Raw genomic sequence first — 56,893 nt, 5'->3', positions numbered from 1 at the left:
CCGCCTTCACGCCGACCGCACTGCGCGCGCGCCGCGAAGAAGCAGCATCAATTCCTGAGGTCGTGACCGTGCTGTTGTCAATCAGCAGCTTGCCGCCGACCGCATATTCGACTTCAGCCCAGTTGCTGTCGCTCGCGCCCACCCAGAGCGTCACTTCTTCTCCAACAGGGAAGTCCACCCAGGAGGGAACGTTTGCACCGTCCGACTTGGTCAGCACCATCTGGTTGTCCGCAATGGTCAGCGGGCTGCTGCCCGTTCCCTTGCTGACTACCTTGAGCTTAATCGAGTGGTTGACCGTCACCGGCGTGTCATCCACACGTTCCAGTACAATATAGGTTCCTTTGGCAGAAAAGTGCGTGGAATCGTCATAGTTGCGGTCGAGCAGATAGGCGCCCGCGGTGGTGCGTGTTTTGTTGAAGTACGAAACGGAAACCGTGCCGGATGCACCGGATATCGACATATTCATGGTCGGACGGCCCATGACTGCGGTGCCGTCCGCTTTGAAGCCGACCGCATACTGCCATGCATCGGATGAAATCAGTTCGCCTTCATCTATGACCAGACCGATTGGAATACCGCTGGACATGACAAAAAAGTCCGCATTGGTGCCGCCGATTACGGTTTTTCCCTGACTTTCCAGATACTTAACGGCGTTTGTGATGGTTGCCTGACTGCCGTAGAGCTGCTCGTCGGCATAAACCATAATGGGGGAGACGCCGGTATTAGGCGTATAGGTCAGGAAATTGGCCTTTTGCAGACCGGCTGTGTTCTTGCCTTCCGAGCGGGTATATTGCAGTCCTTGGCCAACCGGATAGGAATACGAGAACGAATTGGTAAAGGCTGCGCCGGCGGCTGCGGAAACCAGCTGCACGACGGCAAGAGAGGCTGCCAGCAGGCGGATGGGATGTTTTACAAAATGTTTCATAGTCCTCCTCGATTTCTCACAATGGTGAAAACGATTGCTGTGCCGCAGTTACGGCGTTATCAGATGCTCTTGACGAGCTTTTCCAGCACTTCGGAAATTTTTGGGCTGCGCACGGAAACATCCGACACACGATGGTAGATGCCCTTGCGCGCATTGTACAGACGACGGGTTTCGGCCTGCTTATCCGGTTTGTCCAGAAGCGGACGGGAGGTGGAATAGGACAGGTTTTTGACAATGCGGTAGTAGGGCGTATCCAGATGAATCAGCAGGCCGGACTGCTTGACCGCCTCTACATTTTCCTGTCGCAGCACCGCGCCGCCGCCCAGCGAAAGCACGATGCCGTCGCGCTGGGACAACTCGCGGATATAAGCGCTTTCGCGTTCACGAAAATAGGCTTCTCCGTGTTCTGCAAAGATTTCCGAGATTTTTTTGCCCTCCTGTGCCTCCAGATACTGGTCGGCGTCGACGAATTCCAATCCCGTCAGGCGGGCGAGCTTGCGGCCGACTGTGGTTTTGCCGCTGCCCATAAAGCCGCACAGCACGATATTTTGCTTGCCGTGCTTTTCGTGCAGCCGCTTGACCGCCATTTTTCCGTAGGTGCGGCGAAGGATGGTCTCGCAGGCCTGCGGTGCAAACTGCACGCCCGACCAGATGGTCTGTGCGTGGGCGGCCTGCATGACCAGCATGAACAGTCCGTCGCGCACGCGGGTCTTTTTGGGATTGGCCAGCTTCATCGTTGCCGTGACGGGTGGGTTGTAAATCGCGTCAAACACATATTCGGTTTTGTGCGGCAGATAGTGCAGGGGAGCGACATTTTCCTTGGGATACATGCCCACCGGTGTAGAATTGAGGACAATTTGAATATCGCGCGGGATGTGCCGGCGGTTAAATACGGAAACATGTGCGCCGGGCACGGCGTCGCACAGCTGTTTTTGCAGCGCCGCGGCCTTTTCCATATTGCGTCCCGTGATGGTCAGGTATGCCCCTTGCGTGATGCAGTGATACGCCATGACCGCGGCGGCGCCGCCATAGCCGAGCAGCAGCACTTTTTTGCCGCGTAGTTTGACGCCGTCGCGCGAAAGCGATTCCGCAAAACCCAGAATATCCGTGTTGTATCCGACCGCGCGCCCGTCGCGGAAGGCAACCGTGTTGACCGAATGCAGGTCGCGTGCGGCAGTATCGACTTCATCGAGCAGGTCGATAACCGCTTTTTTATGCGGGATGGTGCAGTTGATGCCCTTGAGTTTATGCTTTGCCAGCTCAAACGCTTCGGGTAGGTTTTCGGGCGGCACGGCTACGCCGATGTAATCCGCGTCCTGTCCGGAGGCTTCAAACAGCTGCGCGTGCAGCTCCGGACTCATCGTATGGCCGAGCGGCCAGCCAAACAGAGCATAGGTCGCTTTATTCGGCTCAAAGGCGCGGAATTCCTCCATAGTCAGCAGCATGACTCAGCCCCCCAATGCTTCGAGCGTATCAAAAAAGTCGGGGTAGGAGATGGAAACGACCTCCGGGTCGTTGATACGGCTGGAAGTCTGCGCGCCAAGCGCGAGCACGGCAAGGCTCATGGCAATGCGGTGGTCCTTGTAGGTTTCAAACGAAGCACCGCACGGCGTTTTGCCGCCGTGGATAATCATGCCGTCATCGGTTTCTTCCACGTCTACGCCAGCGCGCGTCAGCTCGGTGACCATTGCGGCGATGCGGTTGGATTCCTTGACCTTAAGCTCCTGCGCGTCGCGGATGACGGTTTCGCCCTCTGCAAACGCGGCCGCAACCGCAAGAACCGGCAGCTCGTCAATCAGACGAGGAATAATCGACCCGCCGATTTCAACGCCGTGCAGACGGCTGTGCCGCACGGTCAGGTCGCAGACCGGCTCGGCGTCGTCGCGGAAGTTAGACTCGGTGATGTCCGCGCCCATTTCGCGCAGCACGTCCAGAATGCCCGTGCGCGTGGGGTTGACGCCGACGTTTCGGATGGTCAGTTCGCTGCCCGGCACAATGGCGCCTGCAACCAGGAAGAACGCCGCAGACGAAATATCTCCCGGCACGGCAATATCAACCGCGTGCAGGTCCTCGGGCGGGTCCAGCGTAATCGTGTTGCCCTCGGTTTCGACTTCCACGCCCAGCGCACGGAACATGCGCTCGGTGTGGTCGCGCGAAGGGGCAGGCTCAATGACTGTTGTCTGTCCCTCGGCATACAATCCCGCGAGCAGAATCGCGCTCTTGAGCTGGGCGGATGCCACCGGCAGGCGGTACTCGATGCCGTGCAGCTCGCTGGGGTATAGCGTCAGCGGACAATAGTTGTCGTTTTTGCCTTCGATGGACGCGCCCATCTCGCGCAGCGGCTTAATGACGCGGCCCATCGGGCGCTTCTGGATGGAAGCGTCGCCGTTGAGTGTCGCGGTGAACGGCTGTCCGGCCAGAATGCCGCACAGCAGGCGGGTGGTGGTGCCGCTGTTGCCGGTGTCGAGCGTTTCCTCCGGCTCACACAGGCCGTGCAGGCCCACGCCCTCGACAATCACTTCCTTTTCCGTGATTTGAATTTCCACGCCCATCTTGCGGAAGCAGTCAATGGTGGACAGACAGTCCTCGCCCATCAGAAAGCCGGTAATATGGGTCGTGCCGTTTGCCAGCGCGCCCAGCATGACCGCGCGGTGCGAAATGGATTTGTCGCCCGGCACGGTGATTTCGCCGCGCAGCGGGCCGCAAGGTTGGATTTGCATTTGTTTACTCCTCCGTTGCATCGGAAACCGGATAGCTGCCGATGACTTTAATGTAGGGCAGCTCCTCATGGAGCTGATATAACAGCGACTGCACGGCATGGTCCTGCATATTGCCGGTGAAGTCTACATAGAACACATAGCACCACGGGCTGTCCTTGACCGGACGGGAATAGATGCCGGTCATGTCGATGCCGTAATGCGTAAAGACATCCAGCACGCGGCCGAGTGAACCGGCGACATTCGGAATGCGGAAGGCAATTTCGATGCGGTTGTCCTCGGGACGGCTGGTGAGCGTGCGGCTGACCGCAATAAAGCGCGTTTCGTTGTGCTTCAGGTCGTTGATGCCCTCGGCAAGAACGGTCAGGCCGTACCGCTCGGCGGCTTCGCGTGAGCAGATTGCCGCCAGATGCGGGTCGCCCTTTTTCTGGACGTTCTGCGCTGCCATCGCTGTGTTGGCAACCTCGATGGCCTCCAGACCGTGTTCGGTGATGAATGCGTGGCATTGGGGCAGAGCGTGTGGGTGCGAGCAGACGCTTTGGATATCGCTCATCTGCGCGCCCGGCACGGCGGCCAGACAGTGCGAGATTTTTTTGATGTACGATTTGTTGATGGACAGGTCGTAGGCAAGCAGCAGGTCATAAACCTCGCTGACCGTGCCTGCAGTCGTGTTCTCGACCGGTACAACGCCCACATCCGCAATGCCGTCGCGCACGGATTGAAATACCTGCTCCCATGTCGGCACATGCTGCGGCTCACAGTTCGGGAAGAGCGCGCGCGCCGCCAGTTCCTGATACGCACCGGGTACGCCCTGATAATAGACGGTTTGGGGGGCGAGTTCGTTCCCGGACGGATGCAGCGGGAAGCGATCGGGCTTCTGCCGCAGCACCTCGCTGTATTGATATTCACGACTGGCACGAATCATGCTTTGCAGAAGTGCGGTATATTTGAGGCAAAGCTCCTCACTCATGCCCTCGGTACGCTTGGCGATGATTTCGGCTTCACGGTCGGGTTTATAGATTTTGTCATCGGTTTCGACCTTGGTCTGTGCCACCTGAAGCGCAAGATCCATTCGTTCCAGAAAAAGCGCGCGGATTTGTTCATCGACGCGGTTGATATCCTGACGGATTTCGGAAAGATCACGCATAGCCGTTCGCCTCCCGCAAAAGATCTGCCAGCGCCACCGCACAGGCCGCTTCAATGACCGGCGCGGCACGTGTGACGATGCAGGGGTCGTGTCGCCCGTGGATGGACAGCGGCTCCACCTTGCCGGTCTGGATATTCAGGGTCTGCTGTGTGGCGGCAATGGATGGCGTGGGCTTGATACACGTCCGCACGATAAGCGGCATGCCATTGGTAATACCACCGTTGACGCCGCCGTTATTGTTGGTCTCGGTTTTGATGATATCGCCGTCTTGATACAGGGTGTCGTTTGCGTGCGAGCCGCGCAGCGCCGCAAAGGCAAAGCCTGCGCCGAATTCCACGCCCTTGACGGCCGGTACGGCAAACAGGATGGAGGACAGGCGGCTTTCCACCGTGTCCATCATCGGACTGCCGATGCCGGCGGGCAGGCCGACGGCCGCGCACTCAATCACGCCGCCGACCGAGTCCTGCGCCTCGCGCGCTTCTTCGATGGCGGCAAGCATGGCGTCCAGCGCGCGCGGATTGTTGACCGGATAGTCGGCTTCCCGCAGCGCATCGAGCTGGGAAACCGGGATATCCACATCATCAAACGGCATATCCTGAATCTGCGCGATGGACTGGATGTGTGAGCCGACCGTTACGCCGCGGGTTTTGAGCCACAGCTTGCACATTGCACCTGCAAACACCAACGGAGCGGTCAGACGACCGGAAAAATGACCGCCGCCGCGCGGGTCGTTGCAGCCGTGGTAGCGTATCATCCCGGTGTAATCCGCGTGGCCCGGGCGGGGCTGCGCGGCCAGAGCGGCATAGTCGCCGGAACGCTGATTGGTGTTCTGAATAACCGCACAGATGGGCGCGCCGGTCGTCTGTCCGTTCAACAAGCCGGATTGGATGAGCGGCGTGTCGGCCTCCTTGCGCTGGGTGGACTGTTTATTGCGTCCGGGCGCACGGCGCTCCATCTCGCGCAGGACAAAGGCTTCATCATATGGAACGCCTGCCGGAAAGCCATCGATTACCACGCCGATGCCGGCGCCGTGTGACTCGCCAAAAATGGAAATTTTGATGGCGTTGCCCCAAGTGGAACCCATCGGGCAAACCTCCTTACAGTTTGAGAATGTACTCGTGCAGCGTTTCCGACTCGATTGGCGTAATTTCCGCCCGGCCCGGCTCGCGCACAAGAATGAAGTTGACCGTGCTGCCGAATTTCTTTTTGTCCGACAGCAGCGCATGGAAAATGGCCTCGCGGTCGTGCGTCAGTTCGGTCGGCAAACCAAGCTGCTGCAAAAGCGCAATGAGCGGCGCGGACAAGTCGGCGTCGCCGCGCAGCGCAGCCAGCTGCATCGCGGCGACCATACCGATGGCTACTGCCTGCCCATGGGTCAGTTCGGTATAGTTTCCGAGCTTTTCCGCAGCGTGACCAATGGTATGCCCGAAATTGAGAATCATGCGCAGGCCGGTATCATGCTCGTCGATGGCGACCACATCGCGCTTGATTTTAACGCACTCGTAAATTACGTCCCCAATATGCGCTTTATAGTCCGGCTGCGATACCATTTCCAGAATCGCGGGATTGGCGATATAACCGTATTTGACAACCTCGGCCATGCCGTCGGCAAAGGTGGCATCCGGTAATGTAGCAAGCACATCCGGGTCAATCAGCACGAGCCGCGGCTGATAGAACGCGCCGACAAGGTTCTTGCCCTCGGCAAGGTCGACGCCCGTCTTGCCGCCGACCGAGGAATCCACCTGCGCTAGCAGGGTGGTCGGAATCTGGCACAGCGAGACGCCGCGCAGGAAGGTCGCGGCTGCAAAGCCGGTGATGTCTCCCACCACGCCGCCGCCAAGGGCGATGATGAGGTCCTTGCGCGTCATTCCGGCAGCCAGCAGGTCATGGTAGATACCCTCGACCGTGGAGAGCCGCTTGTGCTCTTCGCCCGCGGGAATGACGGTGGAGCTGACCGGCAGGTCAAACTGCTGCGTGAGCTTTTTCAGATAGAGCGGCGCGACCGTCGAGTCGGTCACAATATGTACGCGGGAAGGGGAGAAAACATCAAGCATCGCTTTGCCCGCGCGGTTCAGCAGGCCGTTTTCAATACAGATTTCGGACAGGCCGTTCGCGCCCGTCAGGTTGAGAGTCTGCACGGCAAAATCTCCTTTCACAAAACATATGCTTTTGCGCGCTGTCAGGCGCAAATCATACGGATATTATAAGTCTCTTCCTACCGCCTGCGCCACTGCACGCAGATTGTGCATGGTTTCGTGGAAGGAATCATAGGTCAGCGACTGCGCACCGTCCGACAGGGCATGCGCGGGGTCGTTGTGCACTTCAATCATCAGGCCGTCCGCGCCCGCAGCGACCGCTGCCTTTGCCAGCGGCTCGACCATCCAGTAGATACCGCCTGCGTGAGACGGGTCAACAACAACCGGCAGGTGGCTCATGCGCTTGAGCACGGGTACTGCCGAGATGTCCAGCGTGTTGCGGGTGTACTTCTCATAGGTGCGGATGCCGCGCTCACACAGGATGACCTGCTCGTTGCCGCCCGCCATAATGTATTCGGCGCTCATCAGGAATTCTTCCATCGTGTTGGCAAAGCCGCGCTTTAAGAGAATCGGCTTGTTGGTCTGACCAAGCTCTTTGAGCAGCTCAAAGTTCTGCATGTTGCGCGCGCCGACCTGGAAGCAGTCGCATTTGTCCATGAACAGGTCGATGTGCGCGGGGTTGGTGATTTCCGTGACAACCGGCAGACCGGTGACCTCATGCGCCTTGTGCAGCAGCTCCAGGCCTTCTGCCTTGAGGCCCTGGAACGAGTACGGGGAGGAACGCGGCTTCCACGCACCGCCGCGCAGCATGGTCGCGCCGTCCGCCTGCACATGCTTGGCCACGTCGATGATTTGCTCTTCGCTCTCGACCGAGCAGGGGCCGGCCATAACAACTAGTTTTTTGCCGCCGACCACAACGCCCGGCGCGATGGTCACTTCGGTATTGTCCGGATGGAATTTGCGGTTGGCCAGCTTGAACGGCTCCTGCACCTTGAGGATGTTCTCGACCTGCGGGTCGCGCAGCAGCGCGTCCTTATCCACCGCGCCCGTGTCGCCGACCAGGCCGATGACGATGGTGCCCGCGCCGTAAATCGGGTTTGCCTTGACGTTCCAGCGCTCAATGTGGCGGGACAGCTCCTCGACGTGCTCACGGGTCGTGCCTTGCTTCATAATGATAATCATAGTTTTTGTCTCTCCTTTGAAATGATGTGGGGTTGGTGTTTGTCCGGCGGAAAAAAGCACAAAAAAAGCCTTTCATCCACAAAGAGGGACGAAAGACAAACGGTTCCGCGGTACCACCCACATTCGGCATAGCGCTATGCCGCACTTTTTTCGGATACAAAAATATCCTATCCCTGTAACGGAGGAAGTCCGTCGGCGCCTACTGGAAATTGCGTTTCAGCGCCGCAGCTCAAGAGGGAACTTCATTGTACCGGCGTCTGCGTCCGTTTCCAGTCATGCCGGACACTCCCTGAAAGCCGCACTTGGAACAATTACTTTCCTCTGTCATCGCTTTGTGCAATATTTATACCTATTATATCCCCAACGGCGCAGCTTGTCAATGCCCGTTTTGTTACGGTTGTGTTGCAGGCATATTCGGGACAGGCCGGGCATAGAGTAGGACAGGTGATGCAAATGGAAGTAAAACAGGACGGAGTATTTTTGCAGGCAATCGGCTGCCTGCCTCCGCCGCGGGCGGCGGAACTGGCGTGGCTGGACGGGCAGCATCAGGTCGAGGAGGTTCGCCTGCGCGTGGGAAGACCGCCGGCTGTGCGCACAGCGGACGGCGAGCGGGAAACGGGCTTTGCACCGGTAACCGCGCAGGAGCTGCGGGAAACGCTCAGCAGGGCGGCGCGGTATTCGGTACATAGCTATGCGGAAAGCTTGCGGCACGGGTTTGTGACGATTGGCGGCGGTCACCGGTTGGGGCTGTGCGGCACGGTAGCCGAGGAAAATGGACAGGTGATTGGGGTGCGCGGGTTGTCGTCGGTCAATCTGCGTGTGGCGCGGCAGATGACAGAGGTGGACGAGATTATCCGGCCGTGGGTCGGTGCGGGTACGCCGCAAAGCGTTCTGCTGCTGTCGCCGCCCGGCTTCGGCAAGACAACGCTCCTGCGCGAATGGGTGCGGCTGGTATCGGATGCGGGGCATGCGGTCGCGGTGGCGGACGAGCGCGGAGAGATTGCCGCTCTGTCGGACGGTGCGCCGCAGTTTGCGGTCGGCAGATGCACGGATGTGCTGGAAAACTGCGCGAAACAGCAGGCGGCGCTCATGCTGCTTAAAACCATGTCGCCCGAGCTGATTGCTTTTGACGAAATCACCGCACCCGAGGATGTGGAGGCAGTTTCCCTGTGCGCGCACTGCGGTACGGCGGTGCTGGCCAGCGCGCATGCGGCGGATGTGGACGATTTGCACCGAAGGCCGCTGTATCGTGCGCTGCTGGAGCTGCATGTGTTCGAGCGAGCTGTAATCATCACACGGGAAGAAGGAAAACGACGCTATCGAATGGAGAAAATGGAGGGAAACCTATGCTCAAGCTAATGGGTTCGGTGATGATATTCGGCGCCTGTGCGGCGCTGGGGCTTTCCGCGCGGCAAGGGCTGCGGCGGCGCGTCACGGCAGCGGACGCGATGCTGCTGGCGCTGCATCTGATGAGCGGCGAAATCTCCGGTCGCCGCACGCCGGTACCCGAGATAGTCGGCCAGCTGGCCGAGAGCGAAAACAGGATCATCCGCACGGTTTTCGGTCATCTGCGGCGGCGCCTGCGGGAGGAAAACGGGCTGTCTCTGGGGTATTTGTGGCGTTCATCGCTGCGAGACTGCCGGGAACAGGTCGGACTGGGACAGCCTGAGTGCGAAATCCTGTCCGAAGCGGCGGCGTGGCTCGGTCGGTATGACGCTGCCGAGCAGGTCGCCGGTCTGGAGCAGATTGCGCGGCGTCTTGCGGCGGCGCGCGATACTGCGGCGGGAGAACTGCAAAACAAGGGAAATCTGTACCGCACCTGCGGCATTGCGCTGGGGATTCTGGTGGTGCTGGTGCTGATCTGAGGACGGAGGAACATATGGACGTTGATCTCATTTTCCGTATTGCGGCGGTCGGTATTCTGGTGGCGGTGCTCGGACAGCTGCTGACACGGTCGGGACGGGAGGAACAGGCGCTGATGACCACGCTGGCGGGGCTCATCGTCGTGCTGATGCTGATTGTGCAGGAAATCAGCCAGCTGTTTTCGATGATGAAAAGCGTATTCGGGTTTTGAACAGCCTGATTGCGGCCTGTGGGCTGGTGCTGCTGGTGCTGGTATTGTCAATGACGCTCAAAAAGGATGCGCCTGCAATCGCGTTCCTGCTGACGCTGACGGCGGGGGTACTCATCCTGCTGCGGGCCTTTGCACTGGTGGGCGGCACGATGCAGCGGTTTTCCGGTCTGCTGACACAGGGCGGCATTACGCAAAGCCTGTATCTGCCGGTGCTCAAAACCGTTGGTGTGGCGGTTGTAGTGCGCATTATGAGTGCGCTGTGCCGGGACAGCGGACAGTCCGCGCTTGCTGCAAAGCTTGAAATCATGGGCGCGATTCTGGCGCTTTCCATGTGTCTGCCGCTGCTCGAGCAGGTGCTCGAGCTGGTGGCGGACTGGACGATATGAAAGGGAACGGACAATGAAAAAGGTGTTTGCAGTGCTGCTCGTGCTGCTGGCATGCATCACGGCGGCGGCCGCGGCAGAAGGAGAGGGCGCGGCGCAGGGGGATGCCCTGCTTGGGGCCGTGCCGGGGGAGCAGCGCGCGTATCTGGATGGCATTGACATGGATACAGCGGACGAGCTGGGGGTTTCGTTTGCCCGTCTGCTGGAGAACACGGCACAGGACAGCCGCAGCGCGCTCAAAAACGCGCTGAGCGGACTGGTGCGGGTGGCGATTGTGGTGGTGCTGACCGCAGCCGGACGCGGTTTTTCCGCGGCAGCGGGCGGTGCGGCGGATGCGTGGATTGACATGGCGGGTGCGCTGGGATGTGCGGCGGTGCTGCTGCAGGATTTTACCGGCGTGCTCGCGCTGTGCCGCGAAACACTTTCGGAAATCAGTTTATTTTCCAGCACGCTGCAGCCGGTGCTGGCAACCGTTCTGTCGGCAGGCGGGAACGCCGCGACGGCGACCGCCTTGCAGGTGGCAACGATGGTGGTGTTCGATTTGGTCATCCGACTGATAAACGTGCTCTTGGTACCCGCGGCATGCGCATATCTTGCAGTCGTCGCTGTGGACGCGGCGACGGGCAACGGCATGCTGCACGGCATTGCGGACGGCATCAAGGGACTGACCTCGGGCGCGCTCAAGCTGATTTTAACCGTATTCACCGCCTATCTGACCATTGCGGGCGGAGTGTCGGGCAACGTGGACCGGATGGCGCTTAAGACAGCGAAATTCGCGGTTTCGGGTGCGGTGCCGGTGGTTGGCGGCGTCATTTCGGACGCGACCGAGACCGTCCTTTCGGGCGCGGCGCTGCTGCGCAGCTCGATAGGCGTGTTCGGCATGCTGTGCGTGACGGCGATTTGTCTGATTCCGTTTCTGCGTGTGGGTGCAAGCTACCTGTGCTATAAGGCGGGCGCGGCGGTTCTTTCCCCGCTTTGCTCGAACAGTCTGCGGCAGATGCTGGAGGGGGTGAGCACGGGCTTCGGCTTGCTGCTCGGCATGCTGAGCACCTGCTGTCTGATTCTGTACTTGGAGCTGGTTTATGTGGTTGCGATGGTGAAGCCGATATGAGTGAATTGTTTCATACCATTCTGCTGCGCGTGACGCTGGCGGGCGTCGCGTCCGCGGTGGCGCTGCGCGTGGTGGAAGGCGGCGCGCTGCGTGAGATTGTCAAGCTGGCGGCAGGGCTGCTGATGCTGCTGGCGCTGCTCCAGCCGCTGGCAGGGCTGCGCCTGACCGGTTGGGACGGTGTGCGGGACGGGGCGCTTGCGGGCATTGACGTAGATGCGATACAGGAGCAAAACGCACAGACGACGATGAGCACGGTCGCGGCCAGCATTGCGGACGCGCTCGAGAGCAGCGCGCAGGCCAAAGGCTTTGACTGTTCGGTACATGTGACAATGGAGAACGATGAAAACGGTATATTACAGGTGGGAAAGGTAACGGTGTACTATCAAAGTGCGGACGCGGCGCGGCTGGATGAGCTGAAAACGCTGGTGACCGAGGGCTGCGGTGTAGATGCGGACAGACAGGAGTGGGTGGCGCAATGAAGGAACAGTGGAAGGAGTGGCTGCGCGCGGCGCAGCAAAAGATAGTGCCGCTTGCGGTTAAATACCGCGCGGTTCTGATTGTGCTGCTGGCAGGGGTGTTGCTGCTCGCCTCAGGCGGACGCGGCGCGCAGGAGACCGCGGCATCGGCGGATGTGACGGAGGGGGAAGCCGCGTTTGACCTTGCCGCTTTTGAGCAGACGCTGTGCGATAAGCTGGCGGCAGTGGACGGCGTGGGACGGGTTCAGCTGATGCTGTCGCTCGAACAGAGCGGCGAAGCGGTTTATGCGGTCAACACCCGACAGACGACCGGCATGGACAGCAGCCAGAGTTATGAAAGTGATTTGACCATTCTCAGCGACGGCAGCTACGGAGAAAAACCCGTAACGGTCAAAAACCTGCTGCCGACGTTTCGCGGTGCGGTCGTTTTGTGCGACGGCGCGGATAATGCACAGGTGCGTCTGGCGGTGACGCAGGCGGTCAGTACAGTGTGCGGCATCGGGACGGACAAAGTTACGGTTCTGAAAATGTCCGATGCATCATAAAACATAGTAACCAAATACAGGAGGGCGAGCAGTGATGAAAAAAATCAAGAAACGCGGCGCGGTATACGGTGTGATCGCGCTGCTGCTATGCGCGGCGGTTTACTTAAACTGGAGTTATGTTGACGCGCCGGAGGAGCTGCTGGTGGCCGGACAGACCGGTGCAGATACAACAGGGGCGGACACCGACACGGCGGCAGGTGCGGAGGGGGAAGATTATTTCGCAACCTCCCGTCTGACACGCGAGCAGGCGCGGGATGAGGCAGTGAGCACGCTGCGCGAGCTGAGCGAGAGCGAGGATGCGGATCAGGCGGCCAAGGACGAGGCAGCCGCGCAGATTTCCGCGCTGGCGGATGATTCGGTTGCCGAGGCGAACATCGAAAGCCTGATTCGCGCCAAAGGGTATGCGGATGCAGTGGTGATGATTGGAGACAGCAGCGTCAACGTCGTGGTTGCGCCGCCGGACGGCGGCTTGCAGGCAACCGATGTGACGGTCATCAAAGATATCGTGGTCAGTGAAACCGGCATGACCGCGGGACAGGTCAAGATAGTGGAAGCAGAGTGAGCTGTCGGACACGTATTTTTGCTTTGCATTTTGCCAAAACTGTGCTATAATCCGTTTAAAGGAGAGTGAGCACTATGGCGGATCACAAGGAGTATTGGTCGACCGAGAGCGATCAGGGTTCCATTCGGATTTCCGAGGACGTTGTCGCATCTATCGCGGCGCTGGCCACTTCGGAAACCGCAGGAGTGAGTGGTTTGTATTCCACTTTAACCAGTGACATCGTTGGCTTTTTGAGTAAAAAGAACCTTTCCAAGGGCGTCCGCATTGAAATCGGCGAGGAGGGAACGGTCAAAATCGAGATCGGTTTTCTTGCGCTGTTCGGTCACAACATCTGTGAGGTGGCAAAGCAGGTGCAGGAGAATGTGCGGTCTTCGGTCGAATCCATGACCGGCCTGAAGGTCACCGAGGTCAATGTGCATGTCGGCGGTGTGACGTTTGCACCCGCCCCGGCAGTTGAGGAACAGCCTGCGGAGCAGGAATAAGAACGGCATCAAAACGGCAGGGCGTGTCGCCCTGTCGTTTTCTTTTGTTCCGGCGTGCCTTTTCGGGAATAGCACCTTGCAACTTTGGCGAAAATAGGATAAAATAAGGCGTAACCGAAAAATGGGAGGAAACTGCCGCTGTGAGTGTGATGAGCAGAACGAAAGCAAGAGAAATTGCGCTGCACCTGATTTTTGAAATGGGGTTCCAGCAGTTTGAGGACGAAAATTTGGAAGAGCGGCTGGATGAGTCCATCATGGCCTCAATCAGCGGCGATATTGCGCTGTATGCGGGCAAACTGTCCGAAGCGCAGACCGAGTACATCCGCGCGGTGGTAAAGGGTGTGGCCGCACGCCAGCAGGAGCTGGATGAGACGATTGCAGCCTTCTCCAAGGGCTGGAAAATCAGCCGCATGTCGCGCATGACTGTGGCGGTGCTGCGCCTTGCCATTTATGAGATGCGCTATGTGGAAGATGTGCCGGTGGGCGCGGCTATCAATGAAGCGGTCGAGTTGGCCAAGGTATACGACACGGACGAGGCCGCGGCGTTCATCAATGGCGTACTTGGATCGGTAGCGCGTGCCGCACAACCCGATGCGCCGGCGCCGGCGGAGAATGCCGATGCCTGAGCGTTTTCTGGGGATTGATACCTCAAACTACCGCACGTCTGCTGCGGTATTTGACGCTGAAAACGGCGCGTGGTACAATGAGGGCAGCCTGCTGACTGTGCCGGAGGGCGCAATCGGCCTGCGCCAGTCGGATGCGCTGTTTCAGCATACCGTGCATCTGCATGAGAAAATTGAGGCCCTGCCGCAGGGCGAGGTGCGCGCCATCGGCGTAAGCACCCGCCCGCGCGCGGTCGAGGGCTCGTACATGCCGTGCTTTTTGGCGGGTCAGAGCGTCGCGCGCAGCGCGGCGCATTTGCTATCTGTGCCCCTTTTTCCTGTATCGCACCAGCAGGGGCATATCGCGGCGGCGGCGCTCTCCGCCGGGCGGCTCAATCTGCTGGACGAGCCGTTTCTCGCATGGCATCTGTCGGGCGGGACGAGTGAGCTGCTGTATGTGACGCCGGGGGCGGACGGCCTGCCGGACTGTACTTGCATCGGCGGCACGACCGACCTCGCAGCGGGACAGCTCATCGACCGTGCGGGCGCGCTGCTGGGGTTGCCGTTTCCGTCGGGCGCGGCGCTCGATGCGCTGGCGATGGATGCAGAACCGGAAAAGGGCTATCGCCCCAAGGTGACGGACTGTCGGTTTTCGCTGTCCGGTATGCAAAATCAGGTGGAAAACAAGCACAAGACTGCAAAACCGACGCAGATGGCGCGGTTTACGCTCGAAACAGTGGCCAATGCGGTTGTCAAAGCGACCGAGCAGGCGCTTTTGCAGTATGACTGCCCGGTTTTGTGTGCGGGCGGTGTGATGGCAAGCCGCGTGCTGCGCACGCGCATGAAGCAGGCGTTCGAGGGACGGGTTTGGTTTGCCGAGCCGGTGCTGTCGGGCGATAATGCGGTCGGCGTGGCGGTGCTTGCCGCGCGGCTTTATGAAAGGAACAAAACGTGAGTACGATTTATTCGGTCACACAACTCAATAACGAAATCAAGGAACTGCTCGACACCGTGCCGGGCTACCGCAATCTGCTGGTGCAGGGCGAAATCTCCAATTACAAGGCGCACTCCTCGGGACATCACTATATGAGCCTAAAGGACGAGGGCGCGTCCATCAACGCGGTGATGTTCCGTTCGGACGCGATGCGTCTGAAATTCCGGCTGGAAAACGGCATGAAGGTCATCGTGCGGGCGCGCGTCAGCTCATTCCCGCGCACGGGGCAGGTGCAGCTGTATATTTCCGAGGTAATCCCAGACGGCGCGGGTGCACTCAACCTTGCCTTTGAGCAGCTGAAGAAAAAATTGCAGGCCGAAGGCTTGTTTGACCCAATGTATAAGAAGCCCATTCCGCGCATGCCGCGCAAAATTGCGCTCGTCACCTCACCGACCGGCGCGGCGGTGCGCGATATGATTCGTATTCTGGGCCGCCGCTGGCCGCTGGCTGCGGTCACGCTCTATCCCGCGCAGGTGCAGGGACAGGGGGCGGCGGACAGCATCGCGCGGGCGATTGGACTTGCCAATGCGATTGGCGAGGCGGACGTCATTCTGTGCGGACGCGGCGGCGGGTCGATGGAGGACCTGTGGGCGTTTAACGAGGAGGCGGTCGCGCGGGCGATTTTTGCATCTGAAATTCCGGTGATTTCGGCGGTCGGCCATGAGCCGGATGTGACCATTGCGGACTTTGTCGCCGACCTGCGCGCGCCTACACCTTCAGGCGCGGCCGAGCTTGCTGTGCCCGACCGCGCAGAATATGCGTTGAGTCTGCGCACGCTGGACACACGGCTGCACGCGGCGGCGCACAAACAGATACAGCACAAGCAGCGCACGCTGGAGGCTTTGCAGCAGCGGCTGGAAACGCGCAATCCCATTCGGTATATCGAAGAAAAGCGCGTGATGCTCGACCGGACGGCCGACCGATTGTTCGCGGCATTCCCGGCGTATCTCGCGCGCGAGGAACAGAAGCTGACGCTGCTGCGCCGCCGTTTGCTCGCGGCAGGACGGGACGGTGTGCAGCGCCGCCGTTTGCGGTTTACAAGGACGGTGGCCACGCTGGATGCAATCAGTCCGCTGCGCGTGCTGGCGCGCGGCTATGCGGTGGCGAATAAAGGCGTGCGTGGCGCAGTCATCACGGATGCGTCGATGCTGAAAACAGGCGATATGCTGCATATTCGATTTGCCAAAGGCGCGGCGAGATGCCGCGTGACCGATATTGAGGAGGAACAGAACGATGGCGGAAAAGACATTTGAAAGCCAGATGGAGCGGCTCGAGGAAATCGTCCGCCTGCTGGAAAAGGGAGAAGCGCCGCTCGGGGACAGCATCAAGCTGTTTGAGGAAGGAACCAAGTTGTCTGCGGCGCTGGGCAAGATGCTGGACAAGGCGGAGCAGAAGGTCACGGTCATGCAGGAAAATATGCAGGGCGAGCTGACCGAGCAGCCGTTTGACGCGGAGGAGGCAGGCAAATGACGTTTGCAGAGCAACTGGAAGCGGATATCGCGGTCATTGAGCCTGCACTGGAAAAATACCTGTCCCGCGAAACGGGCGAGGGATATGACCGCATTTTTGAAGCCGCGAAATATTCGGCGATGGCGGGCGGCAAGCGTCTGCGTCCGGTGATTGTGCTGGCGTTCTGCCGCCTGTGCGGCGGAGATACGCAAAAGGCGCTGCCATTTGCGTGTGCGCTCGAGATGATTCACACCTATTCGCTTATCCATGACGACTTGCCGTGCATGGATAACGATGATTTGCGCCGCGGCCGTCCAACCTGCCATAAGGCGTTTGGCGAGGCGACCGCCGTACTCGCAGGCGATGGGCTGCTGACTGCTGCGTTTGAGACTGCGGCCTCGGCTGAGGGCGTATCCGCAGAGACGGTGCTCACCTGTATCCGAATTCTGGGACAGGCGGCAGGCATGAACGGCATGATTGGCGGTCAGGTGCTCGACATGGGCGCAGAGCATCGAAAGATTTCTCTGGACGAGCTGCGCCTGCTGCAAAGCCTCAAGACCGGCTGTCTGCTGCGCGCGGCGTGTGAGCTTGGCTGCGTTGCGGCGGGGAAAAACGACGCACAGACGCTTGAAATGGCGCGCAGCTACGGTGATAAGCTCGGCCTTGCGTTCCAGATTCGGGACGATATGCTGGATATCGAGGGCGACACCGCAACGCTTGGCAAGACGGTCGGCAAAGATGAAAAGAGCGAAAAATCTACCTTTCCGTCGCTGCTGGGCATGGAGGAGTGCCGCAGGCTCGTTGCAAGCCTGACCGACGAGGCGGTGCAGGCGGTATCCGGACAGCCGGAGAGCGCATTTCTCGTCGAATTGGCGCGCAGTTTGACCAATCGGACGAATTAAACGCTGTTTTTTACGCGGTTTTCTTGAATCCGATGGATTTATGTGATAGAATAACAAATAAGTGACGTAGTATCCTAGTCAGCGCATACGATTCCCAGGACGGGCCTAAAAATCCGTAGAAGGGCATATCGATGAAGTCTCTGGTGTTTGCTTCTTACGCCCAGTTTGGGGTGGATGCTGGAGGTTAAGGCTTGCGGGCGCGCTTCAATGGCATGAAGTACCGACCCTCTCGCCGTGGAGACCCGTGACTGTCGGACACCTATAGCATCCCTTTCGGGGTTGATGGATGTCCAACGGCACGGGATGAAACCTGTATTGCGGTGCGGCGGAAGCTGCGCGGAATACGCCGGCCATTGCGGCCGGAAGCCCGCGCGGTGCCCAAAACGCTGTGTGCAGTGTAGCCTGCCTTGCGTGGCCATGGTGGATATCGTATCCGCCCGCGGTTTCCCGGCCAGGAACGCCGCGGGAATTGACGGTTGAAACCATGTCTGCAAAAGAGGCTAAGAATCGTGTTGCCTGCAGTGGAAATCACCTAGGCTATTCAGCAATGAGGCAGGCAGAGGATTGCAGTGCGGACTCAGTGGCAATTCGGTCCCGGTGATGGTAACATCCCGGCACGGACTATAATGGGAAACCCCCACGACGGCGACGCGTGGCAGTCCGCGGGGAAAGCCAACCGAACCTCAAGCCGCAAGATTAACTCGGCCTGCCGTCACTTCTATTTTGATGAAACAACCGAAGGGTTTTGTAAATAAGGAGTATTTTTTTTGGAAGCATCCGATAAACCGAAAAAAAAGAACCAGCCGCCGCAAAAGCCGCGGCTCATCAACACCAAATGGGTGGCGACCATTATGCCGGTCAGCTTTGTGCTGTCGGTTGTGATGAGTTATATGTCGAATGAAGCGCTCAATAGCGCGGGTACAATTTTGTCCTTTGTGGTGCTGTTTTTCTTTATCGCATTGGGCATAGTATTTGATATGATTGGCATTGCCGCCGCATCCGCGACCGAGAAAGAATTTCATTCGATGGCGGCGCATCGCGTGCGCGGCGCGAAGGAAGCGGTGTGGATGACCCGCAACGCGGAAAAGGTATCGAGTATCTGCAACGACGTGGTCGGCGATATCTGCGGCATTATTTCCGGTGCAACCGGTGCGCTGATTGTCGCCAATATCACGGCTGGAATGAACGGTGTGAAAGTGGTGTTGGTGTCGCTTTTGGTGACCGGTTTGATTTCTGCGATGACAATCGGCGGCAAAGCGGCCGGCAAAGGCGTGGCGATCGCGTTCAGCAGCCGGGTGCTGGCTATTTGCGGACGGGTGTTGTCCGTACTGCCGTTTTCGCTGGACAGCAAGAGATAGAAAAATGCTTCCTTGGTGGGAATGATGTTATGAAGAGATACGGGATTCTGGACAATATCACAAGCCCCGCAGACTTGCGCGGATTGTCTTATGACACCTTGGGGGTGCTGTGCGCCTCTTTGCGCGAGTTCATCGTCGATTCGGTTTCACGTACCGGCGGCCATCTGGCTTCCAACTTGGGCGTTGTCGAGCTGGCTGTCGCACTGGAGCGAGAGTTCGATTCCACACGTGACCGCATCATCTATGACGTGGGACACCAGAGCTATGTTCATAAAATTTTAACCGGCCGCCGTGACCGCTTTGATACATTGCGACAGTACGGCGGTCTTTCCGGTTTTATGAAGCCGGAGGAGAGCGTCACCGACCCCTGCGTGACCGGACATGCTTCGGATTCGGTATCGGTTGCGCTGGGCATGGCGCATGCTCGCACGCTTAAAAACCAGAAATACCATGTGGTTGCCGTTATCGGTGACGGTGCGCTGACAGGCGGCATGGCTTATGAGGCGCTCAGCAACGCGGGAACGTCGGGCGAACCGCTTCTGGTGGTGCTCAACGACAATAACATGTCGATTGCAAAGAATGTCGGCGGGCTGAGCCGGCATTTGTCGCGTCTGCGCGTCAGTCCGCGCTATCTGCATACCAAAGCAAGGGTGAAGGAGCGCTTGGCGCGGATTCCGGGCGGCGGCGCGGTATCGCGCGGTATTTCACGCATGAAAGCGCGTATGAAAAGGCTGCTGCTGCCGACCTCTCTGTTTGAGCAGATGGGATTTATCTATCTCGGGCCGGTGGATGGGCATGACTTAAAAAGCGTGTGTGAGCTGCTTGCACAGGCGAAGAAAATCAAAAAGCCGGTTTTACTGCATGTGATGACGCAAAAGGGCCGCGGTTATGCGCCCAGCGAGCGTGAACCGGAAAAGTATCATGGCGTTTCGCCGTTTGACCCGCTGACCGGTGCGTTCAAGGCGGCGAAGAAAGAGGATTTTTCCGCCTGTTTCGGGCGCGAAATGTGCGCTTTTGCGGAAAAGGATGCGCGTATTTGTGCGATTACGGCGGCGATGCCGTCTGGTACAGGATTGACACGCTTCGCCTCCCGCTTTCCGGATCGTTTTTTTGACGTTGGTATTGCGGAAGAGCATGCGGTGGCTATGGCGGCCGGCATGGCGGCACAGGGACTGGTGCCGGTGGTGGCGATGTACTCCACTTTCCTGCAGCGCGCATACGATCAGCTCGTGCATGATGTGGCGATTGAAGGGCTGCATGTGATATTCTGCGTGGACCGCGCAGGCATTGTCGGCGCGGACGGCGCAACACATAACGGCGTGCTGGACGTGGCGTTTTTGCGCTCGATACCGGGGATAAAGATATTCTGTCCGTCGAATTTTGCCGAGCTGCGCAGCATGATGTCGCATGCGCTCTATCATGAAAGCGGGCCGGTGGCCATCCGCTATCCGCGCGGCGGCGAGGGCGCTTTCCGAAAGGATACTGCGGGCGAGACGATTGCCTGTGTGCGGGAGGCGGCCGGTCATACCGTGACGCTGCTGACCCATGGCGTCATGATCAATGAAGCAATCGCCGCAGCGGACATTCTGGAGAGTAAGGGCGTACACGCGCAGATATACAAAGTCAATGAAATCGGAAACGGGCTGGCGGATGCGTTTCGTGAGCGGGAGCAAGAACTGTCCGGCTGGTGCGTGGTGGTCGAGGATGTTGTGGAAAGCGGCAGCCTGGGTGAATGGGTCGCTGCTCATCAGGGCGGCCGGGTAGACCGGCTGAACACCGGCGACCGGTTCCTGCCGCACGGCGGCGTAAACGAGCTGTATCGGCATTGCGGCATCGACGCGGAAGGCATCGCTTCGTTTGTCATCAAAAACCGAAAGGGAAAGGAAAACGACCTTGGCTAAAAAACGTTTGGATGTATTGCTGTTTGAAAAAGGGCTTTGTCCTTCGCGGGAGCGCGCAAAAACCGCGATTATGGAAGGTATTGTCTATATTGCGGGCCAGAAAGCCGGCAAAGCGGGCGATATGGTGGATGAAAACGCCGAGCTGGAAGTACGAGGCAACGAAAATGCCTTTGTCTCCCGCGGCGGCAAGAAAATCGAGAAGGCACTCGATTACTTTGCCATTGACCCGGCAGGACTGGTTGTAATGGACGTGGGTGCGTCCACCGGCGGGTTCACCGATTGCCTGCTGCGTCGCGGCGCGGTCAAGGTATATTCCATCGACGTCGGTTACGGGCAGCTTGCATGGAGTCTGCGGCAGGACCCGCGTGTCAAGTGCATGGAGCGCACCAATATCCGATATGTGACGCCGGATATGCTGGAGGAAACGCCGTCTCTGTGCGTAATTGACGTGTCGTTTATCTCGTTGCGGCTGGTGCTGCCGGTCGTTTCCGGCCTGCTGACCGAGGACGGTCGCGTGGCGTGTCTGATTAAACCGCAGTTTGAAGCGGGAAAGGGCAAGGTCGGCAAAAAAGGCGTGGTGCGTGAGCCGGAAATCCATCTGGAAGTTCTGGAACAGTTCGTAGAAAACGCGCATACGGCGGGTTTTGCCGTGCGCGACGTTACGTTCTCGCCCATCAAGGGGCCGGAGGGGAATATCGAGTTTTTGGGCTACTTATGGAAGCAGGGCGAGGATAGTGTGCCCGACCTGCGCGAGGTTGTGCGGCAGGCACATGAAGAATTGGATGGCTGAGACAGAAATGAAGCGCTTTTTTATCTATCCCAACATGCGAAAAGAGGGCGCATACGCTGTGCTGCCGCAGGTCTGTGACCAGCTGCAGCGAGAGGGCGTCCGTTTGATGCTGCCCATGCAGCTGCGGTCAGCCGCACTGGACCTAAGCGGTGTGGATTATATGGAAACCGGTTCTGCGGTACAGTTTGCTGATTTGGCGGTTGTGCTGGGCGGCGACGGGACGATGCTGCGTCTGGCGCGTGTGGCCGCGCAGCAGGAGTTGCCCATGCTGGGCATCAATGTCGGCCATGTCGGCTTCATGACCGAGCTGGAGCCGGGCGAGTTGGGCGAGATGGAAAAGCTCTTCAGCGGAGAGTATTCGATTGACAGCCGGATGATGCTGCATGTGGCCGTATTTCGTCAGGGGCGGGTGGTCTATGAAAATGACGCGCTCAATGATATCGTGCTGGCAAAAGGCACGGCGTTTCGCGTGGTGCGCGTGCGTATTTCGGCGGACGATGAGGATGTGACGCACTTTAATGGCGACGGTTTGATTGTCGCCACGCCGACCGGGTCGACCGCTTACGGTTTGTCCGCGGGCGGTCCGGTGATTGAGCCGAGTGCGGAAAATCTGGCTGTTATTCCGATTTGCGCGCATGCGCTTGCGGCAAAGGCGTTTGTGTTTGCACCGGAGCGGCGCATTGCACTTTCTGCGGCCTGTGAGGGCGGAAGCGAAGTGTTTCTCTCGGCGGACGGCGGACAGGGCTTTGCCATTCGGCCGGATGACCGGGTAGAGATTACGCGTTCGCCGCTGCGCACTCGTCTGGTGCGGCTGAAGGGAATCAGCTTCTATAAAATTTTGCAGAAAAAGCTCTGACAGGGGGCGCGAATATGAAATTTCAAAGACAGGCGAAAATACTTGAACTGATTGACCGGTTTGAGATAGAGACGCAGGAGGAGTTGACCGACCACCTGCGAGCATTCGGCTACAACACGACGCAGGCTACGGTTTCGCGTGACATCAAGGAGCTTCGGCTGATAAAGTCGCTTTCTGCCGAAACCGGCAAATATAAATATACTGCGGCGACCGGCGGGGCGGCGGACAGCTTCACCACTCGCCTGCGCAATATCTTTCGCGAATGCGTCACTGAGATTTCCGCTGCGCAGAACATGGTGGTCATCAAAACGCTGCCCGGACTGGGACAGGCGGCCGCGATGGCGATTGACGCGATGCGCGCCTCGGATGTAGTTGGCACGCTCGGCGGAGACGATACGGTGTTTGCCGTTATGCGCGACAACGAGAGCGCGGCGCGTTTTTGCCAGCAGGCACAGGACATTTTAAAGTAAGCAGAGGAGGAAGCGGCGATGCTGCAATTACTCCATATTGAAAATATCGCAGTGATTGAGCGGGCAGACATCGAGCTGGAGAATGGGTTGACCGTGCTGTCCGGCGAAACCGGCGCAGGCAAATCGATTGTCATTGACTCGATTGGCGCAATTCTCGGCAAGCGGGTCAGCCGCGATTTGGTGCGCGCGGGTGCACAGAAGGGCTTTGTCAGCGCGGTGTTCACCGACCTTTCGGCGGGGCTGGTCAGCCTGCTCGACGAGCTGGCCCTCACGGGCGACGAGCCGGATACGCTGCATTTGCAGCGGCAGATTACGGCGGATGGCAAGAGTACCTGTCGGGTGAATATGAAGCCGGTATCGGCTGCCGTACTGCGGCAGCTTGCGCCTTATCTGATTGATATTCACGGCCAGAACGACGGTCAGAAGCTGCTGGATGAACAGCATCATATTGACTATCTGGATGGATATGCGGGACTGGATGCGCTGCTGGCGCAGTATCGGCCCAAATATCAGGCGCTGCTTGCACTGCGGCGGGAGATCACTGCGCTTGAAACCGGTGAGCAGGAGCGCCTGCAGCGCATCGATATGCTCTCTTTTCACAAGGAGGAGATTGAGCAGGCGGCGCTGCAGCCCGACGAGGATGAAACGCTTGCCCAGCGCAAGGCGTATTTTGACCACGCGGGCAAGATTGCGGGTGCGCTGGAGCAGGTGCGGCTTGCGCTGAACGGAGACGATGAGGTCGGCGGCGCGTGCGCACTGCTCGACCAGGCAGCGGCGGCACTGGCCGGGCTGCATGAGGTATCCGAGGCGTTCGATGCGATGGCGGAACAAGCAGAGGAGCTGCGGCTGCTCGCGGCTGACCTGCGGGACAGCGTCACAAGCCGCAGCGACAATCTGGATTTTTCCTCGGCTGAGCGAGAATGGGTGGAGCAGCGGCTCGACCTGATTTATCGGCTTAAGCAGAAATACGGCGGCACATTAGAAGAGATTGCCGCCTACTATGAGCGAATCACCTCAGAGCTTGAGACGCTTGCCGATTCCGATAATCGACGGGAGGAGCTGCGCGAGCAATACCGCGCAGAGCTGACCGAGGCGAAACGGCTGGCCGGTCAGATTTCGGAGAAACGGCGGGCAGCGGCCACCCGTTTGGAAAAGGAAATCGTGCGGGAGCTGTCCGAGCTGGATATGGACAAGGTTAAAATGCGCGTAGCGGTGCACACAGGTGCGAAGCTGGCGGCGCATGGCTTTGACACGGTGACGTTTGAAATCTCGGTCAACCCCGGCGAACCGGAAAAACCCTTATCCAAGGTTGCGTCGGGCGGTGAGCTGAGCCGTATCATGCTGGCACTCAAAAACGTCTTGACGGCGGGCGAAGATGTTGGTATGCTGATTTTTGACGAGATAGATACCGGCGTTTCCGGCCATGCCGCACAGCAAATTGCGCGCAAGCTGTCCGCGATAGCGAAGAAAAAGCAGACGCTGTGCGTCACGCACCTGCCGCAGATTGCGGCGATGGGTGACCATCATCTGCGTATTTCCAAATCCGTGCGCGACGGACGCAGCTATACCGACGTTCGGCCGATGGATCGGGCGCAGCGCGTGGACGAGATTGCGCGGCTGCTGTCCGGTGAGCAGATTTCGGATGCGGCGCGCCGTAATGCCGAAGAGCTGCTGGAGTTGGCAGGGCAGGAGGGCTGAAGATGGTCATTATCGACGAGCGGTATAAGGAACGCGCCCCGTGAAAGGACGCACGGAGTAAACGGATGAAATAAACGAAATCAATGCGGGAGAAACTTACATGACACTTTACGAAGAACTCAAAGCGCGCGGGCTGATCGCGCAGGTGACCAATGAGGAAGAAATCAGCGAAATGATAAACAACGGCAAGGCCACCTTCTACATTGGCTTTGACCCGACGGCAGACAGCCTGCATGTCGGCCACTTTATGGCGCTGTGCCTGATGAAGCGCTTGCAGATGGCGGGCAACAAGCCGATCGCTCTCATTGGCGGCGGCACGGGTATGGTCGGCGACCCCTCCGGCCGCACGGACATGCGCTCGATGATGACGGTCGAGACCATCCAGCACAACTGTGACTGCTTCAAGAAGCAGATGGAGCGCTTTATCGACTTTGGCGAAGGCAAGGCCATGATGCTCAATAACGCCGACTGGCTGATGAAGCTCAATTATATCGAGCTGCTGCGCGAGGTTGGCGCATGCTTCTCTGTTAATAACATGCTGCGCGCGGAGTGCTATAAGCAGCGCATGGAGAAGGGCCTGAGCTTCCTCGAATTTAACTATATGATTATGCAGTCGTACGACTTCTACTACATGTTCCAGCACTACGGCTGCAACATGCAGTTCGGCGGCAACGACCAGTGGAGCAATATGCTCGGCGGCACTGAGCTTATCCGCCGCAAGCTGGGCAAGGATGCGCACGCCATGACCATTACGCTGCTGCTCAACTCCGAGGGCAAGAAAATGGGCAAGACTGCGGCAGGCGCAGTATGGCTCGACCCGAATAAGACCTCGCCCTACGACTTCTTCCAGTACTGGCGCAACGTGGACGATGCAGACGTACTCAAGTGCATCCGTATGCTGACCTTCCTGCCGCTCGAGCAGATTGAAGAGATGGATAGCTGGGAAGGCGCGCAGCTGAACAAGGCAAAGGAAATTCTCGCCTATGAGCTGACCGAGCTGGTGCACGGCAAGGAAGAGGCGGACAAGGCGATGGAAGCGGCTAAGAGTATTTTTGTCGGCGGTGGCGCGAGTGAAAACATGCCCACAACGACGCTGACCGATGCCGACTTTACCGATGGTCAGATTGGCGTGTTGACGCTGTTGGTCAAGTGCGGCCTTGCTGCCTCGAACGGCGAGGCGCGTAAGCTCGTGCAGGGCGGCGGTGTGTCTATTGACGGCGAAAAGATTGCCGACTTCAAGACGATGCTCGACAAGGACTTCTTTGCGCAGGAGCGCATGGTCAAAAAGGGCAAAAAAACCTTCCATAAGGTTATGTTGGGTTAAACTGAACCGGAATGCAAAGGCGCTGCGGCCGCAATGGCCGCAGCGCCTTACTGTTTGTATGACGGGGGATAATATATCAAAAAGCGGCGAAAGCCGGCCTTGCGCATTGTTTCGCGGTGTATTATAATGGTACAAGATTTTTTGTGATGAGGAGCACGGTATGAAGCGACTTTTTGCAGTATTTTTGCTGCTTTTTGGATTGACAGGCTGCGAAGGACGGCCGTCAAGCTACACGACGGACTTTTTTGCAATGGACACGTTTATGTCGGTTTCTGTGTATGGCAGTGATGAGGACAGCGCACAGCAGGCTGCCGTAGCTTGTGAGCAGGAGGTCAATGCACTGGAGCCTGCATTGTCCCGCACGCGGGAGGACAGCGACCTGTATCGCTTGAATCATGCCAACGGCGCCGCGTGTGAGGTCAGCGAGGATACTTATGCGGCAATTGAAGCGGCGGTGCAGTATGCTGAATGGACCGGAGGTGCGTTTGACCCCACCATGGCGCCGCTGACTGATTTGTGGGGCATCAATACGGAAAACGCGCATGTGCCGACGCAGGCGGAAATTGACGAGGCGCTGTCCCATGTGGGCTATGAGAACATCAAACTGATAGGAGACAATCAGGTGCAGTTGCTGGGTGGTGCGCAGCTCGATTTGGGCGGCATCGGCAAGGGCTTTGCAACCGACGCTGTGTTCGCATTGCTCACGCAGCAGCCGGAGGGGGCGGTCACCGGCGCACTGGTGCAGCTTGGCGGCAATATCGGCGCGTTCGGGGAGAATCCGGCACGCGACGGCGGCAACTGGGTGGTCGGTGTTGCCGACCCGGACAACAATGCGGAGTTTGTGGCAACGGCCGAGGTGCGGAATGCTTCGGTTGTCACTTCGGGCGACTATGAACGCTTTTTTGAGCAGGACGGCAAACGATATCATCATATTTTTGACCCCAAGACCGGCTATCCGGCGGATACCGGTTTGCGCAGTGTGACGGTGATAGACGAAAACTCCACCCGTGCAGACGCGCTGACAACCGCGCTGTTTGTCATGGGGCTGGACGATGGACTGGCGTTCTGCGCGGAAAACGACATCGCAGCGGTGTTTATTACTTCGGATAAGCAGATATATACCACAGATGCGGTTGCTTCGGCCTGCACCTATACCTTCCTCGGAGAGAAAAAGGGGTACACGGATGCGCGGTAGGCTCAAATGGGGGGACTTTGTCATCATCGGTATTGTGCTGCTGCTGGCAGCGGCGCTGACCGCGGTGCTTGCCGCAGGCACGCAGGGTGATCGGTTATATGCCGAAATCTGGCAGGATAATCAGCTGATCGAGCGTGTCGCACTGACTGATGATACCGACCGCACCATTGACTTGGACGGGCATAATGTGATTGTGCTGTCCGGTAAAAGCGCGCGCATGGAATCAGCGGACTGCCGCGATCAGGTTTGTGTGCGCACGGGTACGCTGACGCGGGCGGGACAGGTTGCGGTTTGTCTGCCCAATCGCGTGGTGCTGAAAATTGTGGGCGAGACGGGTGAGATTGATGCAATCGTGTCGTAACGGAAAGGACGAGAGACGATGAAAGCAAAAAGGCTGACACTTTGCGGTATGCTGACCGCGCTGGCGGTCGTGCTGTCGCTCGTCGAGCGTCTGTTTCCGCTCGATACGGTTGTCCCGGTGCCGGGGGTCAAGCTCGGCCTTGCCAATGTGGTGACGCTGTTCGCGCTCACGCGGCTGTCCGTGCGGGACGCGCTGGCGGTGCTGCTGTGCCGCGTGGCGCTGTCCAGTCTGCTCATGGGCAGCGTGACCGCATTTTTGTTTTCGCTGTTCGGCGGCCTGCTGTCGCTGGCAGCTATGTGGCTGCTGCTGCGCGCAGAGGGACGGTTCTGCTCGCTTTTAGGGGTGAGCGTCGCGGGCGCGGCGGCGCACAACATCGGGCAGATTATTGCGGCGGTGATTTGGATGCAGACCGGCGCGGTGGTGGCGTATCTGCCGTTTCTGCTGGTAATGAGTGTGCCGCTTGGTCTTGTGACCGGACTGACCTGCTCGGTTGTATTATCTCATATGCAAAAAATTGATTTTAACGTATAAAAAAGCGAAACACCTCCTATACTAACGGCAAATACACAAGGAGGAAATGCAATGAAAAGGCTTATCGCTTTGCTTGCCGCGCTGACGATGGTGTTTGCCTGCGGCTGCTCCAACACGGCGGACGAAACCAACCAGAACGGCACGGACAATAACGTGACCGAGGACCAGAACAATGACGGCGTGGTCGATAACGGCAATACCGTCGGCGACGACATTGAGAATGGTATGGACAATGTGGGTGATGCCGTGGAGAACGGCATGGATAATGCCGGAAATGCAATTGATAACGGCATGGACAAAGTCGGCGATGCGGTAACGGGCAACGATAAGGGAACGACAACCGGTACGGCGGATACCGGCGCGGACACCAATCCCAAAACAATCAATCCGTAAGGGAGCGGGGCTTGCAAAAGCGGCATGGCAAAATCGCCATGCCGCTTTGCCTTTGCAGCGCGCAGCTATGCCAAAAACCAAGGGCGCGGAAGCCGTCGATTGATGCGCTTTGCGCCTTGCACCGCGCGATGCGCTGTGATAAAATATTCCTATCATGGGCTAAAATGTCCATCAAGGAAGTTGGAGTGAACAAAATGGATTATAACCGTTTGGCGGAACTGCTGTTCCCGCATATCAATACTACGCCGGAGGAAATCGAGGCGCGCTATCCCAAACGCACGCTGCCGGAGGGCGCAAAGGTGACCCGTATGGGTCCCAGCCCCACGGGGTTTATGCATCTGGGTAACCTGTACGGCGCGCTGGTGGACGAGCGTCTGGCGCATCAGTCGGACGGCGTGTTCTATCTGCGTATCGAGGATACGGACAAAAAGCGTGAGGTCGAGGGCGGCGTGCGCACCATTATCGAGGTGTTCCGCGCATTCGGCCTGAATTTTGACGAGGGCGCAACGCTTGAGGGCGACAACGGTGCATACGGTCCGTACCGTCAGAGTCAGCGCGCGGAAATTTACCAGACCTTTGTCAAGAGTCTGGTGCAGCGCGGCATGGCCTATCCGTGCTTCTGCACGGAGGAGGAACTCGCAGCGGCGCACGCTCAGCAGGAGGCCAACAAGGAGAATTTCGGCTATTACGGCAAATATGCCGTCTGGCGTGACCGTCCGATGGAGGATATCGAAGCAGAACTCGCCAAGGGTACGCCCTATGTCGTGCGCTTCCGCTCGGAGGGCAGCATTGAGAATAAGATTCGGCACGAGGACCTTGTCAAGGGCAAGATGGAGGTTACCGAGAACGATCAGGATATCGTCATCCTCAAGTCGGACGGTATTCCGACCTATCACTTCGCGCATGTGGTGGACGACCATCTGATGGGTACGACCGTAGTCGTGCGCGGCGAGGAGTGGCTGGCAACCCTGCCGGTACATTTGCAGCTGTTCCGTGCGATGGGCTGGAAGGCCCCTAAGTACGCGCACACCGCTCAGCTGATGAAAATTGACCCGGAAACCGGCGGCAAGCGCAAGCTGTCTAAGCGCAAGGACCCCGAGCTTGCGCTGACCTTCTATGAGCAGGAGGGCTATCCGGTGCCGGCGGTGCTCGAGTACCTGATGACGCTGCTCAACTCCAACTTTGAGGAGTGGCGGCGTGCTAACCCCGATTTACCGATGAACGATTTCCCGTTCTCGACCAAGAAGATGAGCGGTTCGGGCGCGCTGTTTGACATTGAGAAGCTGCACGACGTTTCCAAGAACGTCATCTCGCGTATGTCGGCCGACACGGTATATGACTATATTGCGGCGTGGAGTGCGGAAAATGACAAGCCGTTCCACGACCTGATTACGCGCGACCCGGCCTTCTCCAAGGCATATCTCGCCATCGGACGCGGCGGCAAGAAGCCGCGTAAGGATTTGGCGCTCTGGTCGGATGCGAAGGGTTACATGGATTTTATGTTCGACGAGCTGTTCCAGCCGGACTACACCATGCCGGAGCGCGTGTCTGCCGAGGATGCCAAGGCGATTCTCGCGGATTTTGCGCAGATGTTTGACGAAAACGATACGCCGGATGGCTTCTTTGAAAAGATGAAGCAGATTGCGTCGGCACACGGCTATGCTGCGGATACCAAGGCATACAAGGCTGACCCGTCCGCGTACAAGGGCGCGGTAGGCGATGTTTCCATGGTGGTTCGTGTGGCGGTTGCTGGACGGCAGAACGCGCCTGATTTGCAGACGGTCATGGGCATTCTGGGCCGCGACAAGGTGCTGGAACGTTTGGAACGCTGCGTAAAGACGCTTTAATTCGGCTTTTGGGGGAAGAAAAACGCTATGATGGAAAATGTAAATAACTTTTTGACCGAAATCATTGATGAGGATATTGCAGCCGGGCTGAACGAGCGCATCCATACCCGTTTCCCGCCCGAGCCGAACGGCTATCTGCACATCGGTTCGGCCAAGGCAATCTTTATCAACTGGTCGATTGGCAAAAAGTATAACGGCCTGTTTAACCTGCGCTACGACGACACCAACCCGGTCAAGGAGGACACCGAGTATGTTGACTCCATCTGGGAGGACATCAAATGGCTGACCGGTGAGGAGCCGTCCGGCGGTGTGTTCTATGGCTCGGATTACTTTGAGACCTGCTATGAGTGCGCAGTTGCGCTCATCAAGGATGGCAAGGCCTATGTAGACGACCTGACGCAGGAGGAAATGCGCGCCTATCGCGGCACGCTGACTGAGCCGGGCAAGGAAAGCCCGTATCGGGGGCGTTCGGTGGAGGAGAATTTGCAGCTGTTTGCAGACATGCGTGCGGGTAAGTTCGAGGATGGCTCCAAGACGCTGCGTGCTAAAATTGACATGGCAAGTCCGAATATGAACTTGCGCGACCCCGCGATTTACCGCATCGTGCGCGCACATCACCATCGGCAGGGTGACAAGTGGTGCATTTATCCCTTATATGACTTTGCACATCCGATTCAGGATGCCATCGAGGGCATCACGCATTCGCTGTGCTCGATTGAATTTGAAAACCACCGTCCGCTGTACGAGTGGGTCGTGGATAACTGCCCTCTGCCGCATCATCCCAAGCAGCGCGAGTTTGCGCGTCTGAATGTGACGCACACGGTTATGTCCAAGCGTTATCTGCGCCAGCTGGTGTTTGAGAACCACGTCGAGGGTTGGGATGACCCGCGTATGCCTACGCTGTGCGCGCTGCGCCGCCGTGGCTACACGCCCAGCGCGATTCTGGATTTTGTGCAGCGTGCAGGCGTTGCCAAGGCGGATTCGCTGGTCGACATCAAGCTGCTGGAGCACTGCATCCGCGAGGAGCTGAACGAGACGGCACTTCGTCGCATGGCGGTCACCGAGCCGGTCAAGCTGGTCATCACCAATTATCCCGAGGACCAGTGCGAAGAGTTTGAGGTGCCCAACAATCCGCGCGACGAAGCCGCAGGGACGCGCAAGGTGCCGTTTACACGTGAGCTGTATATCGAGAAGAGCGACTTTGCCGAGGTTCCGCCTCCGAAGTTCCAGCGCCTCAAGCCGGAGGGTGAGGTGCGCCTGATGGGCGCCTATATCGTCCGCTGCAACGAGGTTGTCAAGGACGAAAACGGTGAAATTGTGGAGATTCGCTGCACGGCCGATTTGGAAACCGGCAACGGCATGCCCGCAGATGGCCGCAAGGTTAAGGGAACGATTCACTGGGTATCCGCTGCACATGCGCTGGATGCCGACCTGTACCTGTATGATAACCTGTTTACGCTGGAAAACGTGAACGATGTGCCGGAGGGAACGGATTATCTGGATTATCTCAATCCGGAATCGCTCAAGAAGCTGACGGGCTGCAAGTTGGAGCCGTCGCTGGGCGATGCCAAGGAGGGCGAACGCTTCCAGTTTGTCCGTATGGGCTACTACGTCAAGGATAGGGAAGATGGCCGCTTCAACCGTATCGTCACGCTCAAGGACAGCTTTGCCAAAACCCTGCAAAAGTAAGTTTTCCCTGAAATAGAAAAAGCCGCAGATGGAAACTCTGCGGCTTTTTTGTTTACCGTTTTGCTATCTGTATGTAGGGGATATGGTTGTGGCGGACTATTTCTCGTCTGTGAGCAGAAAGCCTTTCTCCTGCAGTCCTTGTATCACACGGTCGAGCGTGGCCTCATCCGGCGCACGCAGCGTGTGCAGATGGATGCCGCCGGTTAAGTCACATAACGGGCGTGCTGCAGGTTTTTTCAGCTTTTCGCAGAACATATCGGCATCATAGCGGGAAAAAATATGCAGCGGGGCGCAGATTTGCCCATAAACCGAATGTTCGACTGTTACATCAAGCAGTGCGCCGCCTAAATCAACTATGGTGTACAGTTCTTCCAACAGACGCTCATCGCCATGTCGGCACACAACACGCCGCTCCGTATGGATAGGGGTAGAGGCGGCGGTCTCCAAAATATAACCGCGCGGTGTGGCTAACACAGAAAGCCCACCGGCACGCAGCAGTGCAACATCTCCGACGATGATTTGCCGACTTACGCCGCATTGCGCAGCTAATGCGGTGGCGGAAAGCGGTTTTTGGGTCTGCATGAGCAGATGGGTGATTTTGATGCGCCGTTCAGCAGCGTTCATGATGCGGTCACTCCTTAGTATTCCTATCATAGCAAAAGAAAAAGGACTATGCAAGCATAGTCCTTGAAATTGACTTATCTCAGCCCAGCAGATAGATGTTTGCGTACTGCACGCCAAGCTCATATGCGCGGTCATGCGAAGAAACGAAAACGTCAATCTTGTTGTCCTTGATGGCTCCGCCAGTGTCCTCTGCAATGAATACGCCGTAACCTTCAATATAAACGCGGCTGCCCAGCGGAATTATCGACGAATCTACAGCAATCGTGCGGCCCTCGGTCGGAGTCGTACCGGAAGCAGTTTTTGCACCGGCAACGCCGTTGCAGAGCTCACAGGGGCAATAGAAGGTCAGCTTGTAGTTGCCCAGTGCCGTCGAATTATTTTTGATGGCGTCGGTTGCGAGAAGCGAGGAAGAGTAGGCAACCGTCTTGGCGGATACCGGCTCGGTCAGCAGATTGTTATTGGAGGACTGCTGCGACTGCGAAGAATTGGTGGTGGTGCTGGAAGCTGCCTGCTGTGCCGCTTCAGCTTTTGCTGCCGCCTCAGCCTTCGCCTTGGCTTCTGCTTCCGCCTTGGCCGCTGCTTCAGCCTTAGCCTTGGAAAGAGCCTGCTCAGCAGTGTTGATTTGGTCGGAGGTTAAAACCGTACCGACGGATGCATTCAGGTTGGAAGAGAGCATTGCAACTGGCTGATCGAGCGCTGCAGCGCTGATGGAAGCCATTGTGCCGACCGCCAGTGTCGCAGCAATCAGTTTGGATGCATGCTTTCGCAAAGAAAAGAACATGTGTTACACTCCTAATCGTCGTGAAAACCCGCTGAAACGCGGTATCGGCAAAAGCCGATTTGTTTTCTGGCTGTTACTGATTTGTTGTCGATCTGTTTCTGATCTGTAACCTATGATACTTTACAATCGCGTATTTGTCAAACGGTTTTTTATATTTTTGTTCAAATTGCATAATTGTTTTGCCGTGCAGATGGAAAATCTGTATAGCTGAATGAAAAATAAGGTTGAATTTTAGCATCCCAGATGAGTATGTGCACAAAGAACGGTTACAAAATGACATTTTTCGATGGCAGGTGGGGAAACACGAAAAACCATGAACCGTGTAGACCGGAGAAGTGGGGAACAGTTTCCAATCACGGATAATCAAATGCATGCTTGTGAATACTATTATATAATAAGTATATATAGATTGTCCAGAAGTAAATCGGACGGTCTGCATCCCGGTATCCGGCACTTGTAAAAAAACTTTACACGGTAAGAGGAATGTGGTATTATTAAAAATAAGTGTTTGCAGTCCGCTGGGGATGCGTTGCCGATATGGGGCGAGACCGGGCTGCAGCGCAGAGATAAAATAGTGCATAAGGGCAGACGAACGGGATGCAGGTCTGTCTTTGTAAAAGACGCAGGGAAATCCCTGGGTTGATGTTTTACAGGTATTAAACTGATGAATAAAGGAAAGTGATAAAACTGTTATGAAAGAAAAACTGAAGATTATACCGCTCGGTGGCCTCAATGAGATCGGTAAGAATATGACCGTGATCGAATATGGCAGCGATATTCTCGTTGTGGACTGTGGCGTTGCGTTTCCGGACGACGATATGCTGGGTGTGGATCTGGTCATCCCGGATACCACTTATCTCAAGCGCAACATCAACAAGCTGCGTGGCTATGTAATCACGCACGGTCATGAGGACCACATTGGCGCAATTCCGTATGTTCTGCGAGAGTGCAATGCACCGATTTATGCAACCCGGCTGACATGCGGCATTATTGAGACCAAACTGAGTGAGCACAAGATGCCGCAAAAGGTAAAGCTCAATCGTGTGCGCGCGGGCGACACGATTAAGCTGGGATGCTTTAAGGTGGAGTTCATTCACACCAACCATTCGATTGCGGATTCGGTAGCGTTGGCCATCACCACGCCGCTGGGTACGATTTTGCACACCGGCGACTTTAAAATCGATCTGACGCCGGTTTCGGGTGAGATGATTGATTTGGTGCGTATCGGTGAGCTGGGCAAAAAGGGTATCCTTGCGCTGATGAGCGACTCGACGAATGTGGAGCGTCCGGGCTATACCCCGAGTGAAAAAATCGTGGGCAAGTCGCTGGAGAAGTTCATCATGGAAAGCGACCAGCGTATCATTATCGCCACCTTTGCATCTAATGTATCGCGCTTGCAGCAGATTTTGGACATTGCAGCCAAGGCGGGACGCAAGGTTGCCGTATGCGGCCGCAGCATGGAGAAAATCTCCAAGGTGGCGGGAGAGCTTGGTTATCTCAGGGATACCGGTAAGGTAATGATTGATATTTCCGAAATCAAGCGCTATGCACGCAGTCAGCTGATTATTGTGTCCACCGGCTCACAGGGCGAGACCATGTCAGCACTGTATCGCATGGCCTACGGCAGCCATAAGCAGGTCGAGGTCAGTGCGGGCGACCGGATTTTGATTGCAGCTTCCGCCATCCCCGGAAATGAGAAGTCCATCAATAATATGGTTAATGAGCTGTATAAACAGGGCGCGGAAGTCATCTATGACCGCTCTGCCGCGATTCACGTATCCGGTCACGCCTGCCAGGAGGATTTGAAGCTCATGCTGGGCCTGTGCAAGCCGAAGTACTTCATTCCGGTGCACGGTGAATACCGTATGCTGATGCAGCATGCCGGTCTGGCGCGCGAAATGGGTGTCAATCCTAAGAACGTATTGATTACTGAAGTCGGCCGCCCGGTTGAAATCAGCGAAAACTCCGCTCGTCTGGGCAATCCCGTGCCGGCGGGTCGTCTGCTGGTTGACGGTTTGGGCATCGGTGATGTAGGCACTGCGGTGCTGCGCGACCGCAAGCACCTGTCCGAAGACGGTCTGCTGGTTGTTGTGGTGACGGTGGATGCGACAACAGGCGTTGTTATCGCCGGTCCGGATATCGTTTCCCGCGGCTTTGTTTACGTCAAGGAGGCGGAAGCGCTGATGGAAGAGCTGCGCAATATTTCGCAGATGGCACTCGACCGCTGTGCGGTGGAAAATCTGCGTGATTGGAACAGTCTCAAGTCGGCAATCAAGGGCGATGTGAGCGATTATCTGTTCAAAAAGACCAAGCGCAGCCCGATGGTGCTGCCAATCATCATGGAAATTTAAAGCAGAAAAGCAGCCGCTTTTGCGGCTGCTTTTTTTATTTTGTGCGGCTCGGCTTTGACGCTTGTCCGGGTATCTGTTATACTGACAATAAGCAGAAAAGGAGGCGCGGCATATGCAGGTAAATCGGGTGTGGGCAGTGTATTGGAGTGCGACCGGGACAACAAAGCGTGTTGTGACCCGGATTGCGGAAAGAGTGGCGCAGGCATTGGATGCTCCGGTTTCGGAGTATGATTTTACTTTGCCGGAGGCGCGGCAAGGGACGCCGGATTTTACGGCGGAGGATTTGGTCATCTTCGGCACGCCGACCTATGCGGGTCGAGTACCGAATGTGCTGCTGAAATATCTGGCCACCGTGCAGGGACACGGTGCGGCAGCAGTGCCGGTGGTCACATTCGGCAACCGCGCGTTTGATGATTCGCTGATTGAGCTGCGTGACATCCTTGCGGATAACGGCTTTGTGCCGTTCGCAGCGGCGGCCTTTGTGGGGGAACACTCATTTTCGAACACGCTTGCCGCAGGTCGTCCGGATGCAGATGATTTGACACTGGCCGCAGAATTTGCGGCGCAGATAGCTGAGCGCGTTGCGGAAGTATCTGCGGACACGCCGTCGATTGCGGTGCCGGGACGAGCGCGGGAGGAACGGGCGTACTACCAGCCGCGCGACCGCGCGGGCAAACCGGTGGACATTCGTAAGGTCAAGCCAAAGACAAGCGAAGCGTGTGACAATTGCGGTCTCTGTGCGAAAGTATGTCCCATGGGTTCGATTAACCCGGAAAATGTGCGGGACTTTACCGGTATCTGCATCAAGTGTGGCGCTTGTGTCAAAAAATGTCCCAAGAGTGCGAAATATTATGATGACGCGGGTTACTTATATCATAAAAGCGAACTTGAGGAGGGCTATCGCCGCCGCGCGGCGGTCAGTCTGTTCCTCTGAGCAGAGAAAAAGGCTGACGCGATTGCGTCAGCCTTTATACATGCCGATTTTCTGCAGGTCACCAATCATATCCAAGACAGTCATGCCGGCGATTTCCAGCCGCTGCGCTTCTCCCGGATGCGCTTGGGAAAACGTGTCCCAAGCGGTGACAATCGAATCCGTGCGCGGTACTTCAAAGCGCGCGAGCAGCTTTTCCATGCGGGCAATCTGCGGGCTGTAGATGGACAGCACTTTGTATTTCTGCACGAACAGCTCTTCTTCGGTCGCAAGCGAGCCGATGGCGAATGCAGAAAGACCGTCCTGCAGCAGCAGTTCGCCGTAGCCGTCGAGAATCATGGTCAACTGTTTTTTGGTCATGCCGTCCAGATACCAGACTTCATCCTGCTCCGCGTCCGGGTGGATGGCGAGAAACAGTGGTTCGGTCAGCGAAGCATAAAAGGCATGGATAAAATCGGATAGCTTTTCAAAGCTCAGATTGCAGATGATGGTGTCTCCATCCCGCTGATACTGCTCACGCAGCTTGTCCGGAAAAGGAACGGTGACGCCTGCGGCGGTTTGAAACATAAAGGGATACTCCTTACATTATATAATATAGTGTCGCACATTGTCAGAAACGGATGCTGATTTCTCCGCTGGAGAGCGTGCGGGTCTGTCCGTCCGCATCACGCACCAGCAAAAAGCCGTTGTCATCCAAGCCGATACAGTCGGCCTGATAGGTTTCTGTGGGACTGATGACTCGGATCGGCTTGCCTAGACAGCACAAGCGGCTGCGGTACAACTCAAGCAATGCATCCGCACGGTCCTGCTCCAATAGGGAATAGGCGCGCTCGAAATGGGTCAGCACAGCAGCCGCCAGCTCTGCACGGCGCGGCGTGCGCCCGAATTCGCTCAGCGCGCCCGCGACGGCACGCACATCCTCCGGCCACGCGGGATTGGGCCGCAGGTTGACGCCGATGCCGACCAGCAGCGAGCTGACCATACCGCTTTCGCCCTCGATGGTAGCTTCGGTCAGGATGCCGCTGAGCTTGCGCCCTTCATACAGCACATCGTTGACCCATTTGATTTCCGGGGAGAAACCAGCCGTCTGTGTCACCGCTTCTGCCACAGCGACAGCGGCGGCAATGGTGGCAAGCTGGATATGACTGATGGGCAGGGTAGGATGCAGCAGAATGGTCTGGTAAACGCCGGTTTCGGCGGGAGAGACAAAGGTGCGCCCAAGACGGCCGCGGCCGCCGGTCTGCTCCTCGGCCAGCAGGACAAAGCCATGCGGCCGGTCCAGATACCGCTCTTTGATAACGGTATTGGTGGAGCTTAAACTGGGAAGGACAACCATTTCGCGTCCCACAAAGCGGGTGTCGAGCAGCGCCTGTACACCGGCGGCAGTCAGGCTGTCATCCTCCGGCGCAAGCCGATAGCCCTCGCCTGGTACACCGTCAATTGCCATGCCGCAGCTGCGCAGCGCGGCAATCGCTTTGTGCACTGCGGCGCGCGATACACCGAGTTGCTGGGCAAGCTGTCCGCCGGACAACCGTTTGCCCCGCGCTTGTTCGAGTGCCTGTAATACCGCATCCTTGACCGACATGTGCTTTACGCCTCCTTGGTGAACAATAATTCTATTGTAAACGAAAGTGAGAAATAGTACAATAGCTTTGGAAAAAACTGCGGCTATAAGCGGAGGAAAAACGGTTGAAAAGTAGAAATGATATTTTAAATGCGCTGGGTGGAACGGGAGAAGAGCGGTTGCTTCTGGCCGGTCTGCTGGACAAGGAGCAGACCTGTGAGACGCGCGGCTATCTGACGCACACTAAGTTCCTCAGTATGAATGAGCGAGCACTGTGCACGGAGGCGGTGCGTCTTTGCGGTGCGACGGGTCACGCGCTGTTCTGGGGCGGATACGAGGATGCCGAACGCGGCATTTATCTGTTTTACCCGGATTATCTGGATGCGGAAAGTGCAAAACAGGCTGCTCCGCTGGCGCTGCTGCGCGCACATAAACGAAAAGAGGATACGCTCACCCATCGCGATTATCTGGGGGCGCTGATGGGGCTGCAAATCGACCGCGCGGTCGTGGGCGATATTCTGGTGCACGAGGAAGGGGCGGATATTCTTGTGCTGGAGGATATGGCGGAGTTTATTTTGCTGCACTTTGCCAAGGCGGGGCGCAAGCAGATTTCACTTACGCGCGAGCCGCTAGAAACGCTGAAATGCAAACCGGCGCAAGAAATACAGGGCAGCGGGTCGGTAGCTTCGCCGCGGCTGGACAGTGTGGCGGCGCTGGTGTTCGGCATGTCGCGCAAAAGCGCGCAGGAGCGCATTGAAAAAGGGCTGGTTTATGTCAATCATGCGCCTTGCTTGAAACCGGAACGGCTGATAGGCGAGGGGGATAAGCTCACGGTGCGCGGTATGGGCCGGGCCCGCATCGTCGCATTCGGAGGCACAAGCAGAAAAGGACGTCTGTTTTTGCAATTTGTCAAAAACATATGAAAAGAATGGTGGTTGTCAAGTTGAATTGGGTATGGTATACTATTGACAGCATCAATAAGGGGTTGTATGGATATGAAAAAACGGTTGTTATCCGCTTTGCTGTGTATGGTTATGCTGACGGCAATGCTTCCGTTTGCCTCAGCTGCATCTGATTTGGACGGGCACTGGGCAAAAACCTACATTGAATATCTGGATCGGGAAGGTGTCATCAATCCGAGCGCAACAACGGGGAAATATGAACCGAATCGTGATATGACGCGTGCGGAATTTATGCGATATATCAATCGTGCATTTCATTTTACGGAAACGGCGGCCATCTCTTATACCGATGTACCGAGAAACGCGTGGTATTACGACACGGTACAAATTGCTAAAAAATACGGATATATCAATGGCGTAGGAGATAACAAGATGGACCCTGAGGGCAAGGTGACGCGCGAACAGGCTGCGGTTATTGTCGGCCGCCTGTTCAAAGCAGATCCGGGTAATGTTTCGCCCTCTGACCTGCCGTTTACCGACCGCGACCAGATATCCGGATGGAGCGCGGGATATATCAAGGCAGCGGCCGATAAAGGTTTTCTGGCGGGATATTCGGACGGTTCGTTCCAGCCCAATCATGTGGTAACGCGCGGTGAGGTTGCAAAAATCCTGTACTATTACATGGGAACTTCGTTATCTGTTGCGGGCAAAGCGTATACAGGGGCTGATTTGAAAACCGATACTGCGAATGTTACCATTTCGGAAAGCTGTTCACTGTCCGATGCTACGATTCAGGGCGATTTGTACATCACGGAGGGACTGGGTTCTGATGCAGTCACCCTGAGTAATGTGACGGTCAAGGGTTCCGTTATCGTGTCCGGCGGTACGGTTACAATGATGAATACGTCGAGCGATCACATGATTGTTTCGTCACCGATGGGGCGCCTGCTGCAGGTTACTGCAACGGGCGCTACTCGCATCGGGAAGACGGAGGTGCAGTCGGCAGCAACGTTGTATGAAAAATCCCTGACCTCGGCAGAAGACAATGGCTTTTCAGGGGTTGAGGTGAACGGTGAGGGGCGAGTCTCTCTGACGCTTGATGCGAATGTCGAAGATCTTACGCTCACAGGGGAGTCCACGGTCAGCACCACGGCGGGTACAAAGATTTACCAGATGACGGTAGAACAGCCGAGCTCTGTGACCGGCTATGGCTCGGTCTATCAGGCAAATATTCAAGTGGATGGCGTGAGTTTTGCCAGCAGTGTCTCTGTATCCGGATATGCCATAGAAAAAGGTGTGTCGGCAACCATCGGCGGGAAAACAATGAGTGGTATCAGTACGGCAGGGGTCGTGCCGAAAAGCATTGCGGTAGATTTGGCAAATCCGTCCGCATTGGGAACGGATGTAATGGTCAACGTGCCCAATAACGTGACGGTGTCCTCCGTTTTTTGCAATGGGGCAGGTCTGAATGAATCTTCGGATTACACGAAAACCTCTTCCGGTATTGCGATTTCGTCCTCGTATCTGACGTCGCTTGCAAAGGGAAACTATACGCTGTCGCTCACGCTATCAAATGGCCAGCGGGAGAGTATTTCGCTTTCCGTTACCAATTCGGAGGAAGCGGCATCGGTACAAGCGGTTACCTTTGACCGATATTATCGTGCAAGCGGCTTTCAGGATGTGCGTGTGAAGCTGTCGGGCGTCTTCTCTGAAAGTGATATTCTGGGTGTGGTTTTGGGATTTTCTGAAATTGATTACGAATTCGATAACGTGAATCGTTCTCTGGTGCTGCGTCGCGGTGTGCTGGCACAGCTGCGGACAGGTACCTATACGGTTTCGGCAGACCTGAAGAACGGCGGTATCAGTACATTTAATTTGACGGTTACAGACTCCACTCCATCCGGTATGTATGCCTATGTTGCGGAGTATGATACATATGCACCGACAGAGCCGAGCTTTACGCTGCCGCTGAGCAGTTTGACCGTGAGCAGTGTGACGACGGTCTGGAATGGCGCTGACACAGAGCTGGAAGCCGGCACGGATTATACGACCTCTTCCAATGCCTTGGCGCTGACAAAATCAGGGCTTGAGAAATTCCGCCGGGATGGCAGTATGGTGGAGTTTACGGTGACCATGAGTGACGATTCGGTTTATACACTGGTGATTGACTATATTAAATGATTGCATCAAAAAAGACGACGCCTGCAAGCGCCGTCTTTTTTATATCCTGTTTTATCGTTCGCATTTCCAGAAGAAAGCAGAATAGGCAGGCAGCTCGCTGCCGCCGCCGAAGTCATGCAGCTTGCCGGAAATCAGGTCAACCGCCTGCCCGCATTTCGCATCAAAATGTGCAACATACGGTGCTTCGTCAATATTGACCGCAATCAGCACACGCTCATCCTCAAAGATGCGCTCCCAGATGCATTGTTTGTTGGTCAGCACGACCTGCTTGAAATCGCCGTAACACAGCGCCTTGCTTTCGCGGTGCGCTTTGGCAAGTGCCGCAATCCAATCAGTCAGGTCGTTCCACAACGGTTTTTCAAACGAAGGACGCAGCGCGTCATCTCCCTGATGCTTTTCTCCTGTCGCGCCCCATTCGCTGCCGTAATACACACAGGGGATGCCGGGCATGCCGAATTGCAGCGCATAGACGAGCGGCAGGTGCTTGGGGTTTTGCAAAATGGATGCAATACGGGTAACATCATGGTTGTCAACGAAATCCAACAGATGCTTGCCGCGGTACAGTGTCCAGTTTTCCGGGCCAAACTGACGCAACAGGGAATGGGTGATTTCAAAAAGGTTCAAGCTGTTCATCGAAGAGTACAGGCCCTTGTAACACTCGTAGTTGGTGCAGGAGTGCAGCATCTGGTCGCCGACAAACTGGTTGTAATCCCCGTGCAGCAGCTCGCCCACCAGGAAAAAGTCGCGTCCCAAGCTGTCGCAGAACGCGCGCAGCTGACGGATGAAGTCCTTGTCCAGACAATAGGCAACATCCAGCCGCAGGCCGTCAATGTCGAATTCCTCTACCCACAGACGGATACAGTCGAAAATGTGCTGCACAACCGCAGGGTTTTTCAGATTGAGCTTGACCAGCTCGTAATGGCCCTCCCAGCCCTCGTACCAGAAGCCGTCGTTATAATTGGAGTTTCCGTCAAAGGAGATGTGGAACCAGTCCTTGTAAGGCGAGTCCCATTTCTTTTCCTGCACGTCGCGGAAGGCCCAGAAGCCGCGGCCGACGTGGTTAAACACACCGTCGAGCACAACCTTGATACCGTTTTCATGCAGCGTTTCGCAGACAGCGGCAAAGTCCTTATTTGTGCCGAGGCGGCAGTCGATTTTACGGAAATCACGGGTATCATAACCGTGGCTGTCAGATTCGAAGATCGGGGAGAAATAGACGGCGTTGCAGCCAAGTTTCGAAATATGATCGGCCCAGTCCGCTACCTTACTGATGCGCGGGACGGTGATGCCGTCGTTGACGCGCGGCGCATCGCAGAAACCGATCGGATAAATTTGGTAGAAAACACTTTCATAAGCCCACATGGTAATTGCTCCTTTACAAATAGAGTCACTACCAGTATACTATGATTTGCCAAAAAAACAAGCGAAAGTGAAAATATTGGTTTTTATGCGGAAAAAACACTTGCAAAGCGCAAGGGATTGTGGTATTATATTTCGGTAACACGGGCATTCCTCTGCTTATTTGTAGGGAAAATAGGGCAAGAATGTCTAAGACGAAAGGATGACAGAAAGATGGATCTGGTCAAAGTATTGTCCGAGCAGCAGCTGAAGAGCGATCTGCCGGAGCTCAAGATCGGTGATACCGTTAAGGTACACGCGAAGATTAAGGAAGGCAACCGCGAGCGTATTCAGATTTTCGAGGGCATCATCATTGCCAAGAAGCACGCCGGTGTAAACCAGACGGTTACCGTTCGCCGTATTTCCTATGGCGTAGGCGTTGAGAAGACGTTCCCGGTACACTCCCCGAACGTAGCAAAGTTCGAGGTTGTGCGCAGCGGTAAGGTTCGCCGCGCCAAGCTGTACTATCTGCGCGGCCGCGTAGGTAAGGCTGCTAAGGTTGCCGAGAAGGTTTAATTTTTACAACCGAACAACAAAAACGGGGAGCTGATGCTCCCCGTTTTTGCCTATTCCGCGTTTTTGGTCTTGCGCAGATGGAAATATGCCGCTATAATAAAATAGTATGCTTATCTTTTTGGAGGAATTATCATGGAGCAAGCACAGACCGAAGAGAAAAAGAAAGCCGAGGGGCGTTTTTCCAGCGAACTGTTCAGCTGGGGAGAATCCCTCATGGTTGTGCTGATATTTTTTGTTGTTGTATTCACGTTCTTTGTGCGTCTCATTGGTGTAGACGGTACATCCATGTATCCGACTTTGCAGGATCACAGTATCATGCTGGTCAGCAATCTGGGGTATACACCGGAAAAAGGGGATATTGTCATTCTGCGTAAGGAAGGCTTTTGGCACGACCAGCCGATCGTCAAGCGTGTGATTGCAACCGGCGGCGATACGGTGGACATTGATCCGGTGACAGGTGACGTACTTGTCAACGGTGAGGTACTCGATGAGCCGTATATTTTGGAGAAAATCAATACACTTGAGCGCATGGGCGATTTGACTTATCCGCAGACCGTGCCGGAGGGCTGCATCTATGTGCTGGGTGATAACCGCAACGGTTCAACCGACAGCCGGTGGTCCAGCCTTGGCATGGTGGATGAGCGCTATGTTCTGGGACATGTGCTCAGCGTAGTATTTCCGTTCAGTGATTTTGGATCGGTAGCGTGATAAGATGAATATTCAATGGTATCCCGGCCATATGACAAAAACCCGTCGTCAGATGGCGGAATATATTAAGCAAGTAGATGCAGTGTGCGAGGTTGTAGACGCGCGCATCCCACAGGTGTCCCGCAATCCGGATATGGACGACATCGCCGCGGGAAAGCCGCGTCTGATGATTCTCAACCGGATTGATTTGGCAGACCCTTCGAAAACCGCCGTGTGGGCAAAGCATTTCCGCTCGCAGGGTATGGCGGTCATCGAAACCGACAGTCGCAAGGGGCAGGGAACGCAGGCGTTTGCAAACGCGGTGCGTACGCTGCTCGCGGATAAGATTGCCGGGTGGAATGAAAAAGGTCTGGTCGGTAAAGCGGTGCGCGTCATGGTCGTGGGTATCCCTAATGTGGGTAAATCGACCTTTATCAACCGTATTCTCGGCCGCAAGTCCGCCAAGGCGGCGGATAAGCCGGGTGTGACACGCGGCAGCCAGTGGTTCCGTGTGGAGAGCGGTATCGACCTGCTCGACACACCGGGCATCCTGTGGCCTAAGTTTGACGATGAGCGTGTCGGTATCCTGCTGGCATGCACGGGTGCGATTCGCGACGATATTCTGGATGTGGAGACGCTCGGCTGCAAGCTGATGGAGCTGCTTGCCGTACAGGCGCCGCAGGCGATAGCTGAGCGGTACGGTGTGACGCCGCCGGAGGAGAGCGATTTTCCGGGGTATGACATGCTGACGCAAGCCGGACAGCGGCGCGGTTTCCTGCTGCGCGGCGGTGAGATTGATACCGAGCGCATGGCGCGCATTCTGCTCGATGAGTTCCGCGGCGGTGTGCTGGGGCGCATCACGCTGGAAACGCCGGAGGATTATATGCAATGACGTGGGAATTTGAAGAGAAGGCGTGGAAGGCCGGCTATTCCGCAGTGTGTGGCGTCGACGAAGCCGGGCGCGGTCCGATTGCGGGTCCGGTGTGCGCGGCAGCGGTGATTCTGCCTGCCGGCATTGTCATTGAGGGCTTAAACGACTCCAAAAAGCTCAGCGAGAAAAAACGAGAGGCGCTGTTTGATGTAATTACTGAGAACGCAATTGCGTGGTCAGTATCGCTGGTCGATGAAAAGACAATCGACGAAATCAATATCCTGCAAGCGACGTATCGCGCCATGCAGCAGGCAGTCGAGGGGTTGCCGCAGCCGGCAGACTTTGTCTATGTGGACGGGAACCGCTCGGAGGGGTTGTCTTTGCCATATGAATGTGTCGTGTCCGGTGACGCATGCATTCCGAGTGTTGCCGCGGCCTCCATTGTCGCCAAAGTGACACGTGACCGGTTGATGCGTGATTTTGCCGCGCGTTATCCGGTTTACGGATTTGAAAAGCATAAAGGGTACGAGACACGCGCGCATGATGCGGCGCTGCTTGAACACGGTCCGTGTCCCATCCATCGGCGCACGTTTTTAAAGAAGTTTTACCAAAAACATCCCGAGGCGCCGCGATGAAGGGCGCATGGGGCGAGGATGCCGCACGTTCCTATCTGGAGCGCGAGGGCTACCGTACGGTGGAAACCAATTTTCGCACTCGCTTCGGAGAAATCGACATTATTGCGTCCCGCGGGGAATATATTGTGTTTGTCGAGGTCAAGACGCGCAAAAGCGACCGTTTCGCTGCGGCTCGCGAGGCTGTCACAGCTGCCAAGCAGCAGCGCATTACCGCTACAGCTGCGCTGTGGCTGCAGAAGCATCCGTCCCAGTTACAGCCACGTTTCGACGTGGTCGAGGTATACGGCGAGGAGGGAGCAACCGCCGCGCCGCGCATCTATCATCTGGAGAATGCGTTTGGAGGGTGAGAATGAAGCTGTTTGATCTGCACTGCGACACCCTGTATGAATGCTGTGAGACAGGCAAGCGCTTGCGGGAAAACGACCTGCATGTGAATTTTGCTGCGACGCAGCGCTATACACATTATGCGCAGTTTTTTGCTTTGTTCTGCGGCGCGCGTGCGCCGAGCGAAGCGCAGGCGTGTGGGCGGGATTGTCTGCTGGACACGCCGACGGACGAACGGCTGCGCCGCATGCTGCAAACGGCGGCACGCGAGTTTGCCGACAACGCCGACTGGCTGATGTTCTGCCGCTCAGCAGCGGATTTACAGGCGGCGTCAGACGCGGGCAAAGCGGCGGCGTTTCTGTCTATCGAGGGTGCAGAACTGCTGCCCGACCGGCCGGATGCGCTGGACGTCGCTTATGACGCGGGAGTGCGTTTGCTGACCCTCACGTGGAACTACCGCAGCCGCTTCGGGTGTTCGTCTGCGGTCAATCAGGAGGAAGGCTTAACGGATGACGGCGGGCAGTTGGTGCGGGACTGTGTTGATAAAGGCATCATCGTGGATGTGTCCCATTTGTCCGAGCGCGGGTTCTGGGATGTATGCGAGATAATAGACGGTCCGTTCGTCGCGTCGCACAGCGACAGCCGCGCACTGTGCCGCCATGCGCGCAACCTGACGGATGCGCAGTTTGCTGAGATAGTACGGCGAGGCGGTCTGGTGGGCATCAACCTGTATGCGCCGTTTCTGGTGCGGCAGGGCGGTGCGGTGCTGGATGATGTCATCGAGCATATTGAACACTTTCTCGGCATGAGCGGGGAGAAATGCATTGCGCTCGGCTGTGATTTTGACGGCTGTGACGAGCTTCCCGCAGGAATGGACGGTCTCAAGGACCTGTATCAGCTTGCCGACCGCATGCTTGCACGGGGCTATCGGCAAACGGTGGTCGACGATTTGTTTTATAACAATGCATATGCGTTTATACAAAAAATGCTGTAATATACCCATCAAAAACGGCGGAGGTTTGAATCAATGGAATATGTAAGCACAAGAGATAAGACGCGCAAGGTCTCCGCGGCCTACGCGATTGCAAACGGCATTGCGCCGGACGGCGGTCTGTACTGTCCGACGGAGTTCCCCGCGCTGACAGCGGAGGACTGGCACGCGCTGGCCAATCTGGATTACAAGGGCCGTTCGGCGCGCATTCTCGGCAAGTTCCTGACCGATTTTTCGGGCGAGGAGCTGGCACAGTATGCGGCAAAGGCTTATGCGGACAACAAATTCGGCGGCAAGGATACCGCGCCGGTGGTGACGCTGGCAGACGGCAAATATATGCTGGAGCTGTGGCATGGCCCGACCTGTGCGTTCAAGGATATGGCGCTGCAGATGCTGCCGCACCTGTTGACCGCTTCGCTGCGCAAGACCGGCGAGACGCGCACGGCCTGCATTCTGGTTGCGACTTCGGGCGATACCGGCAAGGCTGCACTCGATGGCTTCCACGACGTGGAAGGCACCAAAATTATGGTGTATTATCCGGTCGACGGTGTTTCACCCATGCAGAAGCTGCAAATGGTGACACAGGAGGGTGCAAACGTTGAGGTCGTTGCCATCCGCGGCAACTTTGACGACGCACAGAGCGCGGTCAAGCGTATCTTTACGGATGAGGAGACGCGTGCAAAGCTCGACCGTGAGGGCATGATGCTTTCCTCGGCAAACTCGATAAACTGGGGCCGTCTTGCGCCGCAGATTGCTTATTACATTTCGGCCTACTGCGATATGGTGAAATCCGGTGCGGTTAAGATGGGCGAGAAAATTAACGTGTGTGTGCCGACCGGTAATTTCGGCAATATTCTTGCGGCATACATTGCAAAGCACATGGGTCTGCCGGTGAATAAGTTTATTTGTGCGTCCAACCGCAACAATGTGCTGACCGACTTTTTTAAGAAAAACGGCGTATATGACAAAAACCGCGATTTCTATACCACTGCGTCGCCCTCGATGGATATTTTGATTTCGTCCAATCTGGAGCGTTTGCTGTTCTTTGCGTCCGACTTTGATGATAAGCTTGTTGCGGAGCTGATGCAGCGCCTGTCCACGGACGGCAGCTATCAGGCGCCGGAAGCGGTATTTGCGAAGATTGCCGCGGACTTCGATGCGGGTTGCTGCGACGATGAGCAGACCGCGGAGACGATTCGTGCGCTGTGGGAGCGTGAGCATTATCTGGCTGATACGCATACGGCGGTTGCGGTGCGTGTTTATGAGGACTATCGTGCGCGTACGTGCGACCAGACGCCGACCGTCATTGCGTCTACGGCCTCGCCGTTTAAGTTCTGCCGTTCGGTCATTGAAGCGCTGGGCGGTACGCTCGAAAAGGATGACGTGTCCCAGCTTGCCGTTCTGACTGAGTTGACCGGGGTTGCTGCGCCTGCACCGCTTGCTGCGCTGGCAGACAAGCAGCCGCGCTTTGACCGCGTAGTGGACAAGACGGAAATCCTGTCCACGGTCGACCTGCTCAAGGATCTGTAAGCATGGCGCTGTATACGCTGGCCGACCTGCATTTGGCGACGGGCGTGCAAAAGCCGATGGACATTTTCGGCGGACGATGGCAGGGATATACGGACAAAATCATCAAAAACTGGAATGCACTCATCGCGCCGGAGGATACCGTCGTGCTGGGCGGAGATATCTCGTGGGGCATCAGCCTTGCTGAAGCACAGGGGGATTTTGCGCTGCTGGAGTCGCTGCCCGGACGCAAACTCATCCTCAAAGGAAATCACGACCTCTGGTGGGAAACGGCAAAAAAGATGCACCGCTTTTTAGAGGAAAATGGGTTTTCTACGATTGATTTTCTGCATAATAATTGCTTTTTCTATGAAAAGACTGCATTGTGCGGTACACGCGGATGGCCCTTCGAGGAAGATTTTTCCGACCCCCATAATGAAAAGATATTTCGGCGCGAATTATTGCGTTTGGAAGCGTCTCTCAAATTGGGGGCCGCGCAGCAGCCTGAGGAAATCATCTGCTTTCTGCATTATCCGCCTCTGTACGCGAATTTTCGGTGCGGTCCGATGATTGAATTGATGCAGAAATACGGCGTTTCCCGCTGTATTTACGGCCATTTGCACTCGGAAAGCCTGCGCTGGGCGGTCGAGGGGATGCATGACGGAATCGAGTGGCGACTGGTTTCGGGCGATCATGTGGATTTTACCCCGGTTTTTTTGAAAAAGTAGAAAAAAGTATGGAAATCTACAGAATAATCTGGTAGAATGATTTAGATACAATAGAAGTATTGAAGTAAGGAGTTTGGCAACATGGAACTGAAAAACACGGAAAAGCAGGAGCACAGCGTCGTTGCGCTGACCATCGAAATCACCAAGGCGGAGTTTGAGGCTGCCAAGGACAAGGCGTTTAAGAAGACCGGCAAGAATATCACAGTTCCGGGCTTCCGCAAGGGCAAGGCGCCCCGCAAGATGATCGAAAAGCTGTATGGCGAAGGCGTGTTCTTTGAAGAGGCTTTCAATATCATATATCCCGAAGCTATGGAAATGGCTGTTGAGAAGTCCGGCATCAAGCCGGTTGGCCGTGCGGATGTCGATCTGGGCGACCCGGCGGAAGAGGGCGGCCTGACCATCATCGCCAAGGTACCGGTTGAGCCGGAGGTTGAACTGGGCGAGTACAAGGGCATTGAGGTTGAGAAGGAAACCGTCAAGGTTCTGGCTGCGGACGTGAAGGCTGAGCTGAACCGTCTGGCGCAGCGCAATGCACGCACCGAGACCGTTGACCGCAAGGCAAAGAAGAACGATACCGTTGATATCGACTTCGAGGGCTTTGTAGATGGCGTTGCCTTTGAGGGCGGCAAGGCGGAGCATCATGCGCTGACTTTGGGTTCGGGTTCGTTCATTCCGGGCTTTGAGGATCAGCTGATTGGCTGCAAGGCGGGCGACGAGAAGGACGTTACTGTTACCTTCCCGGAGGACTACCACGCTAAGGAGCTGGCCGGTAAGGAAGCCGTGTTTAAGTGCAAGGTACACAAGGTAGAGGAAAACATTCTGCCGGAGCTGGACGACGAGTTCGCAAAGGACGTTTCCGAGACCTGCGAGACGCTGGATGACCTGAAGAAGGAGATTTCCGATCGGCTGAAGAAGGAGCGTCAGGAAGCGGCAGACCATGCCTTTGAGGAAAAGGTGCTCGACGCTGTAATCGAGAACCTGAAGGCGGATATTCCGCAGGCTATGATCGAGGGTCAAATCGACTCCATCGTTCAGGATTTCCGCTATCGTGTGCAGATGCAGGGCATGACGCTGGAGCAGTACCTGACCATGACCGGTACTGAGATGGGTGCATTCCGCGCAATGTTTCAGGCGCAGGCGGAGCGTCAGGTGAAGATTCGTCTGGCACTCGAAAAGGTTGCAGAGTTGGAGTCCATCGCAGTTTCCGACAAGGAAATGGAAGAGGAATATGCTAAGATGGCGGAGCAGTATAAGATGGATGTGGAGAAGGTCAAGTCCATCGTATCTGCCGAGGCGCTGAGCGACGATTTGAAGATTTCCAACGCGCTGGAGTTCATCAAGAAGCATGCCAAGGCGAAGAAGGCATCTTCTAAGAAGAAGGCGGACGAAGAGGCAGCTGAAGAGACTGCGGAGTAATCCGTTTTCCGCGCGCATGCGCAGTAAAACAGAAACCGGCCGCTATGCGGCTGGTTTCATAAAAAGCGCGAGCGTTGCCCGCGCTTTTTATACAAAGGTCAAAGATGGTTTCTGTCTGTATGGGAATCTGATTTGGCTGCAATAGTCCTTCCGGCATTGCCGGTAAGGGCGTCGCTCGATGGAAACAGTGGTTTTCATCGAATTCTCGAAAGGAGTTTTCCAAGTGAGTTTAGTCCCAATGGTCATCGAACAGACCGGCCGCGGCGAGCGTTCGTTCGATATTTATTCCCGTCTGCTCAACGACCGCATTGTGATGCTGTGCGAGGAGGTCAACGATACGACCGCTTCGCTGGTTGTGGCGCAGCTTCTGTATCTGGAAGCACAGGACCCGGATAAGGATATTTCTCTGTATATCAACAGCCCGGGCGGTTCGGTTACGGCAGGTATGGCGATTTATGATACGATGAATTATATCAAGTGTGATGTATCGACCATCTGCATCGGTATGGCGGCATCTATGGGTGCGTTTTTGCTGTCCTCGGGCGCAAAGGGAAAGCGATATGCGCTGCCCAATGCGGAAATTATGATTCATCAGCCGTCCGCCGGTACGCAGGGACAGATTACCGATATGGCCATCCATCTCAAGCGTCTTGAGATTATCAAGAAGCGTATGAATAAAATTTTATCGGAAAACACCGGCAAGCCGATCGAGGTGGTCACTGCGGACTGCGAGCGTGATAACTTCATGTCCGCAGAGGAAGCAGTGGAATACGGCCTGATTGACAAGGTGTTCGATAAGCATTGATAAGTGTAGGGTAGAGGTGCCAAATGCCGAATTTTGATGATGATAAGACGCTGAAATGTTCGTTTTGCGGAAAACCGCAGGGACGTGTCCGCAAATTGATCGCAGGCCCCGGCGTATATATCTGCGATGAGTGCATCGGCGTATGCACCAGCATTCTGGAGGATGAACTGGATTTCGCACCGGAGGATCGTGCGGAGCAGACGGCGATTGAGCCGGAAAAACTGCCCACGCCGCAGGAACTCAAGGCGGTGCTGGATGAATATGTCATCGGACAGGAGCGTGCGAAGATTGCGCTTTCGGTTGCGGTGTACAATCACTATAAACGCATTTATCATCCGGAAACCGATGTGGAATTGCAGAAATCCAATATTCTGATGCTTGGTCCGTCCGGTTCGGGTAAGACGCTGCTGGCGCAGACACTGGCAAAGACGTTGCAGGTGCCTTTCGCAATTGCGGACGCCACTACGCTGACGGAAGCCGGCTATGTCGGTGAAGATGTGGAAAATATTCTGCTGCGCCTGATTCAGGCAGCCGACTTTGATGTTGAGCTGGCGGAGCATGGTATTATCTATGTCGATGAGATTGACAAGATTGCCCGCAAGAGCGAAAATCCCTCTATTACACGCGACGTATCGGGTGAGGGCGTGCAGCAGGCACTGCTCAAGATGCTGGAGGGTACGACGGCCAATGTGCCGCCGCAGGGCGGTCGCAAGCATCCGCATCAGGAATTTATCCAAATTGATACCACTAATATTCTGTTTATCTGCGGCGGTGCGTTCGACGGTATTGAAGGTATCATCCAGAAGCGAATCGGAAAACAGGGCATGGGCTTTGGCTCTGAGGTGAAGAGCCAGCAGGAGGATCAGACCGATCATCTGCTTGCCCAGATTGAGCCGCATGATCTGATGAAGTACGGGCTGATTCCTGAACTGATTGGCCGTCTGCCAGCTGTGGTTTCGCTGGATACGCTGGATGAAAAAGCCTTGGTCCGTATTTTGCAGGAGCCGAAAAACGCGCTGGTTAAACAGTATCAGACGTTGCTGGCCATGGACGGCGTGATGCTGGAGTTTGCACCGGATGCGCTCGAAGAGGTCGCAAAGACCGCTCTTGCCCGTAAAACGGGCGCACGTGGCCTTCGCGGTGTGCTGGAAAGTGTGATGACGGATATTATGTTCCGCATTCCGTCCGACACAAGTGTCAACCGTGTGGTTATCACACGGGAAACTGTGACGGGTGAAGGTGAGCCGCTCATTGAACATGGCGGGCGCGCAGCGCTTCCTTCCGAGGCTTCGTCCTCGAAAAAAGGAGAAAAACGCTCAAAACCAACAAAAAGCGCATAAAACAGCAAAAAAACGTGGGGGAACCGCTGGTTTCACCCGCGTTTTTTGTCTATTACTGTTTGTGGATGCTTTACAAACCGAGAAAAATATACTATACTGACTCTATCTAATTATTTTTCCGCGTGTGAGGAGAGAACTATGATAGTAACAACCGAGGCGGAGTTCAAGCGGCTGCCGGTGCTGCCGTTGCGCGGCCTAACCGCCTTTCCTAATATGATTATTCATTTCGACGTTGGGCGCCTGATGTCGATTCGTGCGCTGGAAGCGTCGATGAAAAGTGGACAGATGATTTTTCTAACGGCGCAGCGTGAACTGAAAACCGACGTGCCGTCACCGGGCGATTTATATCAAACCGGAACAATATGCATGGTGCGGCAGATTTTACGGTTGCCGGGCGATAATATTCGTGTGCTTGTCGAGGGTCGCACCCGCGCGCTGGCGCATCAGTTTACAGCGCCGGAAAAGAAGGATGACTGCATTTTTGCCGACGTTGAGGAGCTGAGTGATTACGTCATCGGTGTGACCGAACGGCGTGCACAGGCGCTTGTGCGTACGGCACAGGAGCGGTTTGCAGAGTATGCGCAGAATGCCGGCCGTATTTCGCAGGATGTGGAGATGACGGTTGCGGAGGGCGGCGAGCCGGGGTGGCTGGCGGATTATATCGCGCAGAACCTGTCGGTCGAAGTTGAAGCAAAGCAGGAGATTCTGGAGGAGCTGAATGTCACGCGCCGTCTGGCGATGGTGATTCGACTGCTGGGCGAGGAAACCGAAATTCTCAAGATTGAGAATGAAATTCAGGACGAACTGAAAACGCAGATTGACAAAAATCAGCGGGAATATTATCTGCGCGAACAAATCAAAGTGATTCAGAGCGAGCTGGGTGAGCAGGATACGGCCGCTGAGGCGGAGGCCTATCGGAAACGTGTGCTTGATCTGCATCTGCCGCAGGAGTGTGAGGACAAGCTCATCCATGAAGTGGACCGCTTCGCTAAACTGAGCGGTTCCAGCGCGGAGCAGGGTGTCGTGCGCACCTATCTGGATACCGTGCTGGAGCTGCCTTGGAATAAAAAGAGCGAGGAACGGTTGGACTTGGGCGAAGCGCAGGCAATTCTGGACCGTGACCACTACGGTTTAAAGAAGGTCAAGGAGCGCATTATGGAGTTTCTGGCGGTCAAGATGCTTGCGCCTGAGCTGCGGGGGCAGGTGCTTTGTCTGGTAGGTCCGCCGGGCGTGGGCAAGACTTCGATTGCTAAATCCATTGCGGAGGCAATGGGGCGTAACTATGCGCGCATGAGCTTGGGCGGCGTGCGGGATGAAGCGGATATTCGTGGCCATCGCAAGACCTATATCGGAGCGATGCCCGGGCGTATTATGGATGCGCTGCGTCGTGCGGGTACGTCCAATCCGTTGCTTTTGCTGGATGAAATTGATAAGATGGGCAACGATTTTCGGGGTGATCCCGCCGCGGCTATGCTGGAGGTATTGGATACCGAGCAGAATGTTGCATTCCGTGACCATTATGTCGAATTACCATTTGACCTGTCAGATGTGCTGTTCCTGACTACGGCAAATGATCTGTCCACTGTGCCGCGTCCGCTGCTGGACCGTATGGAGGTTATTGAACTGTCCTCATATACGGAGGAGGAGAAGCGGCAGATAGCGCTGCATCATCTGCTTCCCAAACAGATGGAAAAGCATGGGCTGCATAAGGGCCAGCTTGTGATTTCCGAGAAGATGCTGGGACTGGTCATTTCGCGGTACACGCGCGAAGCGGGTGTACGCCGTTTGGAACAGTTATTGGCGAAAATCTGCCGAAAGGCGGCCAAGCATATCACGGACGGCGGGCGGCGTTTGACGGTATCGGAGAAGAATTTGGAGGACCTGCTGGGTGTTGCACGATACAAGGACGATGTCGTGACCAAAAAGGACGAGGTAGGCATTGTCAACGGTCTTGCATGGACGAGTGTCGGCGGTGAAATGCTGGAGGTAGAAGTCGCTGTTGTTCCCGGCACGGGTAAGATTGAGGTGACCGGTAATCTGGGTACAGTGATGCAGGAAAGCGCTAAGGCGGCGGTGACGTTTGTTCGTTCACGTGCAAATGAGCTTTCCATTGACCCGATGTTCTATAAGGACAACGACCTGCATATCCATTTCCCGGAAGCGGCGGTGCCGAAAGACGGCCCCTCTGCAGGCGTGACCATCACAACGGCGCTGGTGTCTGCTTTGACCGAAGCACCGGTGCGTCACGACGTAGCGATGACCGGTGAGGTTACGCTGCGCGGACGTGTTCTGCCGATTGGCGGCTTGCGGGAAAAAACCATGGCCGCTTATCGCGCGGGTATCCGTACGGTCGTTATTCCGAAGGATAACGAGTCGGATTTGCAGGACATTGAACCGGTGGTGCGGGAGAAGCTGAAGTTTGTCACAGCTGCGCACATGGATACGGTGATGGAAACCGCAATCGATTTTACGCGCCGGCCGCGCAAAAGAAAGAAAACATCGCGTAATCCGGTGACGCGGCAGTCCGATACGACGGCAACGGCGGTGATGCAATGATGGATAAACAAAAACCGGCGCTTAATCTGCATAATGTAGATTTTTTGCGTTCAGCAGTCAAAGAGAGCGATTTTCCGAAGGATGCGCTGCCGCAGATTGTTTTCGCGGGAAAATCCAATGTCGGAAAGAGCTCGGTAATCAATAAGCTGCTCAATCGTAAAAACTTTGCCAGAGTCAGTGCGCAGCCCGGAAAAACGATACACATCAACTACTTTTTGATTGACCGGAAAATGTATCTGGTCGATTTGCCGGGCTATGGTTATGCGCGTGTATCCAAAGCTGAGCAGCAGCGCTGGGGCGCGTTGATGGAATCCTATTTTGCGATGGACCTGCTCACGCTGGGCGTGCAAATTGTGGATATCCGGCACAAACCGACACGGGACGATGTAACCATGGCGGAATGGTTTCGCGCATCCGAAAAGCCTTGGGTTGTGATTGCAAATAAGCTTGATAAAATCAAAAAAAGTCAGCTGGAGGGAAATCTGGCGGAGATTCGTCAGACACTTTTGCTGCCGGAGGAAGTGCCGGTTATTCCGTTTTCGGCCGAAAAGGGAAATGGCCGGGATGAAGTGCTAGCCCTCATGTTTGACCACGTTGGAAAGGGAGCGGTCGAGTGATGGATTTTTTGCGCCGTTTTATGGCGGGAAGATACGGAAGCGATCAACTGAATAATGCATTGCTTCTGCTTGGCTTGGTGCTGATTGTTGTGGAATGGATCAGCAGATGGAGATGGGTTAGCATCTTCGTTCTCGCACTGCTGATTTTGTGTTATTTCCGTATGTTCTCGCGCAATATTCAGGCTCGCTATGCGGAGAACCAGTGGTTTCTGCGGCGATGGGGGCCGGTTTCCAATCGGCTGCGCAATATGCTCGCGCGTTTTCGGGATAGAAAAACACATCGATATTTCAAGTGCCCGCAGTGTAAGCAGCGGCTGCGTGTGCCGCGCGGCAGAGGGAAAATCAATATCACTTGCCCGCATTGTCATCACCAGTTTATCCGAAAAAGCTGAAAAGTAATGGACTGTAGATTTTACCTGATAAAGTACTAGAAGATACTTGCTTTTTTTCAAAAAAAAAGTATAATAGAATTACAAATACGAGCAGGGGGCGATTCCAATGACCGTAGATCAGTTGATTGGTAAAATCTATAGCAAGCTTAGCAAAGCGGATATTGCTGGAACGCAGGGAAAAGTAGCGGTTCAGTTCAATCTGACCGGTAAAGTTACGGGCGTTTTTTACATCGAGATTCTCAATGGTGTGTTGTCTGTTATGCCCTATGAGTATATTGACCGTGACGCTTGCGTTTCCGGTAGCTTGACAAATATGGAAAAAATCCTCAATGGTAAGCTGATTCCTCAGGTTGCGCTTGCAGAAGGGAAAATTACAGTTGAGGGAAATGTAGATAAGGTTATGGTACTTGCCGAATTGATGAAACAGGCATAAGTGGAATCGACATAAGTGAAATGATATGCCGCCCGTTGGTAAAAACGGGCGGCATTGTTTTGTGTTCCGGTAAAAGAGACGCGCATAATTCTTGGTTAGCGCGTGTGTTTATGGGTGCATGAAAGCAGAGCATAGACCTACGATATGGTGTAGAATAAAAGCATCATGCAGTCCAACGCCGAGTTCATGTAAAACAGACGGGAGATTAAGCGGGCAACATATCAGCGGTTTGCAGTTCTACTGCAATGTCATGGAACATCTTGTTGCGAAAAAGCAAAAAAATAGTAAAAAGCTGTTGACAAAAGGCGCATGGGGTAGTATACTATTCAAGCTGCTTCGGTGAG

At 56.1% G+C, this 56,893-nt stretch carries 58 protein-coding genes and 1 other annotated feature (1 of these 59 cut by a window edge); of the genes, 46 read left to right on the top strand and 12 right to left on the bottom strand.

Annotated features, from left to right (window positions below; translation table 11 throughout):
- The 7 genes in view from ACESSO_RS15380 to aroF are tightly spaced (at most 59 nt apart) and all read right to left on the bottom strand, a layout consistent with a single transcriptional unit that may run on beyond the window.
- Positions 1-925, bottom strand: partial view of a phosphodiester glycosidase family protein gene (locus tag ACESSO_RS15380; protein WP_373166429.1) — the 5' portion only. It extends 2,075 nt beyond the left edge of the window; 925 of the gene's 3,000 nt are visible here — the first part of the coding sequence; it begins with the start codon at positions 923-925; the stop codon falls past the left edge of the window.
- A 59-nt stretch (positions 926-984) separates the two neighbouring features.
- Positions 985-2,370 (bottom strand): shikimate kinase, encoded by a 1,386-nt coding sequence (locus tag ACESSO_RS15375; RefSeq protein WP_373166428.1) that lies wholly within the window; start codon positions 2,368-2,370, stop codon positions 985-987.
- Between the two features lie 3 nt (positions 2,371-2,373).
- The gene (gene aroA, locus ACESSO_RS15370; protein ID WP_373166427.1) at positions 2,374-3,645 is read right to left on the bottom strand and encodes a 3-phosphoshikimate 1-carboxyvinyltransferase; all 1,272 of its coding nucleotides are present in this window, start codon (positions 3,643-3,645) and stop codon (positions 2,374-2,376) included.
- A 4-nt stretch (positions 3,646-3,649) separates the two neighbouring features.
- Positions 3,650-4,789, bottom strand: a complete 1,140-nt coding sequence (gene pheA, locus ACESSO_RS15365) for a prephenate dehydratase (RefSeq protein ID WP_373166426.1) — start codon at positions 4,787-4,789, stop codon at positions 3,650-3,652.
- Positions 4,782-5,873 (bottom strand): chorismate synthase, encoded by a 1,092-nt coding sequence (aroC, locus tag ACESSO_RS15360; RefSeq protein ID WP_373166425.1) that lies wholly within the window; start codon positions 5,871-5,873, stop codon positions 4,782-4,784. The genes pheA and aroC overlap by 8 nt, the downstream gene beginning before the upstream one ends.
- A gap of 13 nt (positions 5,874-5,886) precedes the next feature.
- Positions 5,887-6,945, bottom strand: coding sequence for a 3-dehydroquinate synthase (aroB, locus tag ACESSO_RS15355; protein ID WP_373166424.1), 1,059 nt, complete (start codon positions 6,943-6,945; stop codon positions 5,887-5,889).
- A gap of 45 nt (positions 6,946-6,990) precedes the next feature.
- The gene (aroF, locus tag ACESSO_RS15350; RefSeq protein WP_373166423.1) at positions 6,991-8,007 is read right to left on the bottom strand and encodes a 3-deoxy-7-phosphoheptulonate synthase; all 1,017 of its coding nucleotides are present in this window, start codon (positions 8,005-8,007) and stop codon (positions 6,991-6,993) included.
- A gap of 81 nt (positions 8,008-8,088) precedes the next feature.
- Positions 8,089-8,344: a binding site (T-box leader), on the bottom strand.
- A 116-nt stretch (positions 8,345-8,460) separates the two neighbouring features.
- Between aroF and ACESSO_RS15345 the strand changes: the two genes are divergently transcribed.
- The 27 genes from ACESSO_RS15345 (at position 8,461) to ACESSO_RS15215 (ending at position 32,000) form a co-directional block, all read left to right on the top strand.
- Positions 8,461-9,366 carry a stage III sporulation protein AB gene (locus ACESSO_RS15345; protein WP_373166422.1) on the top strand — a complete coding sequence of 302 codons (906 nt, stop codon included), beginning with the start codon at positions 8,461-8,463 and terminating at the stop codon, positions 9,364-9,366.
- Positions 9,354-9,872, top strand: coding sequence for a stage III sporulation protein AB (locus ACESSO_RS15340; protein WP_373166421.1), 519 nt, complete (start codon positions 9,354-9,356; stop codon positions 9,870-9,872). Before ACESSO_RS15345 ends, ACESSO_RS15340 begins: the two co-directional genes overlap by 13 nt.
- 14 nt (positions 9,873-9,886) lie before the next feature.
- Positions 9,887-10,081: a stage III sporulation protein AC gene (gene spoIIIAC / locus ACESSO_RS15335; RefSeq protein WP_107631977.1), complete on the top strand. Its 195-nt coding sequence runs from the start codon at positions 9,887-9,889 to the stop codon at positions 10,079-10,081.
- A complete protein-coding gene (locus ACESSO_RS15330; protein WP_373166420.1) occupies positions 10,078-10,467 on the top strand; it encodes a stage III sporulation AC/AD family protein in 390 nt (129 codons plus the stop codon). The genes spoIIIAC and ACESSO_RS15330 overlap by 4 nt, the downstream gene beginning before the upstream one ends.
- A gap of 13 nt (positions 10,468-10,480) precedes the next feature.
- Complete coding sequence (locus ACESSO_RS15325; protein ID WP_373166419.1) at positions 10,481-11,575, top strand: hypothetical protein; 1,095 nt, start codon at positions 10,481-10,483, stop codon at positions 11,573-11,575.
- Positions 11,572-12,054, top strand: coding sequence for a hypothetical protein (locus tag ACESSO_RS15320; RefSeq protein ID WP_373166417.1), 483 nt, complete (start codon positions 11,572-11,574; stop codon positions 12,052-12,054). Before ACESSO_RS15325 ends, ACESSO_RS15320 begins: the two co-directional genes overlap by 4 nt.
- A complete protein-coding gene (locus tag ACESSO_RS15315) occupies positions 12,051-12,596 on the top strand; it encodes a hypothetical protein (RefSeq protein ID WP_373166416.1) in 546 nt (181 codons plus the stop codon). Before ACESSO_RS15320 ends, ACESSO_RS15315 begins: the two co-directional genes overlap by 4 nt.
- A gap of 34 nt (positions 12,597-12,630) precedes the next feature.
- Positions 12,631-13,158 (top strand): SpoIIIAH-like family protein, encoded by a 528-nt coding sequence (locus tag ACESSO_RS15310; RefSeq protein WP_373166414.1) that lies wholly within the window; start codon positions 12,631-12,633, stop codon positions 13,156-13,158.
- Between the two features lie 74 nt (positions 13,159-13,232).
- The gene (locus ACESSO_RS15305) at positions 13,233-13,640 is read left to right on the top strand and encodes an Asp23/Gls24 family envelope stress response protein (RefSeq protein WP_297275588.1); all 408 of its coding nucleotides are present in this window, start codon (positions 13,233-13,235) and stop codon (positions 13,638-13,640) included.
- A gap of 149 nt (positions 13,641-13,789) precedes the next feature.
- Positions 13,790-14,266, top strand: coding sequence for a transcription antitermination factor NusB (gene nusB / locus ACESSO_RS15300; protein ID WP_373166413.1), 477 nt, complete (start codon positions 13,790-13,792; stop codon positions 14,264-14,266).
- Complete coding sequence (locus ACESSO_RS15295; RefSeq protein ID WP_373166412.1) at positions 14,259-15,197, top strand: DNA-binding protein; 939 nt, start codon at positions 14,259-14,261, stop codon at positions 15,195-15,197. The genes nusB and ACESSO_RS15295 overlap by 8 nt, the downstream gene beginning before the upstream one ends.
- Complete coding sequence (xseA, locus tag ACESSO_RS15290) at positions 15,194-16,489, top strand: exodeoxyribonuclease VII large subunit (protein WP_373166411.1); 1,296 nt, start codon at positions 15,194-15,196, stop codon at positions 16,487-16,489. The genes ACESSO_RS15295 and xseA overlap by 4 nt, the downstream gene beginning before the upstream one ends.
- Positions 16,470-16,706: an exodeoxyribonuclease VII small subunit gene (xseB, locus tag ACESSO_RS15285; RefSeq protein ID WP_297275592.1), complete on the top strand. Its 237-nt coding sequence runs from the start codon at positions 16,470-16,472 to the stop codon at positions 16,704-16,706. Before xseA ends, xseB begins: the two co-directional genes overlap by 20 nt.
- A complete protein-coding gene (locus tag ACESSO_RS15280) occupies positions 16,703-17,587 on the top strand; it encodes a polyprenyl synthetase family protein (RefSeq protein ID WP_373166410.1) in 885 nt (294 codons plus the stop codon). The genes xseB and ACESSO_RS15280 overlap by 4 nt, the downstream gene beginning before the upstream one ends.
- A gap of 767 nt (positions 17,588-18,354) precedes the next feature.
- A complete protein-coding gene (locus ACESSO_RS15275; protein ID WP_373166408.1) occupies positions 18,355-18,945 on the top strand; it encodes a hypothetical protein in 591 nt (196 codons plus the stop codon).
- A gap of 29 nt (positions 18,946-18,974) precedes the next feature.
- On the top strand, positions 18,975-20,846 hold the full coding sequence (gene dxs, locus ACESSO_RS15270) for a 1-deoxy-D-xylulose-5-phosphate synthase (RefSeq protein WP_373166406.1): 1,872 nt from the start codon (positions 18,975-18,977) through the stop codon (positions 20,844-20,846).
- Positions 20,839-21,636 carry a TlyA family RNA methyltransferase gene (locus ACESSO_RS15265; protein ID WP_373166405.1) on the top strand — a complete coding sequence of 266 codons (798 nt, stop codon included), beginning with the start codon at positions 20,839-20,841 and terminating at the stop codon, positions 21,634-21,636. Before dxs ends, ACESSO_RS15265 begins: the two co-directional genes overlap by 8 nt.
- A complete protein-coding gene (locus tag ACESSO_RS15260) occupies positions 21,629-22,492 on the top strand; it encodes an NAD(+)/NADH kinase (RefSeq protein WP_373166404.1) in 864 nt (287 codons plus the stop codon). The genes ACESSO_RS15265 and ACESSO_RS15260 overlap by 8 nt, the downstream gene beginning before the upstream one ends.
- Positions 22,493-22,506: 14 nt before the next feature.
- Positions 22,507-22,962 (top strand): arginine repressor, encoded by a 456-nt coding sequence (locus ACESSO_RS15255; protein WP_373166403.1) that lies wholly within the window; start codon positions 22,507-22,509, stop codon positions 22,960-22,962.
- A gap of 18 nt (positions 22,963-22,980) precedes the next feature.
- A complete protein-coding gene (recN, locus tag ACESSO_RS15250) occupies positions 22,981-24,660 on the top strand; it encodes a DNA repair protein RecN (protein WP_373166402.1) in 1,680 nt (559 codons plus the stop codon).
- A gap of 100 nt (positions 24,661-24,760) precedes the next feature.
- Positions 24,761-25,984 (top strand): tyrosine--tRNA ligase, encoded by a 1,224-nt coding sequence (gene tyrS / locus ACESSO_RS15245; RefSeq protein ID WP_373166400.1) that lies wholly within the window; start codon positions 24,761-24,763, stop codon positions 25,982-25,984.
- A 160-nt stretch (positions 25,985-26,144) separates the two neighbouring features.
- Positions 26,145-27,179, top strand: coding sequence for an FAD:protein FMN transferase (locus ACESSO_RS15240; protein ID WP_373166399.1), 1,035 nt, complete (start codon positions 26,145-26,147; stop codon positions 27,177-27,179).
- The gene (locus tag ACESSO_RS15235; protein WP_373166397.1) at positions 27,169-27,540 is read left to right on the top strand and encodes a NusG domain II-containing protein; all 372 of its coding nucleotides are present in this window, start codon (positions 27,169-27,171) and stop codon (positions 27,538-27,540) included. Before ACESSO_RS15240 ends, ACESSO_RS15235 begins: the two co-directional genes overlap by 11 nt.
- An 18-nt stretch (positions 27,541-27,558) precedes the next feature.
- Complete coding sequence (locus ACESSO_RS15230) at positions 27,559-28,071, top strand: Gx transporter family protein (RefSeq protein ID WP_373166396.1); 513 nt, start codon at positions 27,559-27,561, stop codon at positions 28,069-28,071.
- A gap of 51 nt (positions 28,072-28,122) precedes the next feature.
- Positions 28,123-28,464, top strand: coding sequence for a hypothetical protein (locus ACESSO_RS15225; protein WP_373166395.1), 342 nt, complete (start codon positions 28,123-28,125; stop codon positions 28,462-28,464).
- A gap of 194 nt (positions 28,465-28,658) precedes the next feature.
- Positions 28,659-30,311 carry a glutamate--tRNA ligase gene (gltX, locus tag ACESSO_RS15220; RefSeq protein ID WP_373166394.1) on the top strand — a complete coding sequence of 551 codons (1,653 nt, stop codon included), beginning with the start codon at positions 28,659-28,661 and terminating at the stop codon, positions 30,309-30,311.
- Positions 30,312-30,341: 30 nt separating this feature from the next.
- Positions 30,342-32,000, top strand: coding sequence for a glutamine--tRNA ligase/YqeY domain fusion protein (locus tag ACESSO_RS15215; RefSeq protein WP_373166465.1), 1,659 nt, complete (start codon positions 30,342-30,344; stop codon positions 31,998-32,000).
- A gap of 96 nt (positions 32,001-32,096) precedes the next feature.
- Here ACESSO_RS15215 and ACESSO_RS15210 read toward each other — a convergent pair whose 3' ends face one another.
- Positions 32,097-32,624 (bottom strand): transcription repressor NadR, encoded by a 528-nt coding sequence (locus ACESSO_RS15210; protein WP_373166393.1) that lies wholly within the window; start codon positions 32,622-32,624, stop codon positions 32,097-32,099.
- Between the two features lie 79 nt (positions 32,625-32,703).
- Positions 32,704-33,405, bottom strand: a complete 702-nt coding sequence (locus ACESSO_RS15205) for a 3D domain-containing protein (protein WP_373166392.1) — start codon at positions 33,403-33,405, stop codon at positions 32,704-32,706.
- A 692-nt stretch (positions 33,406-34,097) separates the two neighbouring features.
- On the opposite strand from ACESSO_RS15205, the gene ACESSO_RS15200 reads away from it, so the two are divergent.
- Together ACESSO_RS15200 and ACESSO_RS15195 are read left to right on the top strand one after the other, a co-directional pair.
- Positions 34,098-35,756 carry a ribonuclease J gene (locus ACESSO_RS15200; RefSeq protein WP_373166391.1) on the top strand — a complete coding sequence of 553 codons (1,659 nt, stop codon included), beginning with the start codon at positions 34,098-34,100 and terminating at the stop codon, positions 35,754-35,756.
- Between the two features lie 112 nt (positions 35,757-35,868).
- Positions 35,869-36,690 carry an EFR1 family ferrodoxin gene (locus ACESSO_RS15195; protein ID WP_373166390.1) on the top strand — a complete coding sequence of 274 codons (822 nt, stop codon included), beginning with the start codon at positions 35,869-35,871 and terminating at the stop codon, positions 36,688-36,690.
- 27 nt (positions 36,691-36,717) lie between these two features.
- Here the strand turns inward: ACESSO_RS15195 and ACESSO_RS15190 are convergent, their stop codons facing one another.
- Both ACESSO_RS15190 and ACESSO_RS15185 read right to left on the bottom strand, forming a co-directional pair.
- Entirely contained in the window at positions 36,718-37,254 is a 537-nt protein-coding gene (locus tag ACESSO_RS15190; RefSeq protein ID WP_373166389.1) for a hypothetical protein, read from the bottom strand.
- Positions 37,255-37,297: 43 nt separating this feature from the next.
- A complete protein-coding gene (locus ACESSO_RS15185) occupies positions 37,298-38,272 on the bottom strand; it encodes a biotin--[acetyl-CoA-carboxylase] ligase (RefSeq protein ID WP_373166388.1) in 975 nt (324 codons plus the stop codon).
- Positions 38,273-38,376: 104 nt separating this feature from the next.
- On the opposite strand from ACESSO_RS15185, the gene ACESSO_RS15180 reads away from it, so the two are divergent.
- Both ACESSO_RS15180 and ACESSO_RS15175 read left to right on the top strand, forming a co-directional pair.
- A complete protein-coding gene (locus ACESSO_RS15180) occupies positions 38,377-39,174 on the top strand; it encodes an RNA-binding protein (RefSeq protein WP_373166387.1) in 798 nt (265 codons plus the stop codon).
- 72 nt (positions 39,175-39,246) lie between these two features.
- The gene (locus tag ACESSO_RS15175) at positions 39,247-41,334 is read left to right on the top strand and encodes an S-layer homology domain-containing protein (RefSeq protein WP_373166386.1); all 2,088 of its coding nucleotides are present in this window, start codon (positions 39,247-39,249) and stop codon (positions 41,332-41,334) included.
- A gap of 51 nt (positions 41,335-41,385) precedes the next feature.
- On the opposite strand, the gene ACESSO_RS15170 is transcribed toward ACESSO_RS15175, so the two are convergent.
- Positions 41,386-42,696: an alpha-amylase family glycosyl hydrolase gene (locus tag ACESSO_RS15170; protein ID WP_373166385.1), complete on the bottom strand. Its 1,311-nt coding sequence runs from the start codon at positions 42,694-42,696 to the stop codon at positions 41,386-41,388.
- A 210-nt stretch (positions 42,697-42,906) separates the two neighbouring features.
- Here ACESSO_RS15170 and rplS point away from each other — a divergent pair, with 210 nt between their 5' ends.
- From rplS to ACESSO_RS15095, 15 genes are all read left to right on the top strand, one after another.
- Positions 42,907-43,248: a 50S ribosomal protein L19 gene (gene rplS / locus ACESSO_RS15165; RefSeq protein ID WP_125116150.1), complete on the top strand. Its 342-nt coding sequence runs from the start codon at positions 42,907-42,909 to the stop codon at positions 43,246-43,248.
- A 132-nt stretch (positions 43,249-43,380) separates the two neighbouring features.
- Positions 43,381-43,956, top strand: a complete 576-nt coding sequence (gene lepB, locus ACESSO_RS15160; protein ID WP_373166384.1) for a signal peptidase I — start codon at positions 43,381-43,383, stop codon at positions 43,954-43,956.
- 4 nt (positions 43,957-43,960) lie between these two features.
- A complete protein-coding gene (ylqF, locus tag ACESSO_RS15155; protein WP_373166383.1) occupies positions 43,961-44,827 on the top strand; it encodes a ribosome biogenesis GTPase YlqF in 867 nt (288 codons plus the stop codon).
- Positions 44,824-45,441, top strand: a complete 618-nt coding sequence (locus tag ACESSO_RS15150; protein WP_373166382.1) for a ribonuclease HII — start codon at positions 44,824-44,826, stop codon at positions 45,439-45,441. Before ylqF ends, ACESSO_RS15150 begins: the two co-directional genes overlap by 4 nt.
- A complete protein-coding gene (locus ACESSO_RS15145; protein WP_373166381.1) occupies positions 45,438-45,788 on the top strand; it encodes a YraN family protein in 351 nt (116 codons plus the stop codon). The genes ACESSO_RS15150 and ACESSO_RS15145 overlap by 4 nt, the downstream gene beginning before the upstream one ends.
- 2 nt (positions 45,789-45,790) lie before the next feature.
- On the top strand, positions 45,791-46,759 hold the full coding sequence (locus ACESSO_RS15140) for a dipeptidase (RefSeq protein WP_373166380.1): 969 nt from the start codon (positions 45,791-45,793) through the stop codon (positions 46,757-46,759).
- Positions 46,760-46,792: 33 nt separating this feature from the next.
- Positions 46,793-48,286 (top strand): threonine synthase, encoded by a 1,494-nt coding sequence (gene thrC, locus ACESSO_RS15135; RefSeq protein WP_373166379.1) that lies wholly within the window; start codon positions 46,793-46,795, stop codon positions 48,284-48,286.
- A 2-nt stretch (positions 48,287-48,288) separates the two neighbouring features.
- Positions 48,289-48,990 carry a metallophosphoesterase gene (locus ACESSO_RS15130; protein ID WP_373166378.1) on the top strand — a complete coding sequence of 234 codons (702 nt, stop codon included), beginning with the start codon at positions 48,289-48,291 and terminating at the stop codon, positions 48,988-48,990.
- An 81-nt stretch (positions 48,991-49,071) separates the two neighbouring features.
- Positions 49,072-50,406, top strand: coding sequence for a trigger factor (gene tig / locus ACESSO_RS15125; protein WP_373166377.1), 1,335 nt, complete (start codon positions 49,072-49,074; stop codon positions 50,404-50,406).
- Positions 50,407-50,629: 223 nt separating this feature from the next.
- Positions 50,630-51,211, top strand: coding sequence for an ATP-dependent Clp endopeptidase proteolytic subunit ClpP (gene clpP / locus ACESSO_RS15120; protein WP_054327555.1), 582 nt, complete (start codon positions 50,630-50,632; stop codon positions 51,209-51,211).
- A 23-nt stretch (positions 51,212-51,234) separates the two neighbouring features.
- Positions 51,235-52,551, top strand: a complete 1,317-nt coding sequence (gene clpX / locus ACESSO_RS15115; protein ID WP_373166376.1) for an ATP-dependent Clp protease ATP-binding subunit ClpX — start codon at positions 51,235-51,237, stop codon at positions 52,549-52,551.
- Between the two features lie 138 nt (positions 52,552-52,689).
- Positions 52,690-55,107: an endopeptidase La gene (lon, locus tag ACESSO_RS15110; protein ID WP_373166375.1), complete on the top strand. Its 2,418-nt coding sequence runs from the start codon at positions 52,690-52,692 to the stop codon at positions 55,105-55,107.
- Positions 55,104-55,724 (top strand): ribosome biogenesis GTP-binding protein YihA/YsxC, encoded by a 621-nt coding sequence (gene yihA / locus ACESSO_RS15105; protein WP_373166374.1) that lies wholly within the window; start codon positions 55,104-55,106, stop codon positions 55,722-55,724. Before lon ends, yihA begins: the two co-directional genes overlap by 4 nt.
- Before the next feature lie 20 nt (positions 55,725-55,744).
- Complete coding sequence (locus ACESSO_RS15100) at positions 55,745-56,116, top strand: hypothetical protein (protein ID WP_373166373.1); 372 nt, start codon at positions 55,745-55,747, stop codon at positions 56,114-56,116.
- 106 nt (positions 56,117-56,222) lie between these two features.
- Positions 56,223-56,549, top strand: a complete 327-nt coding sequence (locus ACESSO_RS15095) for an SCP2 sterol-binding domain-containing protein (RefSeq protein WP_373166372.1) — start codon at positions 56,223-56,225, stop codon at positions 56,547-56,549.
- Positions 56,550-56,893: the final 344 nt, after the last annotated feature.

The organism is Agathobaculum sp. Marseille-P7918 (assembly GCF_964248325.1).
Classification (GTDB): domain Bacteria; phylum Bacillota; class Clostridia; order Oscillospirales; family Butyricicoccaceae; genus Agathobaculum.
This window is presented reverse-complemented; position numbering and strand designations above follow the sequence as displayed.

Coding starts and splice junctions, on each gene's coding strand:
- ACESSO_RS15305 (WP_297275588.1), top strand. CDS start 13,233: ATGGCGGATCACAAGGAGTATTGGTCGACCGAGAGCGATCAGGGTTCC.
- ACESSO_RS15375 (WP_373166428.1), bottom strand. CDS start 2,370: ATGCTGCTGACTATGGAGGAATTCCGCGCCTTTGAGCCGAATAAAGCG.
- nusB (WP_373166413.1), top strand. CDS start 13,790: ATGAGCAGAACGAAAGCAAGAGAAATTGCGCTGCACCTGATTTTTGAA.
- ACESSO_RS15170 (WP_373166385.1), bottom strand. CDS start 42,696: ATGTGGGCTTATGAAAGTGTTTTCTACCAAATTTATCCGATCGGTTTC.
- lon (WP_373166375.1), top strand. CDS start 52,690: ATGATAGTAACAACCGAGGCGGAGTTCAAGCGGCTGCCGGTGCTGCCG.
- rplS (WP_125116150.1), top strand. CDS start 42,907: ATGGATCTGGTCAAAGTATTGTCCGAGCAGCAGCTGAAGAGCGATCTG.
- ACESSO_RS15260 (WP_373166404.1), top strand. CDS start 21,629: ATGGCTGAGACAGAAATGAAGCGCTTTTTTATCTATCCCAACATGCGA.
- ACESSO_RS15205 (WP_373166392.1), bottom strand. CDS start 33,405: ATGTTCTTTTCTTTGCGAAAGCATGCATCCAAACTGATTGCTGCGACA.
- ylqF (WP_373166383.1), top strand. CDS start 43,961: ATGAATATTCAATGGTATCCCGGCCATATGACAAAAACCCGTCGTCAG.
- ACESSO_RS15195 (WP_373166390.1), top strand. CDS start 35,869: ATGCAGGTAAATCGGGTGTGGGCAGTGTATTGGAGTGCGACCGGGACA.
- lepB (WP_373166384.1), top strand. CDS start 43,381: ATGGAGCAAGCACAGACCGAAGAGAAAAAGAAAGCCGAGGGGCGTTTT.
- yihA (WP_373166374.1), top strand. CDS start 55,104: ATGATGGATAAACAAAAACCGGCGCTTAATCTGCATAATGTAGATTTT.
- gltX (WP_373166394.1), top strand. CDS start 28,659: ATGGATTATAACCGTTTGGCGGAACTGCTGTTCCCGCATATCAATACT.
- spoIIIAC (WP_107631977.1), top strand. CDS start 9,887: ATGGACGTTGATCTCATTTTCCGTATTGCGGCGGTCGGTATTCTGGTG.
- ACESSO_RS15320 (WP_373166417.1), top strand. CDS start 11,572: ATGAGTGAATTGTTTCATACCATTCTGCTGCGCGTGACGCTGGCGGGC.
- aroF (WP_373166423.1), bottom strand. CDS start 8,007: ATGATTATCATTATGAAGCAAGGCACGACCCGTGAGCACGTCGAGGAG.
- ACESSO_RS15200 (WP_373166391.1), top strand. CDS start 34,098: ATGAAAGAAAAACTGAAGATTATACCGCTCGGTGGCCTCAATGAGATC.
- ACESSO_RS15150 (WP_373166382.1), top strand. CDS start 44,824: ATGACGTGGGAATTTGAAGAGAAGGCGTGGAAGGCCGGCTATTCCGCA.
- ACESSO_RS15175 (WP_373166386.1), top strand. CDS start 39,247: ATGAAAAAACGGTTGTTATCCGCTTTGCTGTGTATGGTTATGCTGACG.
- ACESSO_RS15310 (WP_373166414.1), top strand. CDS start 12,631: ATGAAAAAAATCAAGAAACGCGGCGCGGTATACGGTGTGATCGCGCTG.
- ACESSO_RS15215 (WP_373166465.1), top strand. CDS start 30,342: ATGGAAAATGTAAATAACTTTTTGACCGAAATCATTGATGAGGATATT.
- ACESSO_RS15185 (WP_373166388.1), bottom strand. CDS start 38,272: ATGTCGGTCAAGGATGCGGTATTACAGGCACTCGAACAAGCGCGGGGC.
- ACESSO_RS15095 (WP_373166372.1), top strand. CDS start 56,223: ATGACCGTAGATCAGTTGATTGGTAAAATCTATAGCAAGCTTAGCAAA.
- ACESSO_RS15345 (WP_373166422.1), top strand. CDS start 8,461: ATGGAAGTAAAACAGGACGGAGTATTTTTGCAGGCAATCGGCTGCCTG.
- ACESSO_RS15235 (WP_373166397.1), top strand. CDS start 27,169: ATGCGCGGTAGGCTCAAATGGGGGGACTTTGTCATCATCGGTATTGTG.
- ACESSO_RS15100 (WP_373166373.1), top strand. CDS start 55,745: ATGGCGGGAAGATACGGAAGCGATCAACTGAATAATGCATTGCTTCTG.
- ACESSO_RS15230 (WP_373166396.1), top strand. CDS start 27,559: ATGAAAGCAAAAAGGCTGACACTTTGCGGTATGCTGACCGCGCTGGCG.
- ACESSO_RS15130 (WP_373166378.1), top strand. CDS start 48,289: ATGGCGCTGTATACGCTGGCCGACCTGCATTTGGCGACGGGCGTGCAA.
- dxs (WP_373166406.1), top strand. CDS start 18,975: ATGAAGAGATACGGGATTCTGGACAATATCACAAGCCCCGCAGACTTG.
- ACESSO_RS15210 (WP_373166393.1), bottom strand. CDS start 32,624: ATGAACGCTGCTGAACGGCGCATCAAAATCACCCATCTGCTCATGCAG.
- tyrS (WP_373166400.1), top strand. CDS start 24,761: ATGACACTTTACGAAGAACTCAAAGCGCGCGGGCTGATCGCGCAGGTG.
- aroA (WP_373166427.1), bottom strand. CDS start 3,645: ATGCAAATCCAACCTTGCGGCCCGCTGCGCGGCGAAATCACCGTGCCG.
- ACESSO_RS15140 (WP_373166380.1), top strand. CDS start 45,791: ATGAAGCTGTTTGATCTGCACTGCGACACCCTGTATGAATGCTGTGAG.
- ACESSO_RS15255 (WP_373166403.1), top strand. CDS start 22,507: ATGAAATTTCAAAGACAGGCGAAAATACTTGAACTGATTGACCGGTTT.
- pheA (WP_373166426.1), bottom strand. CDS start 4,789: ATGCGTGATCTTTCCGAAATCCGTCAGGATATCAACCGCGTCGATGAA.
- ACESSO_RS15325 (WP_373166419.1), top strand. CDS start 10,481: ATGAAAAAGGTGTTTGCAGTGCTGCTCGTGCTGCTGGCATGCATCACG.
- aroC (WP_373166425.1), bottom strand. CDS start 5,873: ATGGGTTCCACTTGGGGCAACGCCATCAAAATTTCCATTTTTGGCGAG.
- ACESSO_RS15145 (WP_373166381.1), top strand. CDS start 45,438: ATGAAGGGCGCATGGGGCGAGGATGCCGCACGTTCCTATCTGGAGCGC.
- ACESSO_RS15240 (WP_373166399.1), top strand. CDS start 26,145: ATGAAGCGACTTTTTGCAGTATTTTTGCTGCTTTTTGGATTGACAGGC.
- ACESSO_RS15280 (WP_373166410.1), top strand. CDS start 16,703: ATGACGTTTGCAGAGCAACTGGAAGCGGATATCGCGGTCATTGAGCCT.
- ACESSO_RS15315 (WP_373166416.1), top strand. CDS start 12,051: ATGAAGGAACAGTGGAAGGAGTGGCTGCGCGCGGCGCAGCAAAAGATA.
- recN (WP_373166402.1), top strand. CDS start 22,981: ATGCTGCAATTACTCCATATTGAAAATATCGCAGTGATTGAGCGGGCA.
- thrC (WP_373166379.1), top strand. CDS start 46,793: ATGGAATATGTAAGCACAAGAGATAAGACGCGCAAGGTCTCCGCGGCC.
- ACESSO_RS15190 (WP_373166389.1), bottom strand. CDS start 37,254: ATGTTTCAAACCGCCGCAGGCGTCACCGTTCCTTTTCCGGACAAGCTG.
- ACESSO_RS15225 (WP_373166395.1), top strand. CDS start 28,123: ATGAAAAGGCTTATCGCTTTGCTTGCCGCGCTGACGATGGTGTTTGCC.
- ACESSO_RS15340 (WP_373166421.1), top strand. CDS start 9,354: ATGCTCAAGCTAATGGGTTCGGTGATGATATTCGGCGCCTGTGCGGCG.
- clpX (WP_373166376.1), top strand. CDS start 51,235: ATGCCGAATTTTGATGATGATAAGACGCTGAAATGTTCGTTTTGCGGA.
- tig (WP_373166377.1), top strand. CDS start 49,072: ATGGAACTGAAAAACACGGAAAAGCAGGAGCACAGCGTCGTTGCGCTG.
- ACESSO_RS15295 (WP_373166412.1), top strand. CDS start 14,259: ATGCCTGAGCGTTTTCTGGGGATTGATACCTCAAACTACCGCACGTCT.
- xseB (WP_297275592.1), top strand. CDS start 16,470: ATGGCGGAAAAGACATTTGAAAGCCAGATGGAGCGGCTCGAGGAAATC.